Consider the following 57,671-nt stretch of genomic DNA (forward strand, 5'->3'; position numbering starts at 1 on the left):
ACCTACATGGTCATTCAGTTGTCAAGGTTCTGTTTTCCCTTGCGGCTAATCCCCCTTATCCTTAATAGGATTGGTTTCTAGCCAACGATTCGCACTTCAATACCAAGGTCAAGACCAATGACTTCTTTGCCTTAAATATCCGTCAAACAGTGTTGTTCTGCAAAGATGATCGCTCACTTCCACCGGGAACCTATCTCAAGATGGTACAAAGCCTTGGCACGTATGAGCTAATTGAATGCCCAGGAGGTCATGAAACGCTGTTCATTAATCCCAAAATTATTGCAGATGCACTGACAAAAATTACCACTAACCCTACATTTCATGCGATCGCATAGTGTGCTAGCAACTCAGAGAGCATTCGAGAAATATCGTGAATGAATGTAGGGGTTTAGTATTGCTTAACCCTTACGTTTTAGGTATGGGTTGTGCAGTGCGCACGCTAGCAAAAACCGCAGCATCGCTCTTTGGTGTGGTTATGAAAACAGCAGAGGCTACAAACCTACCTAACCGAAAATGCCTCGCTGAACCGCCGTGTCACCGGCTCAGTGATGAAGGTCAAAATTGACTTTTTACGAGTGACAATTTCACCTGTAGCACTCATCCCTGGTGTAAATTCTACTTCTTGACCGCGCACGTTCACTGAGTGTCTACTTAGCTTAATTCTTGTCGGAAAAACTAAGCCCAATTCTTTATCAACAATTGCATTCGGACTAACTTGCATGACTTCGCCCTCCACAATACCAAATTCCTGGAAGGGGAAAGTTGCCATTTTCACTTTTGCCTTCATTCCTTGACGAATAAACCCAATATCGCGGTTGAGAACTTTTACCTCTAGAAGCATTTCTTCCCCTTCCGGCAAAATTGACACCAATTCTTCACCCGATTGTACTGGTCCCTTGGTGGCTTTGACTCTGTAAATCGTACCAGCAACGGGAGCCTCAATCGTTTCCAAAGCTTGCTGCTTTCTTGCCTGATCTAATTGACCTTGAATAGTTGTCAATTCTTCTTTACGCTTGTTGAACTGGGTCAAAATTTCACTTTGGCGTTCTGATGCTACACGCTGGGACTGACTGAGTGCAGCTTTGTAAGCTTGTTCTGCTTGGCGAATTTCCTGTACTTGGCCAGCAATATCTTTTTCTAATGATGTGACTTTATCTTGAGCTTCTGTGATTTTATTATGGGCGTTAGTAACTTCATCTTGTGATCTAGTGATTTCTGTCTTTGCACGAGTTAATTTTTCTTGGGCATCCAAATAATCAACACGAGGTATAGCGCCAGGAGTAATTAGAGTGCGTAGGCTTTTTTCCCTTTCTTGTGCAAGGGCTAAATTACTTTCAATTTTAATTCGGATACTATCGGCGTTGACAAGGTTGGTTTTAGCATTCGCAACGCTGCTTTTAGCATTAACTGAGTTGTCTTGCAATCGAGTCAAGCGGACTTTGGCTTGATTAATCAGTGCTATTTGGCGATTTGCTTCTGCTTCCGCCGCAGCTTGACGCGCTTGGAAGTCTTGCAGGCGGGAGTTTAAAAGTTCATCTTGCACTTTCGTACCAGTCATTTTACCTCCGGTACGTTCTGCATCCAAACGTTGTAAATCGTCTTGAATTAATCTAGTAGATTTGGCTAGGCGGGAAACATCAGTTTTCTGCAAGTCTGGATCTTTTTGAATCAGAATTTGACCTTTAGTAACGCGATCGCCTTCTTGCACTTTCACGGCGACAATTGATCCCCCACCCAAGGATGTCACCGGTCTTACCTGTGTGGAAGCAATTAATTCCCCTGGTGCTGTTGCTACTTCGTCTATTTGCGAGAAGTGCGCCCAGGTGATCGTCCCAAATACGATCACGCTCATTGTTCCCGCTAATAATCTGGTGTACAGGGGTGGCAATTCCTGTACCGCTTTACCCAATTCATAAGTGAGTTGTTCCTCTGGTTGGGCGAATCGCTCTTTTGTCTGACGTGCTTGAGCAGCATTTGCAGCTAGGGAAGATTTCATTTTTGTCCTTTGTCCTTTGTCATTTGTCATTAGTCATTTGTCCTTTATGATTCACTAATGACTAATGACTTATGTTTAATTCAAACTGCTAGATAGCGCCGCAAAAAATTTTCTAATGTCTCTAACTGGAAGTTAAAAATCCCCTCCAAATTGGCAATTTCATCTTTTGTACAGAAAAATTCATTTGCTAGCAATGTGCGAAAAGTTCCCAAAGTTTTTTGCGTTTGGGGATTAAATAAACCTAATGCACTCTGTAACCCATCAATGACAATTAGTGGTGAGTTAATTATTACTGGTTCTTTGGTGAAGATCCGACCAAAAATTCGGGGAATATCTTCTCGTAATAAAATCTCCGGCCCTCCCACTGGTAAAATCTGGTTACGAGCGCCTTCAACTGTTACAGAATCCACCACTATCTTTGCCAAATCATCGGTACTGACAATTGAAGTCCGATTTTTGCGATCGCCAATCAGCAGATACAATCCAGTTTCCCGAAACCGTTCTACTAATGGCAGCAAGTTAGATGCTAATCCAGATGGGCGTAAAATAGTGTAATTCAAGCCACTAGCTTGCAAATATCGCTCTACTGCTCGTTTGGCTTTGAACACAGGAGCGTCTTCATATCCGCGATCGGCTCCCAGTACAGAAATGAAGACAAAATGTTCTACGCCATTGGCTTTTGCCTGGTCAATGAGTTCAATATTAGCGCGGTAATCTAAAGATAGAGCATCACTATCAGAACCGTGGGCGCTGATAATATACTGGACACCTCGACTAGCTTTCTGGATATCTTTTTCCTCTAGCAAGTCACCGATGAAAATTTCTGCACCCCGATGTTCTAACTCGCTGTAGCGCGAGCTAAGGCGGACAAATGCCCGCACAGAATATTCTCGTTGTCGTAGGAGTCGCACAACTCTGCGACCAATTCCTCCCGTTGCTCCAGTTACTAGAAACATATAAATACCTAAATTGAATAGTTACAGGGTTTATAGTTCTCAAAATGCTTCGTATATGCTCAAAATCATTGAGCAATACTTAAACAAAAATATGAGCATATTTTTACACTGAGTAATCATGCTCAAGATATCCTCACGTCAACTAAGCCAATAGGTCACACTTTATTTATCTTAATCTCTAAAAATTATCCCCCATATTTTTAATAAATGTGCAGCATGGAGTAATTTCAAAAGGATTAGTTGTCACAATTAGGTAAATTACTGGAATGAGTCAGCAATACAAGCATATTGCTATCTCAATATGCCATTTTGCTTACAGAAAACACCGAAATGAGAAAGCAAACACAGCTTTTGAGTAAGTCAAATGCCATTTTGCTTGCGGAAAACACCGAAATGAGAAAGCAAACAGACCTTTTGAGTAAGTCAAATGCCATTTTGCTTGCGAAAATTTTTGTTTAGTCCTCTTGAGAGGACTTTGGCTATTAGCCGTAGGTTTCTAACCTATGGCGGCTGATGGGTTGAAATGTGAGATTTTAGTTTAGTCTAGAATTTCTGTATCAGTGAGTTGTAGACGCGTAGGCGTAGCCCGTACTTCTCTACGAGACGCTGCGCGAACGACAAAGCTCAGTAACCATCGTAGACATCGCTTACCATTACAAACTTTCTGGATCAACACCAAGCCCTTTCAACCTTTGAGTTAACATTTTCACCTGTTGTTCTGCTGCGACACGTTGCTGTTCTTCAAAAGTTGCGCGTTCTTCCGCTTCCCTGATGCGTTCTTCTGGTATCAGCAATCTTTGCCCTTCCTCGTCATACCAGTAAAGCCATTCCCGCACGATACCTTGATAAATTCCCCGTTCTCGCCCAATCCCTAAACCAATCTCTGGTAGCCAAACGGGATTTCCTGACATTAAAATATATTCCCCATCAACTAGGTGATACACCTCCAAAGGAGGATTTTTACGACGAAGGGGACTATACACAACGTAGTACAAAATTCCTAATTCTTTGGCATAAAATTCTTTCTTGGTAGTATATTCTTCCCGATATATTTGGGAAACAACTTCTAGTGCTAAAAATGGCGGTTTATTTTCTTCCCACAACACATAACTTAGGCGTAAGTCCTCATCAATGAAGCGTTTAACTCCTAAGCTGAGAAACCCATCAGGGACAATTGCTGATTTCTCTGGGTGATAATAAATACCCATATCAACGCCAAAGAACCAATCCCAGCGATCGCACCAAACCAAAGCCAGTATTGTTTTCAGCAAGCTGGGAATTAAATTTTGTAGTTCATTATCCACAGAGGTATCATCTGAGTCGGGTAGTTCTTCGGAAGATGGCAAACAATGCAACGGATTGTAGTTTAACATGAGCGGTTTTGCCAAATCTGATTGTACCTTGATTGTAGGAAATGTATCGATAATTAAATAGGTATACAAGGGTAAAATGATTCTGGATTCCAGTATCCACATTAATCTGACAAAAATCAGTCTCTTGGATAAATATGACAAATGTTAGCGATGTCTACGATGGTCTACGCCTACGCGCTGATTTTGATAGCCCTTGGAAAGAAATTATAGAAGCTTATTTTCCCCAAGCAATGCATTTCTTTTTTCCAGAAACTTCTGCATTAATTGATTGGGAACGTCCCTACGAATTTCTCGATAAAGAATTTCAGCAAATAGCTCGTGAAGCCGAACAGGGCAAGCGATATGCTGATCAATTAGTCAAAGTTTGGCAAACCCAAGGGGAAGAACTTTGGTTATTAGTCCATGTTGAAATTCAGGCACAAAAAGAAGATAACTTTAGCAAGCGGATGTTTACCTACAACTTTCGCATATTTGACCGCTTTGATCAACCAGCAATCAGCCTTGCAATTCTCTGTGATCCAAACCGCGAATGGCGACCAAGCAATTACAGTTACAATTATCCCGATACTCGCTTAATCTTTGAATTTGGCAGTATTAAACTTTTGGATTACGAAAATCGCTTTCAGGAGTTAGAAAATAGCGATAATCCATTTGCAACTGTTGTCATGGCGCATTTAAAAACGCAGCAGACACGCTCATCACCCGAAGAACGCAAAATATGGAAGTTTCGCTTAATTCGCAGGCTATATGATTTGGGCTTACAAGAGCAGGATATTCGTAATCTATATCGATTTATCGATTGGGTTATGATATTACCAAAGGCATTGGAAAATCAGTTTTGGGAAGATTTTAAACAATTTGAGCAGGAGCGGACTATGAGATATATAACGACAGGTGAGCGCATCGGCTACGAGCGCGGAAAACAAGAAGGTAAACAAGAAGGTCAACAACGGCTTATTTTAAGGTTACTACAAAGACGAGTAGGAGAATTATCATCAGAATTACAAAAGCGCATCCAATCTCTTTCTTTAAATCAATTAGAAACTCTTGGTGAAGCTTTGTTAGATTTTACTGCTATGGAAGATTTACTTCACTGGTTGCAAACAAATCAATCAGCTTAAACAATTTGAGCAGGAGCAGACTATGAGATATATAACTACAGGTGAGCGCATCGGCTACGAGCGCGGGAAACAAGAAGGTAAAAAAGAAGGTAAACAAAAAGGTCAACAACGGCTTATTTTAAGGTTATTACAAAAACGAGTAGGAGAATTATCACCAGAATTGCAAGAGCGTATCCAATCTCTTTCTTTAAATCAATTAGAAAACCTTGGTGAAGCTTTGTTAGATTTTACTGCTATGGAAGATTTTCTTCACTGGTTGGAAACAAATCAATCAGTTTAAAATCTATTTTTATAATAATTCTAAAAAAACCTATCTACTCACTTACCCCATACAGTATTTTTTAGACTCAGTTCGATGAGTTATTTTTACTTTAACCAATCAAAAGTTACGAGTGAGTAACGAAAAGGGCAGGTACAAAACCCGCCCTCAAACTAAAAAATATTTAAACTAAATTAGCGATCACAGCTCAATTACCAATTTCCGGCGCACTCAAAGAAACCTTTATTGCTTCTTCTTTTTGCAGTGCTAATGTCGGCACGGAATTACGCAATCTTGCCGTCAATTGTACAGTTGTAGTGTCGTACATTTGAGTTAGCAATTTTGGATAAAAACCAATACCAATAATTGGCACCAACAAACAGGCAATGATAAATACTTCACGAGGTTCAGCATCTATCAAAGCTTGGTGAGAAACTAATTCTTTGTTCTCTTCTCCGTAGAAAATTTCCCGCAACATCGACAGCAGATAAATCGGAGTTAAAATTACTCCCACTGCCATCAAAAACACTACAATGACTTTGAAGGTAGAGCTATAAGCATCGCTAGTAGCAAAGCCCACAAATATCATTAATTCTGCCACAAAACCGCTCATCCCTGGCAATGCCAAAGAAGCCATCGCACAGGTAGTAAACATTGCGAAAATCTTCGGCATCCTTTTACCGACACCACCCATTTCATCCAACATTAAGGTGTGTGTGCGATCGTAAGTTGCACCGACAAGGAAGAATAAACTCGCCCCAATTAACCCGTGGGAAACCATTTGCAATACTGCTCCACTTAACCCCAAATCTGTGAAGGAGGCAATACCAATCAGGACAAAGCCCATGTGAGAAATTGAGGAGTAGGCAATTTTTCGCTTCAGGTTGCGCTGGGCAAAGGATGTCAAAGCAGCGTAGATGATATTAACTACCCCCAAAACTACCAACACTGGTGCAAACAAAGCGTGGGCATCGGGCAGCATTTGGGCATTCATCCTAATTAAAGCGTAACCGCCCATTTTCAGCAGAATCCCTGCTAATAACATATGTACGGGGGCTGTCGCTTCACCGTGGGCATCAGGTAGCCAAGTGTGCAAGGGAATAATCGGCAACTTGACAGCGTAGGCAATTAGGAAGCCAGCATAAAGTGCAAGTTGGAAATTCAGGGCGAAATCTTTGAGGGCGAGCGATCGCATATCGAACGTCACCGTATCGCCATAAAATGCCATTGTCAGGGCAGACAGCAAAATAAACAGCGAACCGCCAGCAGTGTATAAAATAAATTTGGTCGCTGCATATTGTCGTCTTTTGCCTCCCCAAATCGACAGTAGAAAGTATATCGGTACCAGTTCCAGTTCCCACACCAGGAAAAATAACAGCATATCCTGGACGGCGAACACGGCAATTTGACCGCCATACATCGCCAAAATCAAGAAGTAAAATAGCTTGGGCTTGAAGGTAACAGGCCAAGCTGCTAAAATTGCCAGCGTAGTAATGAATCCAGTCAAAATAATTAGGGGCATGGACAAGCCATCTGCTCCTACTGACCAATTCAAACCCAATTGTGGTACCCAAGGGTAACTTTCTACCAACTGCAAATCGGGATTGGAGAAGTCGTACCCGGTAGAAAAAGCGTAAACAATTAGTGCAAAATCTATCAGCCCTACGATGAGGGAGTACCAGCGCACTGTTTTGCCTTCTTTATCGGGGATGATGGGAAGAAGTAGCGATGCCGCTATCGGCAACAGAATAATCGTCGTCAGCCACGGAAAATTAGCTGTATTCATCACAATTTGTCTGCTATCAAAATCATGTTTGGCAAAAAGTCACTAGTAATTAAGTAACAGCTTTTTGGTGATTTAGTCTTCCTCGTTAGGTTGATTTAATTAAATTGGCAATTCCCCATTTTTTCTCTTGGGAGTCTCTTTTGACACTTGGTGGTGCGGAATATGGGTTGTGATACTCCCAGTTAAGTCAAAAATTTACCCTCAAAAAGCCGTTAAACTATAATTCTAGTGATGCGATGTCTACGACAAGCCGCTCCGCGTCTACGCGTAGCCCAACTCATAGCTAAAAATACACGATGCTGCTTGGTGGTTGTTGAAAAAAGCGATTTGGTACAAAAAAAGCATGACAGCAGAAATAACCCTATGATAATCGCACAAATTGAAAGTCAGATTCGTTATGTCACCAACGTAAATGGAGAAACAACAGATGTACTCGTCCCTGTAGAACTTTGGCAACAGCTTATAAGCTTCATAAATTCTGATAACGTCAGTGGTTTAGCTTGGATTGATGAACAAGAGCCAAAAGCACAAATATTAGCCCACCTGCAAGAGTCCGTGCGACAAGCAGCAGTAGGACAAACTTTCCCAGTTTCACAGCTTTGGGACGATATCGAAGCCTAGATTTATGGCAGAAGTTCGCTTTACACCTCCCTTCAAACGCCGTCTCAAAACTCTGACTAAACGTTAGCGCCAAATTCAAATTGACATTCAACCAATTATTGATCAGCTACAGGCTGGAAATTTTATCGGTGATCAAATCTCTGGCATAGACTTGACCATTTTTAAAGTTCGAGCAAAAAACAGTGATATCCCGACGGGCAAAAGTGGTGGATATCGGGTAATCTATCAAGTTGTCTCACCTGAATGTGTCTCAATACGGTTCAGTTAAGGCTAAAACTCTTTGTCAAAGTCAATTTTTTTAACGAACCGCAAAGGACGCAAAGGACGCAAAGGAAGAGAAGGAAGAGAAGGAAGAGAAGGAAGAAATGCTTAACTGAACTGTATTGGAATGTGTCTTACTTTTACTCATTGATGCAAAATCGGATCAGGTAGATGTCAGCTTAGAAGAGATTGAAAATGCAATTAAAAAGACATAGCCATATTGTTGAGATTGCGTAGGCATTGCACAAAAATTGCTTTTTAATAGAGAAAGTGCGATCGCTGGCAGTAGCATATCATTTATTTACTGCCTCAGGACTCAGCGAGAAGGTTGAGCTAAGGCTTGCTTAGAATCAAATCTTCTCCCAAGGGCGAACCCTGACTCAGCACTGATTCAGGATTCAGCACTGTTTCGGTAAAAAATGAAAAAATGTAATATTGACAGGCATCCTGGGTATCAAATAGATGTAAATTAAAGTAAGGGCAGCTTACCTTGCTTGAGCATACAGGCAGTATCACCCCGTTATTAAAAATATTTAGATTGGTAGCAGTATTATGTTGGCTCAATTCCAGAGCTTGTATCCCAAGGGCAGTCTGATTTCAGAATTAGTGCAAATTTATCAAGGAAAATATATTGTCCGGGCAAGCGTACAAATTGAAGGCGTAACCCGTGCTACGGGTATGGCCGCAGCAGAAACAGTAGAAGCAGCAGAAGACCAAGCCAGAACTAGGGCGCTGATAGTTTTGGGTATTACAAATGCGCCACCAGAATCAGTGGCATTTACCTCAAATCCAATTTCCCCGGCGCAGTTAAACCCTTCCTTAAATACCAAAAGTGGATTAAATGAATCTGCTGCCTATTCCTCTGTAAAAGATGAGGATTTTGTCGGTAGTCAGTGGTCAGTGGTCAGCGACAAAGAAATATCTCTGCCGCCTTCCAAAGTACGCAACATCAAACCAGAAGTAGTAACAAGCAATAACGAAGAGTACGGGTACAGTAATGCTGTGCCGCCAGTAAGCGATACCTATAGCCAGGATTTAGGTCAAAACTTTCCTGTAAGTGCCAACCGGGAGCTAGAATTTGATCTTCCAGTTGAAAACTTGGAAATGCCCTCTGATAACCAGATGGAAAATCAAAGCTTTCCAGCAATTTCTGTGAATAATGTCACACCATTTACACCCCGGAGTTACAGCCCTCAAGAGGATATCGCCACCCCGTCAGGGAAAGGAAAGAGAAACAAGAAAGCTGAACCCGTGGATTTATCGGATGTAATTGCTAAAACAGATGTCGAACTTCAGCGTTTAGGCTGGACACCAGAACAGGGACGAGAGCATCTAATTAAAACCTACGGCAAGCGAGGGCGTACTTTGCTAACTGAAGAAGAATTACATGGATTCCTCAAATACCTCCAATCTGAGCCAGACCCAATAGCGGGATTTTGATTAGTCATTAGTCATTAGTCATTAGTCATTAGTCATTAGTCATTTGTAAGGACTAATGACGTAGACTGTTGAAAGAGTAACGAAGCTATAGAACCTGTAAATTTTGCTGAAGTAATTTTTCAAACAGATGTCCAAATGCAGCGATTAGGCTGGACACCAGAGCAAGGACGGGAACATCTCAAAAGAAATTATGGGAAGCGATCGCGTTTTTTGCTGACCGATGAGGAATTACATGAATTCCTCCAATATCTCCAATCTCAGTCACACCCAATAGTAGGATTTTGATTTCCAACTCGTAAATCTAGTTTTGAACAGAAGAGATCCCCCAACCCCCTTAAAAAGGGGGCTTTCAAGTTCCCCTCTTTTTAAGGGGAGCCACTGCGAGAACAGGGGTCTCCCCAAGTGGAGCAAGTGGCGTGGCTTAGGGGGGATCGAGGTTTCAAGCTTTGATTGCGTAAGTCCTGATAAGTAAACGAGGGGTTTAAGGGAATTAAAAGTGGTAAATCACCATTTGCCAATCGTGACTATTAATTAACAAGAGCAACTGCTGGACGACTACCAGCAGCATGACGGTCAATCACTTGGTCAATCAAACCGTAGTCCCTAGCTTCCTCTGGCGACATAAAGAAGTCACGTTCAGTATCTTCAGCAATCCGCTCAATTGGTTGACCTGTATGTTCAGCTAGATAGTCATTTAGCCGCCGCTTGTGGTACAGAATTTCCCGCGCCTGAATTTCAATATCAGTCGCCTGTCCTTGAGCGCCGCCTAAAGGTTGATGAATCATAATCCGAGAATGGGGTAGACTCATCCGCTTACCCTTAGCACCAGCACTGAGGAGGAAAGCGCCCATACTCGCCGCCAATCCGGTACAAATTGTACAGACATCAGGGCGAATATGTTTCATAGTGTCAAAAATGCCCATACCAGCTGTCACCGAACCACCGGGAGAATTGACATACATATAAATGTCTTTCTCCGGGTCTTCAGCATCCAAATACAGCAGTTGGGCAACAATCAAGTTAGCAATGTTGTTATCAACTTGTTGTCCCAAAAAGATGATGCGCTCACGTAACAGCCGTGAGTAGATGTCAAAGGCGCGTTCACCTCGACCCGATTGTTCAATAACGATAGGAATCATGGAAGCGTGTTTGTGGCTACTTATAAATACATTTTATCGGTGACAGCACGAAACTGGGGCTGATCTCTACTCTTCTCAGGTAGATAGAAGTAAATCTTTGCCATTCTGCCTTATGCAACAAAGGGCAAAAGGTGCTTATGCAATAGATTCAACCCCTAAGGGCACTTTTTAGCGGTAAAAGCTGTCTAAGAGAATATCCCAATTTAGGGAAGAACAAATCAAAAAACTCCAATTGTCGCCAATCTCATGTCTCGGCCTTTGCTGCACAACCTTGGCGATGTGCTGATTAGACCGATTACCGAAATCCGACTTGCTTAGGGAATTACGTTAAATATTCAGTAATATTTGAAACATTTTTTTAAGATTTCCCTCAGCAATTATTAAGTTATTTTTGTTAAATTCGGTAAATCGATAGTACGAGGTGTATTTACAATAACCAGTTTTACTTGAAATGCTATCCACTCAGAGAGAGACGTGCCATGTTGGAAAAATTTGTACAAGCCGCCATCATCACCTTCTTGCTCTACCTGATAGCAGGACTTAGCCCAAATACTTTAATTCAGACAAAGACAGCATCACCTGTGCGAGAAACACCAGCAAATATTGTTAGTTTAGTATTGCGATCTTTTCACTAAGAATGTTTCATAAATTGTACAGGTGTAAGTAAGTCGGCGCAAATAAACCCAACTATAGCGTTTCTTTGTTGAGTTCAATATAGACCAGTAAGATTCCTGCGAACAAGGTAGACTGAGCAAATAAGGCAACTATTTGCATTTGATCATGACTAATCGCCTTGCTGAAGCTAAGAGCCTCTATCTCCGCAAACACGCCGAAAACCCGATTGATTGGTGGACTTGGTGTGATGAAGCACTTGCAACTGCAAGGGCGCAAAATAAACCAATTTTTCTCTCCATTGGCTATTCTAGTTGCCATTGGTGTACTGTCATGGAAGGCGAGGCTTTTTCTGATATTGCGATCGCACACTACATGAATGCCAATTATCTTCCCATCAAAGTAGACAGGGAAGAAAGACCTGACCTCGATAGCATCTATATGCAGGCTTTGCAGATGATGAGCGGTCAAGGGGGTTGGCCTTTGAATATTTTTCTTTCCCCAGAAGATTTAGTGCCGTTTTACGCTGGTACTTATTTTCCTGTAGACCCGCGCTATGGTCGTCCGGGATTTTTGCAGGTGTTGGAAACGCTTCGCCGTTATTACGATACAGAAAAAGAAGATTTACAGCAACGCAAAGCTCTAATTATTGAGTCTCTGCTCACGTCTGCGGTGCTGCAAGACGCTACAACAACCGAGCTTGAAGACCATGAATTACTCCGCCAAGGTTGGGAAATCAGCACAGGTGTAATTACTCCTAGTCAATCTGGCAACAGTTTTCCGATGATTCCCTATACAGAATTAGCACTGCGGGGAACTCGATTTAATTTTGAATCTCGCTATGATGGCAAGCAAGTTTGTACCCAACGGGGACTAGACTTAGCGTTGGGAGGCATTTATGACCATGTGGGTGGTGGTTTTCATCGCTATACTGTTGACCCGACTTGGACAGTACCCCATTTTGAAAAGATGCTCTACGACAATGGACAGATTGTGGAGTATCTGGCTTCTTTGTGGAGTACAGGAGTACAAGAACCAGCGTTTGAGAGGGCAGTTGCTGGTACTGTACTATGGCTAAAGCGGGAAATGACCGCGCCTGAAGGTTACTTCTATGCTGCTCAAGATGCCGACAGCTTCACGGAATCCACGGCGGTAGAACCAGAAGAAGGAACTTTTTACGTCTGGAGTTACAGCGAACTACAACAACTGTTAACACCTGAAGAACTAAGGGAATTAGAACAGTTTACGGTGACACCTAACGGCAACTTTGAAGGTCGTAATGTGTTGCAAAGACGTTATTCAGGGCAACTGAGTGCAACGCTAGAAACGGCACTGAGCAAGCTGTTTACCGCTCGTTATGGCGTTAGTTCTGAGTCACTAGAAACTTTTCCCCCGGCTCGTAACAACCAGGAAGCAAAAACTGCTAACTGGCCGGGTCGCATTCCCTCGGTGACAGATACGAAGATGATTGTCGCCTGGAATAGCTTGATGATTTCTGGGCTGGCTAGGGCTGCTGGGGTTTTCCAACAACCGTTATATCTGGAATTAGCAGCACGAGCAGCGAATTTTATCTGGGAAAATCAGTTTGTCGATGGGCGTTTCCACCGACTCAACTATCAAGGAGAACCAAGCGTTTTAGCGCAGTCTGAAGATTACGCCTTTTTTATTAAAGCTCTCTTGGATTTACAAGCTTCCAACCCTGAGCAGAAGCAATGGTTAGAAAAAGCGATCGCTATCCAAGATGAATTTAATGAATTTCTCTGGAGTGTAGAGTTAGGTGGTTATTATAACACATCTAGCGATTCGAGTCAAGATTTAATTGTGCGGGAGCGGAGTTACGCTGATAATGCTACACCATCAGCTAATGGAATTGCGATCGCTAACCTTGTGCGTCTGTCCCTACTCACCGATAATCTAGATTATTTAGATCTAGCCGAACAGGGCTTAAAAGCTTTTAGGAGTGTCATGCATCGCGCTCCCCAAGCTTGTCCCAGTTTATTTACAGCTTTGGATTGGTATCGTAATTCTACCTTGATTCGCAGCACAACTGAGCAAATAAACGCTTTGATACCCAAGTATTTGCCGGCGGCTGTGTTTGCCGTCACATCTGATTTACCAGAGGGAAGCGTTGGGTTAGTTTGCCAAGGTTTGAAGTGTCTTGCACCAGCAGAAAGTGTGGAGGATTTATTGCAGCAAGTGCAGGAAAGTCAAAATAGGGGATGATTTTTAACAGGGATTGGGCATTGGGCATTGGGCATTGGGCATGGGGCATGGGGGAAAGCTGAAGGAGTTGTTGTTCGAGTTCTTGGATAGCCATGATGGGGTTTAAGTAGAAGATAAATTTATTCTACTTTCAGCGTCAGAGGTTAATCTAGTTTGACTTTTGACTCGTTTTTTACCCTCTATTTTTTTGACGAATGACTATTAACTCATGTAGCAAATTAACTGCCATTGTTTTAGCTGGCGGTAAAAGTTCTCGGATGGGTCAAGATAAAGCCTTAATTCCCATTCAAGGAATACCTTTGTTACAGCGAGTTTGTGCGATCGCTCAAAGCTGTGCTGATACTGTTTATATAATCACTCCCTGGCCAGAACGCTATCAAGATTTGCTTTTGCCTAGTTGTCAGTTTATCCGAGAAGTGCCTTTGTCTGGAGAATCTCTAGCCCATGGGCCTCTAGTTGGATTTGCCCAAGGACTAGCCGAAGTACAGACAGAATGGGTGCTGTTGCTAGCTTGCGATTTGCCGAGGTTGCGGGTTGAGGTGTTGCAAGATTGGGTAAGTAGACTTGATAGCGTGGGAGATGATCCGATCGCAGCTTTAGCTCATAATCTTAAAGGCTGGGAACCTCTATGTGGTTTCTATCGCCGTCGCTGTCTGCCACAACTCCTAGAGTTTATCAAGCAAGGGGGGCGATCGTTTCAACAGTGGCTTCGGCAATATCCTGTAGAAGTTTTGCCCTTATCAGAACCGGAAATGCTGTTTAACTGTAATACACCTGAGGACTTGGCTTTAAGTTAATTCATGTCAAAAAAGCTAAAAACTTAATCGTGAACGGAACCTGCGGAAACTGTGCTGATAAAGTCATTTTTCCTGTGTTTACGATATTTGGGATGAATTTGTGAGAGTTGAAAGGGAAATTCGATCCCTTTCACTACTTCTGCAATAAATCTACTTAACCCGACAGAATTTGCGATCGCTATCACTCTCAGGATATTGCCAAGAATAGGCAAAATGGCTAACTCCCTTGAGTTGAGGGGCAAATTGTCGAAGTGCCTGCATTTGTACTTCTAGCGATGGACGATTACTGACGGATTTTCCCCACTGACCAGCTAAGGCCGGGATGATCTGCGTACCCGGTTTTGCCATACTCAAAACCCGTTGCACTTGCGTCACAATACAACTAGGATTACCGCAAGTCGCATATAACATGGGATGCCACTCTAATGTAGTCGGGAAGCGATCCCAAGGTTGCAAACGGGAATCATAGCCTTGTCCTAGAGTTTGGTTGCCTTCAGGAAAAAACACCACTCCTGTAGGAATACCTTGCTGCTTTGCGGGATAACTAGCGATGTTAACAAAATCTAGAATTCCTTGCATAGCGTGGGCAACGGCAAGCTGCCACAACTCCCATTGTAAAAGTCGCTGTCTATCAGTTGCAGGCAGGATTGGGTTTTGTGCTGGTGGGGGAATGCGTCCTTGCCAGAGGGGTTCTGCTTCCTGGGGATAAAGTTTATCGATTTCCGTTATATCTCCAGCAGTGACGTATCCCTTACTCAAAAAGCGGCGAATCAAGTCTAGCCCTTTATAATTCTGTGCCCGTTTAAATAAAGCTTCTTGGGTTGCGGGAGTAAATAGCCATAAATCTGAAACTTTGGTGGCGATGGAATCACTTCCAGCTTGTCGGGGATAGCGCACGTAGTCCAATAGCAAACCATCTGGGCGACGGCGCAAAACTTGTTGTACTAATTGGTAGTAGTCGCGTTTTGCTTGCAGGTTGTAGGGGTCGATAAATACTTGAGAGCCGTTATCTACAACATATAGGCTCGTTTGACCTTTACCATTACGAGCGATCGCACCTTCTCTATCTCGGCGCTGGGCGTAAGTATAGCCGAAATTTATGGTAAACATCCAGGCGTAGACCTTTAAACCGCGTTGCCGACCTTTTTTAATTGCTGTGGCGAGTATATCCATGTTTTCTGCCCCTGGAGTGCGAATCACAGAAGGCCAAACCGTCGGGTTAGCTCTTGCTGGCAATAATACCTGTCCGTCGTAAAATACTTCCAAATAAACTTGGTTATAGCCACGGTTAACAATCCGATCCATAATCTGATCAATTGTTCCTGGGCGAATGTCACAGGGATACAAGCGCAACCAAATGGCTTGGGTTTGAGGCCAAGTCCGAGTGCGGCACTCCTGTAATTCCTCTGCCTGTTTTTCTACCATATTTTGGTAGCGCGTTTGAGCATCTTCATTGCCTTTGAGGGCTGACAAACGCAACTTTTCTTTTTCTTGCACTGCCGTTGATGATAACTGACAATACTCAGTTCCTTGCGCTCTTGCTGGTTCGCTTCCAAGGTTGGGGAGTAACGAACTACTAGTGAAAACAACAGCGAATAGACACCGCCAAAATAATGTTGCTCTTGCAACGTTCAAGGAATGGTTAGACATACCTACCAGTAGATGGACACATTAACAATTCAAAATCCAAAATTCACCCATTGTTCCCGTGGTCACTGAGCAGTTCGACAGGTCTTACCCTGAGCTTGCCGTTGGCGTAGCCTCTCGTAGAGAAGGGCTCACTGTGCCACCTTGCCGTTCGCGCAGCGTTTCGTAGACAAGAGAGTTTCAGACTTTTATTTAAACTCCGACGGTTCCTGAGCTTGTCGCTGACTTTTCACGTTATTTAGAAAAGCCTACGAAAGACCTAACCCCCTAGCCCCCTTCCCGACACGGGAAGGGGGAAAATTCAAAGTCTCTCTCCTTTTAAGAGAGAGGTTTTCCAGATAAGAGTGAAAAGTCAGAGCTTGTCGTACCACTTCCCTACGGGACGCTACGCGTAGCTTGTCCTCCGCAGGAGTACGTGGAAGCAAGCTACGCGTAGCGTCCCGCAGGGAAGGACTGTACCTTACTTCCTGCAGGATAACTGAAGGGAGTTTGAGCCTAACCGTTCAGGACGAGCTACGTGTTGACGTTCGCGCTTAAACCCTTTAATTTACGATAATCATCGACTCCAACTCAGATAATTGTGGACAACGTGTATCGAATTATATAGTTAAGTAGTAAGGGTTTTAAAACCTATTTTTCAAGACTGCCAAACACCTATTTGTGTTGCCGCATTTTTTTTTAAAGATATAAAGGCATACAGGGCAGTATAAAACACTTGAATACACAGCAAGCTATATGCTTCTTAGTCCATTTTTACCCCAGAAGGAATTTTAATATGCCTCGGCGTTGGCTCTTATCTGCTTTAGCACTTTTGATGAGTATAGTTTTAGCTGCTTGCACGACTACAAGCACTCAGCAGGCACAAACAAAAGTCATAAACCCTACTGAGACGACAAATATAAATTTTCAGCAATTACCAAAAGGATCAGCCAAAAGAGTTGTTGCTCTATCTTCTCTTTCTGCTGACATTATCTCTCGACTTGATCAAACAAAAATTGTCGGAATCACTGGTAGTAGATTATTTAAGAATGACTCAAGATTCAAGGATATTCCCCGTGTTAGCGAAGGTCAAAGTCCGCCAAATTTAGAAAAAGTGGTAGCACTCAAACCAGATTTAGTTATTGGTGCAGAAGGTTTTTCTAACATTCCAATTCAAAAACTTCAGCAGCTAGGAATCCCGACCTTTCTCACTAAGGTGAATAACTGGGAATCTCTAGAAGAACTTACTAAAACACTTGCTAAATCAATTGATGCTGATCCTCAGCCTTTGTTAAATCGCTACAAAACTTTCTTGCCAGAAAAGCCAACTCAGGGTTTTTCTACTCTAGCGCTGGTTAGTCGTCAACCAATTTTAGCACCGAATAAAAATAGTTGGGCAGGGGATTTACTGGCGAAATTCCAGGCGAAAAATATAGCAGCAGATTTACAAGGAAAAAGTCCAATTGCTGGGTATGTGACGCTTTCGGCTGAGAAAGTTTTAGAAGCAAATCCAGAGGTGATAATTTTGGTTAATCCCCCGCAAGGGAATTCGGAAGTAGCGCTTTTAGATTCGTTGAAAAAGGAAGCTTTTTGGCAGCAACTGCAAGCAACTAAAAATAACCGAGTTTATGTGTTTGATTATTATGGTCTGGTGAATCCAGGTAGTATAGATGCAATTGAAAAGGCTTGTCAGCAGCTTAAACAAGCGTTTTCAATTGCATCATAATCATTTAAAATCTTGTTTCCAGTTTATAAGTAAGTGGGCGTGAATAATTAAAGCTTACTTCTTATATATATTGGGGAACTGTGATTGCAGTTGAGCCAACTTCGGCAAGTCATTTACTACCACGTAAGGGTAATTCGGATTGCGGTCAATAAAGTCTTGATGGTACTCTTCGGCTTGATAAAAACCATTCAAGGGAAGTAGTTGAGTCACTATCTGCTTATGAAAGATGTGTGCTTTGTTTAGTTGATTGATATAATAAAGGGCGACCCGCTTCTGCTCGTCGTTAGCAAAATAAATCACTGAACGATATTGCTTCCCTGAGTCAGGGCTTTGTCGATTCAACTGTGTTGGGTCATGTGCCACCAGAAAGTAAATTTTCAAAAGCTGCTCATATGAGATTTGTGATGGATCATAAGTTATTTTTACCGACTCAGCATGACCAGTCAATCCAGAACTGACAAGTTCGTAGTTTGCGGTTGTTGCACTACCACCAGAAAAGCCGGAGACAACATCAGAAACACCTTTGAGATGCTCAAAAACCGCTTCCATTCCCCAAAAGCATCCTCCTGCGAGAACTGCCGTCTGTTTTCCCTTAACTGTAGAAGTTGAGATATCGGTAGCAGGATTAAAAAGTATTGCATAGGACGCACTACGCATTATTACAATAGATGTCAGCAAAATGAGCGACAAGCAGAGTAATAAGTATCGGGATAGAGTAAAACTGCGAGTTGACATCAGACTTTAAAGCCCTCTGTTTATTGAATTGTTATCAGTATCAGTATAAGATTCATTTCTGAAAGCAAGATTAAAAAGATATTAGAAGTTGCGTGAGAAGATGGTGAGAATTCTCGGACTTAGAGCGCTGCTGATGGAAATGCTTGCTGGGGTTGAGATTAGGGACTAACAAATAAAAAAATATCCAATTATTTATTGTGGGGTGGGCGTCTCGCCCGCCCAGTAACCAAAGGCGGGCAAGATGCCCACCCCACAAGATTGAATAATTTATTTGTTGTCAGTCCCTTATTTAGTTATATATACCAGGATTGAAAAATGCAGATTGCTAAACTTATCAAAAACTTTTGGCGATGGGTTCGTTGGTTCTTGATAAGTAGACTTGATAAACCTTCAGACAACCTATTTGTTATTGTAATTACTCTAATACCACTCATTTTGAACTGGGATGGAAATTGGTCAAGTAAAATTATTTTTGAGTTTGATCTATTCAAAAAAATTACCAATTTCCAGTCATAGAGTGGGAACAAGGGAGACTCTTAACCAGGCAAAAATCTCAAATTGTCAAATTGACTGTGCTTTTAATCCTTTGCAGAACTAATTGGTTTTTGGGCAAAGGGGATATTTTTTTTACCTTCAGGAGAAGCACCTCCAAGGCTGCGGAAATACAGCCCGCCAATGGTGAGTAAAAAGGTCACATATCCCACTGCTTGCACAAGATAGAGATTGTCTCTGTAACCAAATAAAGATTTGAGGATAATGCCAGGAAACTGTTCGTCAGGCAAGATTGGGGAAGTATTTGAAACCATTGGCCCCAAAATACAGGAGTGGACTTTAGTAAAGCGTTCGTAATAGAAACAAAGATTTTCTGTAGCCCGACTGCTAAGGGCAAGGTTAGCCACGGCGTCGTCAAAATGTTTCAAGGCTGAAACTACTAACCCAGCGACAATCAACACTAATAAAACGCCCATTACCTGGAAAAACTGGCGGATGTTAATTTTGACACCCCATTTAAATAGCAGCACCCCAATGGCAGATGCCGCTACCAAACCACCAATAGCACCCAATGCTGGCATTAATCCCTGTTGAAAATTAGCCGCAACGAACAGAACAGTTTCAAAGCCTTCGCGGACAACGGCAACTAAAATTAAAGTAAAAACACCCCAACCAGCATTTGAATTTTGTGTCAGCGCTTCTGTGACTGCTCCTTCAACTGTAGCTTTCATGAATCTGGCTTGTTTAGTCATCCAGATTAGCATCCAACTGAGCATGGCGATCGCTAGCACACTAAAGACACCTTCTAGTGCTGGCTCAACTACGGAGCTATATTGAGGATTAACTGCTCCCAGTCCTTGAATTACCCAACTGAATAGCACACCTATTAAGGCGCTGACGACAATGCCAACGCCGACACCAGCATATACCCAAGAGTTCAGTCGGGATTGTTTAGCTTTTTTCAGCAAAGCTAGCACAATACCAACAACAAGGGCCGCTTCCACTCCTTCTCGGAGTGTGATTACAAAAGTAGGTAGAGCAGTACTAAAATTCATCTTTTGTCCTTTGTCTTTTGTCCTTTGTCATTAGTCCCTAGCCAAGAATTAATACTTCTCTACGAGAGGCTTGTCTGCGACACGTTGCGCGTAGCTTGCTTCCACGAAGTGGTACGCCAACGACAAAGCTACTTCTCTACAAGAGGCTGCGCCAACGACGTCGCTCAGTACAAGTCAGTACAAGTGACTAATAACTAAGGACTAATGACTATTAACTAAAATCGCGTAGCATCTTTTTCAGTTCGAGATTATGCATCTCTTCTTGCCCAATCATCCCACGAGCAAATTCTTCCAGATAAATGCTGGCGTTAGTAACAGTTTCGAGCAGATTTTTATACAAATCCAATGCCTTTTTTTCATGGGATAAGCTTTCTTCCAAGATATCCTTGACTTTATGCTGGTAGGTTTCTTCCATTGGGGCAATTTTCAGCGATGGATGCCCATCTAAACCGGTGAGAATTTCTCCCACTTGTTCGGCATGAAGTAAAGATTCACTCGCCTGTGCTTTGAAAAAGCCCACAATTGGAATACGGTTAGGGCCAGTTACCATCAAAGAATAATGTGTATAGCGGACTACCCCTGCTAGTTCAAATTCCATGATGGCGTTCAACAGGTCAATGGTTTTTTTGTGGTCAAGTTCTTGCATCAGTTGTTAGTTCAAGTAATGAATGGAGTGTAATTAGTTAGGAGTTGGAATAATAGTTAGAAGTTAGGAGTTGGAAGTTAGCAGATCAGATTCTTAACTCATAACTCACAACTCCTACCTAACTCCTAACGATTTCCTCATTTTAAACTCTTTACCCTATGCTTCCCATTAAATCAATGTGTTGTCGCTATGCTTGGGTATTGGATTTGTCAATCACTTTTTGAGAGTTTTCCTCAATGGTTTTCACCAGCTTGGTAACATCATTAGGTGTTTTGACTGCTTTTGCTGGTGGAATGGCGGCAGGCCAAACTGTTATGAGTTCAGCGAAACTAGTATCGATCGCTTTGTGTGCTTCGGGATCTGCTTGAGCTATTTGACTAGAAATTCCTTTGTATAATTCATTGGCGTAAAAGACAAAACCACGGGAGTCTTGATACTCAATTGGGGCGGTTATTTTACCATCTGCGATCGCAGCGCCATATTCGGAGTTAGCTGAATCTAGTAGTTCGTTAATTACCTGTAACCCAAATCCTGGTTTTGAGCGTTGAGTTTCTGGCAAAGCTGCGATCGCAGAATCAACTGCTTGCATTGAAGAAGCAAAACTAGTTTTAACTTTGCTATCCTTAGCACTAGATTTCACTAAATCTTGCAAACTCACTAAAGTTGTCTTAAATTCTTTAACTTTACGCTCATTCAACTGTTCTTCTACATCAACGTAAATCTCCTCAACTGGATGTCCAATATGAGGTTCTGCTTGTTTCGGCTGATTCTGATCCAGGAGTTCTTTTGCTACTAAAAGATGCCCTTTCATTAAGCCTAATTTAGTCATATAGTCAATATCTTTGGCCTCACCTGTTAGTACCACTTCTTGAACACCAACCTGGTCTTTAATTTGATTGAACTGCTCTTGGGTGACAACTTTCTTCGTAACTAAATCTTCTGGGCTGCCATAGGGACGATTTGCCTGGATTTTGTTCGATAAAGCCGGAACGCCTAGTTTAGCTTCAAACTTATCCAATTCTGACAATATCGCAGTGTTAATGTTAATTTTTTCTTTGCTAGCGTGATTACTATGACTGTTATTACTTACTGCCTCTGTAGCTTGAGGGCTAACAACTGGTGCTGATGGATTTTCTGCAATTGGTCTACTGGTACAGGAACTCAAGGTAACTATTAGAGCTGCTGCTGCTGTTAAACAGATATAACGAAGTTTTATCATCTTTAGTCCTCACACAAAGAAAAAGGTATAAATTGAAACATTTAAAACTATTACTAGAAGCTAGTTATGTTTGACACATTGTCATAGATTTTACTGTCGCACATAATGATATTTTTTATCAAATAGTTGTTTTAAAACTTTTTGCGAATTATTAATTATCTGGTTAGGAATTTTTAACAGGGTTTTGAAAGTTACTCTCAGCAAGTACTTCAAATTGACCCATGCAACCGTTTTCTGCGATCGCATCCTGATGGGGATGGAACATATACTTACCTGGGTAGCGAAAAGCAAATTCCAAGATGTGCCTTTCTGCTACACCCATCGTAATCACATCAGTTTTCTCGCTAGCAGTCATACTCATCCCGTAGCGATAGACATCAAAGAAGTTGGCGTGGAGATGAAACGTCACTGCCGGATCGTATTCAATGATGTTGAGGACATACAGCCGAATCAACTGATCTTTGTAAATCTGAATGGGATGATCCATGTAATAGTGGGGCAGACCGTTGAAGGCGTAATAGTCATTATGGCTATCATCATTCACGTCATAACCACCCATAACTAATACAATTTCATCAGCCGGGGGACGGGGAGTCGGTGGATCGATGATAAACATCCCGTACAACCCCTTGGCGATGTGACGGGTCACTGGTTGAATATGACAGTGGTACAAGTGTACACCATAGGGTTCAGCATCAAATTCATAAATTGTCGCACTACCATTCCTGATGGGGCGAACTCCATCCATTTCTGCCGGATGAACCCCATGAAAATGCAAAGAATGAGAATGTCCCGCGTTGTTGAGAAATAGTATGCGGATGCGATCGCCCTGTTTTGCCCGTAGCGTTGGCCCTGGTATGCGACCATTTAAATCCCAAATGTTGTAAGAAACAGCACTATTGAGTTTTATAATGGAAGTACCAGCAGTTAACTGAAATTCCCGGATAGTCCGCCCATTCTCTTGCTTCACCGTCCCATAATCAAAATTCCTTAACATCTTCATCGGGTTAGTAACGTCGTCTGGTGAGTCCATATCCAGTGGTGGCACTTTGACGATTGACTGACTTTGTAGATTTAGCATCTGCCAAAGTCCAGCTGCACCAGTTACTCCAGCACCTGCTAGTCCCAGCTTCAATAATTGACGGCGGCTCCAAGGTTTTTCGTTACCTAGAGCGAAGTTGTTGGGCATGAGATTTTGTTACGGTTAGCGCCAAAAAAAAATTGCAAATTTTTTGCAATTGCTTTTAAATCTTAGAGGAATTAATAATTATTGTCAATAATTTTAGAGTGCTTAAAAACTGCTACTGAAGTTATCAAATCTAGAGCAAGCGAGAATCAGTCCCTGAACACTCCAGGCAAATTCCTGATTTTTAACGGTATTTGTACTTTAATTAGTGTATTAATAATATCAATAGAAAACTAATTGTTTTATGCCTATTCCTGATAAGTAGTCAGGCAAAATTATTTAGAAATTTATTTAACCTATAATCAAGGTTTTACAAGCATTTCAGGCGATGTTAGTATGAAATTAATTTTGCACAGGTACTTATGCTTATTGCTTTAGGAGTACTTGGAGTAGAAAGAGTGAGTATAATAGCACCTTGGATATGGACGCAAGTAAGAAACTATCAGTAATCTCTGGCGTATTTAATTGGCTTAAAAATAATATAAATTGCATTTCAAGGAATTTTGGATGCTTGGCAACATGACTATTTTTAATTTTTATCTGTTACCTTTGTGTGATCAGCGTTGAAAATGCTGTCACTCGAAACCATGTGTGATTCTTTTGTTATTTGTATGGACTTTATGTGTAGATTTCTGCATCGTGATCAGCCGATGTTCAAAGAATAGTATAGTATTCACTAAAGCCGATTTACATAAGACATTTGATACACACTTGCCAAATACAAAGTTGATCGTATATCTTTTTGCAATCAGGCGGCATCATCCCCTTTGATTGATGAATCACCCAAAGTTATTATAGGAGGTCAAAAATGACTACTTTTTCTCATATCCCAGTATTGCAGAAGACCGCAGGTATTACCTTATCCAAGCCTGTGCAGGTAACGCTCTATATGCTGCTATCTTCTTTAGTTATCTGGACTGTGTTGTTTTCTACTTATCCTGCGGCTCATAACACAACACACTCAGCGCGTCACCACACATTAGGCGTTGCATGTCACTAAATTCTCATAATCCCCAGATTTTTTAGGTGAATCAAGCTTTGCTAGGTAACATAACAAAGTTACGACGCTAAAATAGCGGGGATTTCGTGCCAGTGTTTTTGCTTGGAAATAACTTTTAGGTTTTGTAGAGATGTTTTGTTTACCATCTCTACATCACCTTAACTTTATGGCTAATTCTTTGACTGGAATTCTTCTAGTTAGTAATAATAATCTTGAGTAACTTTCATCCACTGCAATTAAGGTTTCAGTTGTAGAAAGTACATGAATTTCACATTTACCATCAGTTTTTATGAAAAAATATCGACTTTTTGGAGTTATCAGCGCTGTTTGCATCACGTTGTCAATTTTTTATTCCTTTGTGGGGAGTTCTCAAATTCCTACATCCAGAGTGCTACTCTCCACCAACCCACCTTTAGAACGTATTCTCCCCTTTGAAGCAGAGGCAAAAAAACCACAATCTCCCGTTACTCTGACGTTACAAGCTGTTGATGCTGGGGGTAAACCTTTAGAAAATTCCAAAATTAGTTTACAAATTCTGACGCCGCCGCGTAATCCTTGGTTAACAACAGATTTTCCGATTGTCGAGGGAACAAAATTGTTGCAAATAAATGCCACTGCACCTAATGGTAAGCTGGAAATTCAGCAGATGTTACCGATCCGTGGTAATTATCAACTGCGGGTGAATGTGTCACCTTTGGTAGCAAATGCTTTTGCTCCATATCAACAAACTTTAAATCTGAATGTCCGGGAAAATCCGATCAAATATAAATATTTTGCTGTGATTGCAGCTATTTTAGTATCACTTGGATTGTTGGGTGGTTGGGTTATTGGCGGACAAGAAGAAATACAACAAGGTGAAATTGCACCACAGTCAGTACGGCTTTTATTAAGTGCATTGACAGTAGTGGCTATAGTAACTCTATTAGTTATTAACATTAGTGCAGAAGTTGCCGATGCTCATGGTAGCGAACACCACTCAAATAGTCCCGAAGCGATTGCACCATCATCTGAAAAATCTCAGGGATTGGAAATTAGCCTTGACGGAGATAAAAACGCAACTGTCGGAAAACTTGCAAATTTAGGGCTACAGGTGAAAGATACCGCAACCGGACAACCGATCACAGATGTAGGATTGCAGGTAAAAGCGATCGCCACAGAACATAATTTAACAGTCTTTGACTACAAAGGTATTCCCGACGAACAAGGTAAGTTAACATGGCTTGAACAATTTTTTGATGGTTCACCCCACAAAATTGAGGTGGAAGCAACTCCTCTACCAGGATCTAAGCGTCAATTTTTACCAGTGAAAGTAGCGCAAGAAGTTGAAGTTGAAGCGATCGCACCACCAATTTATATCCGATTGATTGGTTTATTCTACTTTACAGCCTTTGTCGGCATTGGTATGGCGATTGGATTGCTAATACAACATCGACGAACACCACCAGCAAGGGTAAATTAGTAATAGCAGAGCTTTACTAAGCATTCCCGCTAATAAGTAAGTGGGTCAAACTAAATATAAAACCTCACCCTGCCTCCGGCTTCCCTCTCCGAACTCACGGAGAGGGATTGAGGGTGAGGTTGGATCTTATATTTAATTACGCCTACCTACTTACAAAGATGTGTATTAATAAATCAAAATAGTTGTGGTAAAACCACACTATTTTTTTTGTTAATGGGTTATATAAACTATAAAACTGAGAAATTAACAAAGTAATGCTGACAGAAATTGCTGTTGAAAAAATTCTTGAACGTGCATTGATGGGATACGACTTATCTCTGGAAGAGGGAGTCGTATTGTTACAACAAACTGACGCGGAGGCAATCGCCGCAATACGTGCTACATCCGACACACTCCGCCACACTCAAGCAGGCGATACGGTTACATACATAATTAATCGTAATATCAACTTTACTAATATTTGTGAGCAACACTGTAGTTTTTGTGCATTCCGTCGAGATGATGGTGATGCCGATGCATACTGGTTAGATTCGGCACAAATTTTGGAAAAAGCGACAGATGCGGTGCTACGGGGTGCGACGGAAATTTGTATGCAGGGCGGATTAAATCCACAAGCGCAGATAAATGGCAAATCTTTGCCCTACTATCTCAAGGTAGTAGAAACCATTAAACAGGAATTTCCCCAGATACATTTACATGCTTTCTCTCCCCAGGAAGTAGAATTTATCGCCAGACTTGATGGACTTGAATATGCTGATGTGATTACTGCTTTGCGCGATGCTGGTGTTGGCTCAATGCCGGGAACAGCAGCTGAAGTGTTAGACGATGAAGTTAGGCGAATACTATGTCCAGAGAAAATTGACACAACCACTTGGCTAGAAATTGTTAGTACAGCTCACAAATTAGGCTTGCATACCACCAGCACCATGTTATCTGGGCATATTGAAACCCACGAACAGCAAATCGGGCATTTAGAAAAATTGCGATCGCTCCAAAAAACCGCCATTAATCAGGGATATCCAGCAAGGATCACAGAGTTTATTTTATTACCTTTCGTTGGACAAGAAGCGCCCAAATCCTTACGTCGCCGTGTCGGACGCGATCAACCAGTTTTAACGGATGCACTGCTGCTAGGGGCTGTGGCGCGGATTTACTTAGGTAATTGGATTCCTAACCATCAGCAGAGTTGGGTAAAACTGGGGCTTGTTGGTGCAACCGAAGCGTTAGTTTGGGGTTGCAACGATATCGGCGGCACATTAATGGAAGAACATATTACCACAATGGCAGGTGCTTTGGGCGGTACGTGTATGGAAGTGGAAACTTTGCAAGCTGCGATCGCTTCTTTAGAAAGACCTTACCAACAACGCGATACTCTTTATCAAAAAGTTAGGAGTTAAGAGTAGCCCTTTTAAGGTGGGTAAAAATTTTGGTGAAAAATTCCTCTTTAATCTCTTGACTCTGTAGATAATTTAGAGGTGGAGCATTATGAGAATTTTGATAGTTGAAGATGACGATCGCATTGCAAAGCCATTAGCCGAGTTTTTAAGACGACAATACCATATTGTGGATATAACAACTGATGGTTTAGAAGCTTGGCAATGGTCGCAATCAGGATTATATGAGCTAATTTTGTTAGATTTAATGCTTCCTAAATTAGATGGAATCACTCTCTGTAAGCGTTTACGCGATGCTTCATCTAATGTTCTGATTTTAATGCTGACGGCACGAGATACAACAGACGATAAAATTATCGGACTTGATGCTGGTGCTGATGATTACTTGGTTAAGCCATTTGACTTAAAAGAGTTAGCAGCACACATCAGGGCTTTAGCTAGAAGAACTCCAGAGATTCGTCCCCAGATTTTAATCCACGGTGATTTGCAACTAGACCCAGCAACTCAACAGGTAACTTATAGAGGAAATATAATATCATTAACTCCTAAAGAATATCTGATATTAGAATATTTTTTGAGAAACCCAAATCAAGTTGTGACTCGTTCTGTAATTCTTGATAAACTGTGGGACTTTGATAAATCTTCGGGAGAAGGAAGTATTAAAACTCATATTACAAATTTGCGGAATAAACTTAGAGTATATGGAAGTTCAGAGGAATTGATTGAAAATATCTATGGGATTGGTTATCGTCTAGGACACAAGTAGAATAATTCGTAATTCGTAATTCGTAATTAAGTTTTGTAAGGGGGATTTAGAAAAAGCCATAAAACTTGCCGTTACTCGATAGAATGCTCGCCGAATGTCTTGTTAGTTGCTATGGAACTTAAACCACCATAATTGATTAATATTAGTCAATTTTTAATTTAATAATTAACAATTTAATAGTAGAAAATAATGTGTTTCAAAGAATCAGATATCGTTTATTGTTGTCTTACTTAGTAGTGTTTGCATCGCTGCTGGGAATATTTGCGATCGCAGTCCGATTTGCTTTCACTCGCAGTCTGACTGAACAAATCACAGATAAACTCACAGCCATAGGGAAAGGTGCTGCTGCAAATGTCGAGTTTGAAAAAGGTCGCCTGACGATTGAAAGCGACTTTCGTCCAAAAGACTTAATTGCTTATCATCAAGCATTACAGTGGTTTGATACTCAGGGAAATTTGATTAGCCAACAAGGACAAACTGTTTTAGCTTTACCCTTGTTACCAAACAAAATGCTACAAGTTCAGATTGGCAAAATTCCTATTCAAGCAGTGACTGTACCAATTATCAAGAGCGATAATGGTAAGTTAGTTGGGTATGTGAGGGTGAGTCAATCTTTAGAAGAATTTGATGAAACCCTCCAAAAACTGGACTGGGGATTAGGCGGCGGGATTATTATAACTTTGCTTCTTAGTAGTATTGGCGGAATTTTACTAACTCGTCAAGCAATGCAACCCATTGAAGAGAGTTTTGAAAGACTCAAACAGTTTACTGCTGATGCTTCCCACGAACTACGCAGTCCGTTAATGGCAATCAAAATTAATGCTGAGTTGCCGTTAGAATATCCAGAAGAAATCGGGCCAAAAGATGCAGAAAAGTTTCAGGCGATCGCTAGCGCTACTAACCAGATGACTCGCCTCACAGAAGACTTACTGTTCTTGGCACGTACTGATAAAGTTCCCACTCAGAATAGGGATAGTCTCAATTTAACGTCAATATTAGAGAACCTAATACAACTGTATAAACCTCAAGCTGAAGCCAAGCAAATTAACTTGAAATTTCAATTAATTGCTAATCTTCAGCTAATAGGTGATTCAGTTCAATTAACCCGACTGTTTACTAATTTAGTTGAAAATGCACTTTACTATACACCATCAGGAGGCGTAGTTCAAATTAAAACTAGTCATGTCGGTTCCCAGCTTTATGTGAATGTGCAAGATACGGGCGTGGGAATTGCACCAGAGTATATCGACAAGGTTTTTGAGCGTTTTTGGCGAGCAGATCAGTCTCGTTCTTATTGGTCAGGTGGTTCTGGTTTAGGGCTAGCGATCGCTCAAGCCATTGCTCAAAATCATGGTGGATTAATTAGTATTACAAGTCAATTAGGAGTTGGTAGTTGTTTTACTGTGCGTTTATCAACTTCTTGACAATGTGATTTTAAGTTTCCTGGTTATTTGCCATCATCATTGGTTTCACGATCGCCATCACTACTTTCTTTAACTTGAATACTACTCTTGGGACGAGTGGCTTCATTCTTCTCATCTTGTTGATTGGCATTTTCAACATAGAGAACTTTGCCATTACCAGCATCTACTGTAACTTCTTGCTGACCAATTTCTACAGCATAAATTAAGTTGCCATCTTCATTTTCGATTTTGATACTTTTGGCTTTACCTCCCACAGATGTTTCAGCTGCTTGCTGTGCTTGTTTTGCTGTAATTTTAGCTAGCGGTTGCAGTTTTGCTGCTTCTTGCTGTTCTTGTGCATCGCCTTTGGTTTCACCGTCACCATCACTAGCTTCAGCAACTTGGGTAGCGCTATGATCCTGACGCGAAATTGCTACGAAAGATTGTGGTTGTTTTGCAGACACAACCCTCGACAATCCAGCAAATCCCAAAGTACCAACAAAAGCTGCTGCCAAAATGATTTTTGTTGAAGTTTTCATACTTGTAAAATCCCTGTAATTCTGGGTTTGTATTTTCATAGTAGGTAATAAAAGTCAAGAAATAGTCAAGATTATTTTGATTTCAATAAATTAAATATCAAATGGTGAAATTAACTTTTAAGTAGATATTTCAGCTATAGCATTTCCTAATGACATGAAGTACATCATAGCCCCCTCCCTCGCTTGCGGGGAGGGGGTTGGGGGTGGGGTTCTTGTACTTCACTCAACTGAGAACCGCTATATTTTTAGTGCCTATATTCTAATAAAATTCCGTTTTCAGTCAAATCTTGACTATTTCTTGACTTTTGCTGTGTAAAGTACAATCACTCACTAATTTCTGACAACACAGCTAACTTTAAGATGTGATGTAATCTCACTTCTACGGAAAAATCAAGAAGGAGAAAGATTATGAATAAGATGTTAAACAGGGTTCCAGAGGTTACAATTTACTTCTGGATTATTAAGATTCTGGCAACCACGGTAGGTGAAACCGCAGCAGATTTTTTATCAGCAACCCTGCACCTTGGTTTAGGCGTTACATCCTACATTATGAGCGGCGTGTTACTGATTGCGCTGTTGAATCAGTTTAAGCTTAAACACTATATTCCAGCAAGTTTTTGGTTTGTAGTCGTTTTGATAAGTATCGTTGGCACACTGATCACTGATAGATTGGTAGACGAACTTGGAGTTAGTTTGGTGACAACTACTGTAATTTTTAGTATTTCTTTGTTGGTAGTTTTTGCGCTCTGGTATTCCAACGAAAAGACATTAGCCATGCACTCCATAAATACAGCTAAAAGAGAGCTTTTTTATTGGGTAGCTGTTTTGTTTACGTTTGCCTTGGGCACTGCAACAGGAGACCTCTTAGGAGAGTCTTTGGGACTGGGTTATGCACAATCGGCACTGATATTTGGCGCTTCAATTGCAATTATAGCGATCGCTTATTATTACTTCCGCATGAATGCAGTTTTGGCATTCTGGTTAGCTTACATCTTGACTCGTCCGCTTGGAGCATCTATGGGTGATTTACTATCTCAATCTCCTATAAATGGAGGCTTCGGTTTTGGTACGGTCGGAACCAGTATGCTTTTTCTCTCTATAATCGTAAGCCTGGTTATTTACTTAAGCCTTAAGCAGAAGAAGCCAGCCTTACTGCCGATTGACCGACAAGACTAATTAGCGATTGATCGCCTTCTAAACTTGGGCATTTATCTGTTTATGACCTAGTAATTTGGTGGTAATTTGCGATGCTTGCTGCGAGCAAAGCGATCACAGTAACAGTCAGCACTCTCTAGGATGACTTACTATTTTTTATTGTGAAAAAGAAATGAACAAAGTTGCAAAAGTCACAATTTTCTTCTGGATCATGAAGATCATCGCCACGACGCTTGGCGAAACGGCAGGTGACTTCATCTCAATGTCTCTTGGACTAGGGTATTACATAGGCTTTGCCGTAACGTTCACCATTCTGGCTATTCTCCTGTTTTTTCAAATTCAATCTGACAGATATCGTCCAGCCCTTTATTGGGCGGCCATCATTGCGACAACCACAGCCGGAACCGAAGTTTCAGACTTGATGGATCGATCTCTTGGGCTGGGCTACGCAGTGGGATCGCTTATTCTGGTAGCCGGTCTCCTGAGCGTTCTTACCATCTGGTACTACCGCGATCGCGATCTGAGCGTTTATCCGATCATCAGGAAAGATGCAGAAACCACTTATTGGCTGGCTGTCGTGTTCTCCAACAGTTTGGGAACAGCCTTTGGTGACTTTCTGACAAGCAACTTGGGACTAAGCTATATTCAGGGCGCATTTGTGACAGCCAGCGTCATTGGTGTTGTCATTGCCCTTCACTACGTAACAAAGTTGAGTGATATCCTCCTATTCTGGCTCGCGTTCATCTTCACACGTCCCTTCGGAGCCACCTTCGGAGATTTTCTGACCAAACCAGTCAAAAGTGGCGGTCTATCACTCCCAAGGGAATATGCTTCAGCGATCGCCTTTATCCTGCTGGCAGTTGTCCTATTCTTTTCCGTGCGAAAGGAGAAAAAAGTGCGTCACCCATTTGAGTGATTGCGTTTAAGCATATACTCGATTTTGGTACTATCGGCTCATCTTTAGTTCTTGTGTCAATACTTGGAGTTTGTTATCCTGTTCACAACTCTAAAGCAGAGAAGACTAACGGTGGCTGGGTTTTTTAAGGATGAATGACATTAAACTATGCTCCGACAAGTTTCTAATTTCTGGTTGCGTTATATACATCCTCGTTTAGCTCCCTTAATTGCCACAATTGGTATTGTCGGACTTGCTAGTTGTCTGCTCATCCTTTTTGTTTTAGCAAAACTGGTTGAAGAGGTTTTAGAGCGAGAAGCTTTTGCATTTGATACTACTTTTTTGTTATGGCTACATCAGTTCGCCAATCCAAATTTAGATAATTTCATGCTGTTGATTACAAATTTGGGTAATCCTAATACAGTAGTTATAGTTGCAGGCGTTACCGTCTTGTTACTTTGGTGGCGACGTTACCGAGAAGAAGCAAAAGTTTTTGTAATTGCTTGCTTGGGAGCTTTAATTTTAAATACAGGGCTAAAGTTGTGTTTTTCTAAACCTCGCCCTGAACTGTGGCATCAGTTAATTTCTGAAAAATCTTTTAGTTTTCCTAGTGGCCATGCACTAGGTTCTATGGTGCTTTATGGTTTTATTGCTTACGAATTGGCAACTCACTATCCTGATTTGGCCAAAGTTATTTATAGTTTGACAGTTATTTTAATTGCTGCTATTGGTATCAGCCGCTTGTATTTAGGAGTCCATTGGCCTACAGACATAATTGCAGGTTATGGAGTCGGTTTTTTGTGGCTGATGATATGTATTACGATGCTTAAATTGCAAAGATTGAGGTAGGGAAAGTTAGATGACTCTAACTCACAAACTCTTGACAAAGGCTCTCCAAGAGTTGGCGTTGCAATGATAATTGTCCGATCAAATTTTTTAATCACCTGATTTTTTGCCCAAGATGCTTGTAAATGAGCGCCTTTTAGTGAATGAAACAGCCCTGTCCCCTCACCTACTCCTAACTAAATTGATCCCCAAGATACCAATTCAAGTTACGATGGACATTAATTTACGTATTCTTTTACTTAATGCATATGAAGCGCTATTGGTCGCGTTTGCTTGCGCTGGTTTTGGTTGTAGGTATCGGCTTAATGGGCTGTTCTGGCAGTCCAGATAGTTTGACTGGGGATTATCGCCAAGACACCTTAGCTGTGGTCAATGTTATGAGACAAGCTCTGGATGTATCACAAGATTCACCAGACAAAGCAGCAGTTCAAGCAGAAGCGCGTCAAAAAATTACTGACTTTTCAGCTCGCTATCAGCGAGTTAACTCTGTTTCTGGTCTTGGCTCCTTTACAACCATGCGAACAGCCCTCAACTCCCTAGCTGGACACTACAGTTCTTACCCAAATCGTCCTGTACCCGAAAAACTCAAAAATCGTTTAGATAAGGAGTTACAGCAGGTAGAGATGGCGCTGAAGCGTGGCGGTTAACTCCAGCATCAATATTCAAGAGTCAAAAATATTAACTCTTGATTAGGGATTTCCAACAAATAAATTACTACTACTTGTGGGGTGGGCATCTTGCCCGCCTTGGGCTACGAGACACGCACCCCACAAGAATTACTTCGTCTCCATCCAATTTTCACCAACACGCGCATCCACCAGCAACGGTACACTCAACTGGACTGCATTTTCCATCACCGACTTAATCTGCGGTTGTAATTCTTCCCACTCTTGAGGAGGAATTTCAAACACTAATTCATCGTGAACTTGTAACAACAAACGCGCCTGATAGTTCTTCAAAACCTCATGCAGTCTCACCATTGCAATTTTGATAATATCAGCATTGGAACCTTGAATTGGTGCATTAGCAGCAGAGCGTAGTAAACCTGCATCATAAGCACCTAAATTCTTCAATTTACTTAGATCAATATCTTTTGGGTTACTACCTTTTAATTTGCGTAAACTGTTATGAGTAAAGTCAAAGTAACGACGGCGACCGAGAATAGTTTCTACATAACCAAGAGCGATCGCTTCTTTTTTGACTCGCTCCAAATATGCAAAAACTTTCGGATATCTTTCATTAAACCGCTTAATGAACTCGTTGGCAATGTTTTTATCTATTCCAGTTGAGCGCGAAAACCTTAGAGAACCCATTCCATAAATCACGCCAAAATTGATAGTTTTTGCCATCCCTCGTTCTTCTGATGTGACATTTTCTTTTTCAAACACTAATCGCGCGGTAACAGTGTGAACATCTTCATTTTGCTGATATGCTTGCAGTAATATCGGCTCTTGACTCAAATGAGCCAAAATCCGCAATTCAATTTGTGAATAATCAGCAGCCACCATTAACCAGCCAGCTTCTGGCAAAAACGCCTTCCGAATTTGGCGACTAAAAGCTGTACGAATGGGAATATTTTGTAAATTTGGATTAGAAGAAGATAACCTACCAGTTGATGTTGCTGCTTGGTTAAAATCAGTATGCACCCGTTGGGTATCTGGACGCACCAATGCTGGTAATGCATCAACATAAGTAGACTTTAATTTAGATAGGGTGCGATACTCAATGATCGCCTCAACAAATCCAGTGTTATCATCTTCTTGGAGTCTTTCTAGTGTTGCTGCGTCTGTAGAGTAGCCCGTTTGAATTTTACGAGAATGTTTGGTGCTTAACCCCAACTTTTCAAACAAGATTTGGCTCATTTGCTTAGGAGAACCCAAGTTAAAATTTTCCCCAGCTATTTCAGTTGCTTGCTCTTTTAACCTGGATAACTCAGTTTCTAAATGCTGCGAAAGTTCTTGTAAATAAGCGGAATTAATGCGGACACCTGTGTATTCCATTTGGGCTAAAACTGCTTCTAGCGGTTGTTCCACTTCCACTAATAATTTAGATAAAGCTGGAAATTTATCCAGTTCCTCACGCAATTTAGCCACTAAACCAAAGGTAGTATAAGCATCCATACCGCAGTAATCTGCTACGGCGGGAATATCTATATCAGCAATGGTTTTACCTTTAGGAACTAAATCTAAGTAACTTTTTGCTATCAATCCCAAATATCGTTGCCCCAAATCCATCAAATTATGGCTAGAATCTGGATTTATAATGTAACTTGCCAGCATGGAATCAAACACTACTCCCGCCAAATTAATTCCTTGACACTTTAGAACTAAGCGGTCAAATTTGGCATTTTGTAAAGCTTTTGGATAATCAGCACTTTCGAGAATTGGGCGTAATGCTTCTAACGCCAAATCTTTATGCAAATTTTCCCCAGTTTTGTGTCCCACAGGAATATAGGCTACCTCATCTGGTTGCGTTCCCCAACAGCAACCAATTCCTACTAACTCAGCATCTCTTGGTTCTAAATCGGTGGTTTCAGTGTCCCAAGCAACGGGAGTCTCTGAGTTAGTGAATTTTTGCAAAAGTTTGACTAACTCAGTAAGTTTGGCTTCGGTATTGATGATGCGTGGTGTAATTGGGGAAGTAGATTGTTGTGGAACTGCTGCTGTATCACTAGCACTAAAAAACCACAAATCCTTATCTTCATCAGCGCTAAATTCTGAGTTAGTATTGGGATTAATTGCATCTGTTTTAGCTTCTTGATTTTCTTCAACTTTGCCACCAAAACGTTGCTGGAGGTCGTTAATTTTTCCTAAAAAAGACTTAAATTCTAATTTTTCTAAAATTGGTGATAAGACGCTTGTATCAAACCCTTTTAATTTGCAATCTTCTAAATCAAATTCTATTGGAACATCTAAAACTATGGTTGCCAAATAGCGAGACTTATCAGCATCTTCTTTACCACTTGCGAGTTTTTTCTGATTTGCGCCTTTAATTTCATCTAAAGCAGCATAAATATGATCAAGAGAACCATAGGTATTTAGCAGCTGCACTGCTGTCTTTTCACCAATTCCCTTGACTCCAGGAATATTATCTGATTTATCACCACAAAGAGCTTTGAAATCGACAATTTGTGAAGGTAAGACGCCCATTTTTTCTTTGACTTGTTCTGCTTCAAATTCCGTGATGCTATTTGTAGAGCGTTTTAGGGCATCTGGACTAAAATTTAGAACAGTGATTTCTTTGTCCGAGTCGATCAGTTGAAATAAATCGCGATCGCCCGTAAGAATCTTCACCTTATACCCAGCAGCAGTTACTCTTTGTGCTAAGGTTCCCAAAACATCATCTGCCTCGAAACCAGGGGCAGTAAAAAATGGTAAATTGAAGCCATTTAGCAACTCATGCAAGTTTGCTAAATCGGGAATGAAGTCTTCTGGCGTTTCCGGGCGATCGGCTTTATAAGTCTCGTCAGCTTCGTGGCGAAAAGTTGCTTCACCCAAATCAAAAGCGATCGCCATTGCTTGGGGCTGTTGTGTTGCCATTACCTCTAGCAGGCACTTCACAAAACCAAAACATATACTGGTAGGAATCCCCGTTTTGGTACGCAGTCCTCCATCTCGTCCTTTGGCGAACGCAAAGTATGAACGATAAGCGAGGGAGTGTCCATCGACGAGGATGAACGTGGGGCGTGTTGCGGTTGCAGAAGTGAAAGTTTCAGACATAGCCCTATTTTAGCAATTTCAGATGCTTGTTCAGCTTGGCTTTGGCGACAATAGCGCCGTTTTTGCATACGAATTTCTCCTGCACATAATTTTAGACAAAGTGATGTCTACGTATTTACAGCTTTAGCACGGAAGCCCAGGAGAACCAACTTTTCGCAGGTATGTATAAGTACGTAAGTGACTAGAGAACCGAATTTTTTCTACTACTCCCCACTGCTTGCTAGAGCCTGTTAACCTCTTATTGAAACTTAAAATCTAGGAAATTATGCAGAAAGCATCTGCTACACATTTGGCATCTACTAATAATCAGGCTGCTGCAAAAGACATTAAACTACTAGTTTTGGATATAGATGGCACGATCGCCGGAGAGTCTAACAGCATCAGTACAGGTGTAAAAAAAGCTATTATTGCAGCCCAAGCACGAGGAATTCAAGTGGCGATCGCTACAGGTCGAATGTATCGTTCCGCCTTACGCTTTCACCAAGAAATCGGCTCTATTTTACCATTAATGGCTTATCAAGGAGCCTGGATTCAAGACCCGATCACCCAAAAAATTCATCGTCATTGGGCTGTTTCCAGGGAAATCGCCCACCAGCTAATCGACTATTTTGAACAACCTGAGTTGCGATCGCTTCTATCTGTCCACTTTTACATCAATGATCAGCTATACGTCCGTGAGTTAACTAGAGAAACCCAAATTTATGCAGAACGTTCTGGTGTTATCCCGATTCCCGTGGGTGATTTGCGCCAAACCTTAACGAATGAACCGACAAAAATTCTCGCTTTATGTGATGACACTGATGTGATCAACCAGCTATTGGGGAATTTGCGCCGTCAATACACACCTGCTGAACTTTATTTAACAAAATCTGTTGCTACCTTTTTTGAAGCAACTAACGCCTCTGTGAATAAGGGAACTGGTGTGCGTTACCTAGCCGAAGAATTACTGGGATTACAGATAGCCAACGTTATGGCGATTGGCGATAACTTCAATGATGTAGAAATGCTGGAGTATGTTGGACTTGGTGTAGCTATGGGTAACGCACCACCGGAAGTGCAAGCGATCGCGCAGTGGGTAGCTCCTAGTGTAGAAGAAGACGGAGCAGCCGTAGCAATAGAAAACTTTTTGCTGTAGTGAAGGTACTTTTTCAAACCTAACCCATACAAATCAGAAAGGACACCGACGACTGGCCGTGTTTCGTCTCGGTGCCCTAGCTGGTTCGCTCCTCACACACTTGCTAATGTAGCCGAGGTGATGCTTTGAGTCAATAGTTGTGATAAAAGTTTTTATTTTCTGGTTAAGTACAGAAGTTCATAGCGAATTAAAGTTGGCAAAACTCAGCGCCCCTCTGCGCTTCCCTCAGCGTCCCTCTGCGTTTAAAAAAGCTCCGAATTTCCTAAATGCTCTACTAAGCAACATTACCGACTTATAACTCCAAAGGCGCAAAAACCCCCAAATTTTCCTCTAACACATATCTTAATACTGACTGAGTAGCCATCAGCAATCCAAGTCTGGCTTGGGCTACCTCTGGTGAGGTAATTTTAACTTCACCCCAAATTCGGCAATTAGACCAGAACTTTTCAAAAGCTTGGCTCAAATTCAGCGCTACTTTTTCCCATTTTACAGAACCGCTAACATCAGGGCATTCTATGTTATCTACCACTTGTACTAACTCGGCAATTAGCTGACGCTCATCTGGATGATTTAGCCGCAGTGTTCTATCACAGTTGAGCCAAGGTATAGGGTTGGGGGCGATAACGCTCCAAAAAGCTGGACTAGTATTTGGAACAGGTTCTCTAAGTTTAATCAATCCCTCTCGGTGAGCCAGCAACACTAGCGAACAGCAGCGTGCATGAGCGTATTGAACAGCAAATAACGAATTGGGCATTGGGCATGGGGCATGGGGCATGGGGCATGGGGCATCAATTGTGCCTTCATCTCCCCCTAAACTCCCCACTACCAGACTTTGTAACCAAGTCGCTAACGTGGAGTGAGTCAATTCAAAATGTATCCAACCAGGGGGAACTACTTGGATACTAAAAATGCCCCTACAGATCCCTGATACATCTGAGGCGATCGCACTGGCAAGCTCCATAGCTTTTCGATTCTGAGATTTTGACAGTCGCAGAGCCACACCTGAAATATACAAAACTCTACTATTATCTCTATCTTTATATAGATTCTTTTCTTCATCTTTTATGCATATCTTTTCTAATTCATAAGTATCAATACTTAGGAATTGTCTTAAATAACTACATAGTAGCTGTTCTATTGACGTGTATTTGCTATCTAGTAATTTATGATGCACGTAATTTTATTTAAATAATCATGTAAAATATATTTTTAAAATTTTTTTCATCTATCTTCCGGTATAAGTTAAATTTAGATGAAGAAAAATGAGAGGAGGATAAAATTTGATGAATAATCGATGAATAGTAAGTAAACTTTACTACCATCATTGTACAGTAGGAAGTATAACAAAAGAGTAGAGAGTAATTTGCTTTCTATTCTTTGGATTGGCTGGCGCTGTTAGGCGTTAAGCCTGCCTCGCCAACACAAAGACACTCCTTGCACCTTTTTATTTACACGTCTTTGTTTTCAGCCGAACGCTCTTTGTTACCTATGCAATCTCAATCCTCCTTTTCTGAGGCATCACGGCCTTTTTTGACTTGGCAACGCATTCTTGACTGGGCTCAAGAACACTATCGCTGCCGCACCTTTAGCAAAGATGAGCGCATTCCAGCTCGACCTGGATTGCTATATTTAGTGCAAAGGGGTGCGATCCGCATGGTAGGAACCGCACAAGTTAGTGCGACTGCTAGTCAGCTAACGTCTCGACGAATCAACAGAACCCCAGAAGAAGCGTTCTTGGGTTTTGTGGGAGCGGGACAGCCATTTGAAATTGTTGCCCAATCACCATTCACACTTCAGGCTTACGCCCATGTTGACCAAACTGCGGTGCTGTGGATGTATTGGCACGACCTAGATAATTGGCCTCACTTCCGTCGTGAAGTTATGGATGCCTTTAGGTATCAGCACCAGCGTAAGCTGCTGTGGCTGAGTGCCTTGGGACAACGCCGCACAATTGACCGACTCTTAGGATTTCTCACATTGTTGATTGAGGAATATGGAGAGCCAGCAATGAGCGACACTGATCCAGATGTGATTCGCGGTTATTGTTTGCCTTTTCCCCTCACCCATGCCCAAATTGGTAGCGCGATTGGTTCCACTCGTGTCACCGTCACCCGCTTGATGGGCAAGCTGCGTCAACGTGGCTTAATCCTGACTCAAGGCGATAATCTAATATGCTTGCCAGCAGAGTCAATTAATAGAGCTGGTTAAAGCACAGTTCAGAGCGGCGATTTTCGCCACTCTGTCTGAGTGGATCGCAGTGTCAGCGAATTTTGACAAACCCAGCTTGGGTAATCAGTTCCTGTCCCTGCTGAGTCAGCAGTAAGTTGGCGTAAGCGACACCTGCTTGCTGCTCAGTCTGACCATTCTGTTTGACCACCACAAACAGATTGCGGGTAATCGGGTATTTTCCTGATTGGAAAGCCTCAATGTTCAACTTGTTCCGTTTACCAGGACATTCCGACGGGAGGACAGAAGGTTCTTGGTAAGGAGCAATGTATGTCCCTTGCGTCCGCCCCAACGGCAAGGCTTTGATTAAGCATTGAGGAATCACCTCTGGGGCAGAAGCGTAATAGATGCTACCAGGACTACCAGCCAATTTTTGCAAGGCTTGGGTGGTTGTGGAGATAAATTCCACATTGGAGCTGAAAGCTTGACCACCCAAAATGTCTTGGACAAAAAGCTCAACCGTACCGCCATCAGCAATACGGCGGGAATAGGGCTTAATCGGAATATTGGGGCCGCCCACTTGGCTCCAATTATTAACTTTGCCTGTGTAAATTGACTTTAATTGGTCTATCGTTAGTCCTGGGATGTTGAGACTGGGGTTAACTGCGATCGCCAAACCATCAATTGCCACAGGAATTTGTTTTAAACTGAACCCACGCTGCTGGGCACGGCTTAATTCTTGATCTAGAACTGGCCGGGAGGATTGGGCAAAAGCTAATTGACCGTCTATGAGCGACTGGATACCAGTGCCAGAACCAGGAGATGCATTACTAGGTTCTACATAACGTAGGCGAAACTCTGGTCGCGCCGCTTGAATTGCTCGATCAACTACTAGTCGAATCGGCGCCCAAGATGTACTGCCTCCGTAATTGAATAATCCTGTAGGAACATCCTGTACTGAGGTAAAAGTCTTGCCACTAGGTTGTTCTGATGCAGTTTGGGGCGTTTTGGTGCCAGGAGAATTAATTGTATTTAGCTCAAGACCAGACTTTCTGGTGAACCACCAAAAACCGCCAGCTACTAGCCCGACCGTGATTAGGATGGATAAGACAAGAATAGGTATTTCGTTTTTTTGGGACATAGTAAATTACCCACGCGTCCATTCAATATAAGTGCTTGACTTGATAGGTGCTTGCTACTTGAGATTGTATTTGGAGAACGGGTGTTTTATTAACGAATCCTGACAAATCCTCATTTGTGACTACTTTAAAAGCCAAGGTATAATAAATTTCCCCTGGATTATTCGTCTCTTCTCTCAAAGCTTGATTGGTGGCGAGGATAAGTTGCTAGTTGACACTAAAATTTTTCCCATCAATACCTTCGCCAAAAACAGAGGTAGTCTAACTTTTGCCGAAACAGCGCAACACAAAAGCCTGCTTGACTATTAGGGAAAATGTAAAATCCACGCCTAGGCGGACAGCACAGTATAAGGCAATACAGTCTAAGAAATAAATTATCCATCTTGTGGGATGGGTGTCCGCACCCGTCCCATATTCAGGGCGGGCTTTCCTGCCCACCCCACAAGAAAATTTGGGATGTTTTTTTATTTGTCAGTCCCTTCCTTAACCCAAGGGTATTGCAGTATAAAGAACTGTAAAGAAAGCGAAGATATTGGTTAAAAACAGTTATGACTTACGCAAAATATCTCTCAAACTCTGATTTCTCCGTGTCACGCCAGTTGCTACAACGGGGAGGCAGCGCGACGCGATCTTCTCCCAAGAGGAGACGCTAAAAGCGATAGCGCAGCGTTAGCGAGTCATCGTTCGCTTTTAGCGTCTCGTAAGAGAGCGTCTAGGAGTTTCCCCCATGAGTGACTGCCGTGGGAACCCCCGCAATGCACTGGCTTCTCTGCGCCTCTGCGGTAGCCTGCGGCAAGCCGAAGCGTCTACGTTAATTCCGTAACTCATGCGTAAGTCCTAACAGTCAAAAACTTTGCCCGACACCTCTATGCTTGGTTGAAATTACTCAAGGAACGGGCTTAGAAGAAGTCCTCCGCGAAAATGGTTCGCATTTAATCCGCGATCGAGTTTAAGTAGAGAGCCTTTCCCCAGATGGCGATCAAAGATGTCGCCGTAGTTGCCTACAGATGTGAGAACGCGGCGTTGCCACTGCTTATCAAGACCGAATTCTGGTGCAGAAATCGGCATCGCCCTAGCACCACCTGCATACGAGGGTGTTTCCGGTCTTTCGGCGTTGATTAAGGTATGTACTGTCCACGCGACGATCGCAGACCACTGAGCATCCTCGGTTCCGGTGGCAGCGATTACCGGAAAAGTCGTCAGCGACTCCGGGAGGATGCGGCTCGATAATCGGTTCACCCCAGAGTCAAGGCGGATATTTGCCAGGGTCGTGATCTCACCGGCGATCGCATGGCAATTTTGCACGTTGTATGTATCGATCATCTCCCCATCCTCAGAGAACGGCCGACGTAACCAGTTTTTCTGGAGCGTACCAAAGTAAGCCGTGAGGCTGCGCTCGACTGAACTGCCAATCATGAAGCAGATGCCTTCTCGGTCTAGGTCGCTGACATGGTGTGCAGCCGAGGTGGACGCCACCATCACCGCATTCGATTCTACGAAGACAGTCGGACCAGGCAGCAGTTTACCAGCCAGCTTCTGCTCCTCAATCTCCGATCCTGTAAGGAAGTATACATCATCCTGTTGGTTACGCACGGTGTCGAAGTCCTTCGGCGTCTCGTACTTGTGATATTCGATGCGGTCAGAAGATCCCAGTACGGCGGCGGCGATCGCACGGCAAACATCGACGTTTAGACCACTCCAGCCACCTGGCTTGGCTTCAATTGCCAGACCTGTCCGCTCGACGCTGCCACAGCGAACTACATTGTGTTCCTTCACACGTTTGATGACCGAACCTGCCTGAGCGGGGGAAATCGAGCCGCAGACACCAAGCAGAGTCACGAAGACTAACACAAAGCGCATGAATTCTCCTTAAGGAATGTCGAAAAACGGGGATATGAAGAGTGTTGAGTTCCGAGTAGCGATCGCTGGGTAAAAAATATTATTTTTTACCCAGCGATCATTTATTTAAGGGTTAGCTGCTGGATAAGTGCTTGGTAGTGGGTTGAAGCCCTTGGGGATTTTGTTGACTATCCCCTGGCGCTTGTCCTCCGGCGTGATCCCGATCGCTCGGCAGCCTTCACCACCGTAATGCGGTAGTGTGTTCACAACGCTATCTGGAATCTTCGCAAAGGAGGCTGGCAGTGGGGGCGAGATACCTAGCAGGCGCTTCGGATCGAAGCCCGACAGGAGGCTGTCGGTGATCGGCGAATTGATGTCCCGTGGTCCGAGGTACTTCTGCTCAAATCCTGGCGGCCCGAACTTGTTAAATTCCGGGGAGTTGCCAGCAGCGAGTGCCTGTGCCTCATCGGGCAGGCTGGCAAGCGCAGGCAAACCAAAGATTGTGTTGATCGTCTCAATCACCGAGTTGTGATCGCCCTCGACGTGGGAGACAGCGTGCGTCCGCCCATAGGGTGAAATCAGAATCAGTGGCACACGGACACCACGAGAAAGCGGCAGTCCGTCGGGGCCATAGGATAAAATCCGGGGTGGCACATGGTCGTAGAAGCCATCCGACTCGTCGTAGGTAATGATGATAGCACTCTGCTGCCAAAGCTTCGGATTTGAGGCGATCGCATTGATCGTCCTGGCCGCCATCGCCTCGCTGAGTTGGCGATCGGTGTAGGCCGGATGGTCGTCATCACCCGACTTCGCCGCATTAATCGCCGCAATTTCATCCGCAGGCGTATTGGGGTTGGTAATCGGCGGCTTCAGTCCCTGCTGGTTCGTGTAGCCGCCACGGATGTAGAATACGCCGCCTTTGGGCAGGGTATCTTTGGCTATGTCGGTGAAGAAGTCACCAAGCCCGCGAAGATTTTTGCTCACCTCCGGCGTGTTGGCGATATAGCCGAAATATTGCGCCCCGTTGTGATGGCTGACATAGGCATTGTGGGAAGCGATGCCGTTGGTATCGGTCGGCTCCAGATTGTAGCCTTCTTGATACCAGCGCCAATTGACAGGCTCAGTTCGGAGTTTGTGGATATAGGGGATATCCTGCTGGATATCGGCTAGATCAAATAAAGGATTTCTGTTGCCAGCCAAGACTGACCGAATATTGCGCCCCTGGAAGGTGAGCGGCAGACTGGCGAAGGTCAGGTTGGAGGCGATATTACCATCGGCGTAGCTCTCTTTTGTGCCAGCAGGTTGCTTGTTATCTGTGGTTGTGTCGAACTGGGAGCCATAAAAGGGCTGTGGATCGTTAACCAGGGGTACACCCTGCGTCGTCCCTGTGTGGCTGCCCACCGTGTAAGATTTGCCGCTCGAACCGTGCTTCACCCACTGCGTTTCACCCGCCTGCCCCGCGAGCATCGCCACCGCATTCGGGGTTGAGGGGGTGTCCTCGGTTGCAAAGATGTTGTCGAAGACCGTAAAGCGACTAGCCCATTTCCAGAAGAAGGGAATGGTGTCGCAGTCGATGTGCGACATGACAAGGTGTGCGAACTGCTTGCCCTCAGCAATGTTGGCGGCTCCACCCTTGGACGCGAAGCGTGTATACTCGTCGTTGGCAAACTGATCCATCTGTGGCTTGCCGTCCACAACGTGGATCTTGTTTGCGAGTCCGGTGTGCGAGTGGTCAACGCTATCAACGACAGTGGCGTTCTGCCCAGGCCCAATGCGGAATGGCTGGACTGTGACGGTCATGCCATTGGCATCCGTGTAAGTCTGGGTGAAGCCCGGTGTTTTCTCTGGGTGACGAGGCTTTTGTCCATCTGAGTAGAGTCCGTTAACACCGGGCAAGGTGCCATACTCGTTGTCGAAGGAGTGGTTCTCGTTAAAGATGATGAAGACGTACTTGATCCGATCCTGAAGCAGCTTTTTAAGCACCTTTGGCGGCAGCTTGGGTTCCTGACTGGGATCATTCAAATATCGCGTCACATCTGGCGTTACATTTGGCTGGGTTGTGACGGTTGACTTTGTTTGCAATGCTTCGTGTCGAGAGGCTTCCTCTGCGATCGCCGAGCCGAGAAACATCGACGGTATGAGCGAGGATGGTAATAGCAAAAATGTTAGAGCAAAATAGAACTTTGTAAATCGTTTCAAAGCACATCTCCTTAGTAATTTTTATCTAGCTAATATCGCTATGCGTAATTTGTAATTCGTCATTCATCTAGCGCAAGCGTTTCATTGATTTAAAACAGGTATTTTGGTGATGCCGTTCTTTACTAATTCCGAAAAACTTAACACCGTTGAGCAGAAGCAAAATTATGCCGCTATTTAAGCTTTTTGCTTTCTTTTCAGCCACAAACCGATAGTACCAAAAACTACTATTCCACCAAAATTTCCCGGTTCAGGAACAGGCTCACTTTTAGCGAAAGTAACGGCAGTAATGCCGGAGCTTTGCAGACTTCCAAGGTTGCTGTTGTCCAAAAATTTTCCATCAGTGGTACTACCCGTACCTGTGAAATTCCTGTCAAAATACAGTTCAAAACTGTACAAATTATTGTTTTGCCCTGTTAATAAGCCTGCGTCTGAAAAAGCAAGTATGTTCTCTTGAATGTAAGCTGTATTGCCAGCCAAACTGTTGGATAATGTTCGCAAAACAGTATTATCATTGACTAAGTTGAGAGTCCAACTTGTTAAATCTACAAAAGAACTAGAAGCGGATAATTGTTCCACATCCACTGTGTAAGTCCCATTAAAAGAAGCATTTGCTAAATTCACAGGTAGCCCTACTGAACCATCAACAGGCGCAGGAGCAAAATTTCCGGAAATATTAAATGTTTTCAAATTGACAGCCTGAGCAGGATCTGTGCCAATAACTGCAAGCATAGCGAAACCAAGTACTGTGGTGGCAGTTACTTGCGATAACCTTTTTAAAGGTGTTGCATTCAGCATAATTTTGCTCTTAATTCTTGATTTTCCCCATAAGGGACAAGATATTAAACCACTTGTCCATTAGCCGTCTGCGTTCGGCAGTTACTCACTTGGAAAAACCTCAAGATTGCACTACCTCACCAGCTGCTAAAAATCCCTATTTCTGTATTTTGTTACGTGAAAATTAATGACAAGTTAAGGAAAGGCAAAGTTTATTAAATAGTCAGGGCAGTATTACCCGGATTTCTCACTAACCATACAAAATTTTATTGGCTCAGTTTTTTGCCTGATGGCAAAAACAAGCGTGTAAAATCTTAGGTTTGCTCTATGGTAATACTCGTAAAGAAAGCGAAAGTATTGCCCATAAAGCTGAATTTCCCATGTTGAGAGTTTTTCCAGGTTAACTATTGGTTAATTTTTAATTTTTTATTGCTGATGATCGCACTGGTTCAAAGTCATAACCAGTACGGGAGCGAGAACCAGGAACGATTTTTACAAGTTGGACTGGCGCATTGCGATCGCCTGATGCTAAAAACCGAATTGTACCAGAAGCGCCAGTGGCAGAAAAGTCAGAGGAAGTTAGTGCTTCTTGGACTCCAGATCGCGTGGGATTGCGTTCTAATGCCGCAATCAAAGCTACAGTGGCATCATCGCTGAGGGCGCTTCGCCAACTCACATCAGCGCCCCATAACTGCCGAGATTTCTGGGGAAAATCTGACTTGCGATCGCCATCAATATGCCAGGGAACTGCTACTATCATCCCCGCAGCTTGCTGTCTGCCAATTTCTAAAGTTTTGGTGGTGTAAACATCATCTCCAGAAAGCAGAATTAACCGTTTCTGGTTAATCTGAACTACTTGCAGCGCTTTATCCAAAGTTTCAGTGTTAGCAGCTAACATCAACACTTCTGCACCTTGTTTAGTTGCTTGTTCTACACTTTTAGCCGCACTAAAATCCGCATTGGATAAGTCAAATTCGCTGGATACCTGTCCACCCTCCAGCAAAACAGATGAAACAAACTCAGACTTTAAAGACTGGCTATAGTTACTCTGAGAATTAAAGAAAACTGCTGCATTTTTTTTCTGCAAGGTTTTCACCATATAGTTGGCCAAACTTCTAGCAGCAATAAAATCACTGGGAACCGTGCGAAAAACGTAGCGGCTAAAGTTAGAAATTTTTACAGATGTGCTGGTAGGGGAAATTGCTACAAGTTTTCCAGAGGTATAAATAGTACCTGCGGCTAAGGTGGAATCGCTAGTAATCGGACCAACTACACCTAATACTTCTGAATTGCTGATTAGGCTGGAAGCGATTTGCTTGGCTATTTCTGGATTGTCGTTGTCGTTAGCTATCCCTACCTTCAAGGGCACTCCTTTGATTCCTCCAGAGGTATTAATTTCATTTTGGGCTTGGGCGATACCACGTAAAACTTCTAAAGAAGTATTGGGGTCAGTGCCTATTGGTACAGAAGCCACAATGGTGTAGCTCTTTGAAGATTTAATTCGGGCATTGTTAAGAAAGATCAACGCTTCTGGATCGTTACGGTTGAGTTTTAGGGCAGCTGTCAAATTGGCGATCGCCTGATCATAACTTTTAGCAGCGATCGCCTGTATTCCCGCTTTTTTAACTGGAGAAATTTCACCCGGGGTCAAGGATTTTTCCCCAAAACTAATGCGGTCTTGTAAGGATAGATTGCTGCCTGTTTCCTGATTTGGAGTATTACTAAGTTTGAAACCAGAGTTGTTAGTAAACCACCAAAAACCACCGCCAATTATTCCAACTGTCAGCAACAGAGCCAAGGCTAAAATTGTGGTTTCATTCTTTTGGGACATGAACAAATTTGAATAAAGTAAAAATGTTTATTATTTGTAGAACTTAGGTCTTGAGATAAAAAACGAACTACTCCAGAGGCAGAGAACACTGATAAATAATACTTTAAGAGAGTTTTTGCGTAAGTCCTAATTTGATTATTTTGCTAAATCTAACCACTTTGATCATTTAAGTCTAACAAATCCAGCTTTTTCGATCAGTTCTTGACCTTGAGGTGTCAGCAGCCAATTTGCATAAGCAACGCCTGCTTGCTGATCTGTTTGATTATTTTGTTTAACAATTACAAATAAATTGCGGGTAATTGCATAGTCTCCACTCCGAAATGCTTGACTATTCAACTGATTACGTTTATTAGGACATTCAGATGGAGGTACAAATGGTTCTTGGTAGGGAGGCACAAATTGACCGCTTGTGCGCCCTAGTGGTATGGACTTAATCGTACACTGAGGTACAATCTCTGGGGCAGAAGCATAATAAATTCCGCCAGGACTTGCAGCTACTTTTCGTACCGCTTCAGTGGTGGTGTTAATATAACTAACATTGGTACCAAAATTCTCTTTATTTAAAACATTTTCGACAAAAAACTCTGCTGTACCCCCAGCTTATTTGCTGCGAGAGTAGACTGTAATTGGTAAATTTGGCCCACCCACCTGTTGCCAATTAGTAATTTTGCCTGTGTAGATGTCTTTAAGTTGGGCGACAGTTAAACCAGGGATATTGAGACTCTGGTTAACTGCGATCGCAATACCATCAATTGCCACCGGAATTTCTTTTAAACTAAATTCTTTTTGTTTAGCTTCTGCATTTTCTTCAGCTTTAACTGAGCGAGAAGATTGAGAAAAAGCTAGTTGATTATCTATCAACATGCGAATGCCAGTTCCCGATCCTGGTTTAGCTGACGGAGGTTGAGTGTAGCGTAAAATAAACCGAGGACACAGGCTTTGCAGAACGGAGTCTGCCTCTTTACGGATGGGTGCCCAGGTTGTGCTACCACCATAGTTGAATGTCCCCTCTGGGAGATTTGCCACGTTACATCTGTTGACAAACTGGTTTAGGGGATTACTTGTGTTGCTTGTGTTATCAGTCTTTGAAGGTTTAGGAACAGTTCCATTTATTTGCGCCCACCGTTCCATGAAAAACCATAAGCCACCAAAGATAAAGCCAATGGTGATGAAAGCGGCTAAGAAAAGGCTAAGTGTTTCGTTTTTGTGAGACATAGATGGCTGTTAGCACCAGGAGTTTTTTTAAAGGAAGACAGATAATAATTTATAAATAAGTCGAAATATGGCTGTTAATGAAATAGTTACTAAGCCTGCTGCAACTGCTAAAACAACTACTGCCTGAATGCCAATACCTCCTTGTAAAAAGGGGATAAAAAAAATAATCGCAAAAGTAATTGCCGGAATAATTAATAAATCGAACTTTTCAATCCACCGCCTGGTTTGGACAAATATCAGTATCCCCAAAATTACAGATGCAACAATGAAAGTAGCTATTGGTGATTTTACTAGACTAAAGAGGGCGATCGCGATCAATGCACCCTCAAATCCACTAAATGCCGCCCCACCTAATAATTCCAGTGTAGAAAACGCTGGTTGAGTTGATGAACGGTGGGGGACGACGGGACTAGAACCTTTGGCTGGTTGTGGTTGTGGCGGAAGTGTTACAGAAGGCGAATTAAGTTGTGTAGGGGCTTGAGGCTGTGAGTTAAGTGCATCTAAAACCTCTTGGGCTGACTGGAAGCGCTGATTAGGAGCAGGTAGCAGCATCTTGTCTAAAATGTCAGCGAGGCGAGGGTTGACAGTCACTTGGGATCGCCATTTCCACTGGTTGCTATAGGCATCAAATAATTCAATTGCTTCCTGATTTGTTAACAAAGTAACAAGAGTTACAGCCAATGAGTATAAATCTGTAGATGGGAATACTTGACCCCTAGCCATCTGCTCAGGTGGTGCAAATCCCATAGAATAAATTCCTGTGGAAGAAGCCGCAGAACCAAGTGCAGCGTTTGTTACTTGTTTAACTGCACCAAAATCTAGTAAAAAAAGTTTACCATCACGACGACGCATGATGTTAGAAGGTTTGATGTCTCTGTGGATAATGCCTCGATCATGGACAAACTTTAGCACCTTCAGGATTTCTTGCAGCACCTCCAACACTTGCTGCTCAGAAAATTTGCCATTTTGAATTAATTCTTCCTCTAAGTTTTGCCCATCAATGTATTCTTGTGCCAAGTAAAAAAATTGGTCTTGCTGTCCTGCTTGCAAGCCATTAACTATCACTGGAAAGAAGGCAAACAAATCAGGAATTTGCTCGTGATCGTTACCAAGTTGTGCTAAAACTTCTGCCTCTCTCTCAAACATCAGCTGTGCTTGTTGCAATTGAGTTGGGCTTAAATTCCCGGCTGGTTGAAACTGCTTAACTACGCATTGACGCATTCCAGGTATTCGGCGATCGCGTGCCAAAAAGGCTGCTCCAAACCCGCCCCTTCCAAGCAACTTCGTTGTCACGTATCGACCATCTAGCATCAGTGGCATACCGCAGGTAGTACAGTACTTCTGCTGCATTGTTCTCAGCGTCGTAATATCATCTAAATCGACAAAATAGTTTTGTGGGCGTGGGCAATGGGGACGAGTGCAGTAAACTTCCATTTTCGTGATTATTTAAAATAATTCCTAATTGATAATTCGTAATTACTTCATTCAGATTACATAGAAACTAAATTTCTTTATCAGGAACAGGAAACTTTTTTAGTGATGTCTAAGCTCTGGCTTGCCTACAGCACTCTGCACGAACAGCGATGGGTTAATAATTACGAATTACGAATTACGAATTACGAATTATATGGTCATTAGTCGTTTACCAAAAAACAAAGGACAAATGACCTGATTTTAGCTTTCGCCGGATGAGATGGGCGTTGCTCCATCCAAGGTACTTATCACGATGCTTTTTTGTGCCAATATTAACACATCTTGATTCCATCCAGGATTAGCAAACTCGGGCAAAATTTCCCTGCTAAAAGCTTCTGCGGCCTTGGAACGATACCGATTAGGATTACAAATCAGCCACAGTGTCCGTTTAACGACGACACCTTCAATGTTGGCACAGTGCAGAACGCCCATTTGTAACTCTTTAGCGATCGCACTAGTTGAGACAAAGGCAGCCCCCAGACCAGATTGCACAGCATTCTTAATTGCTTCAATGGAATTTAGTTCCATTTCAACTCTAAAACGTCTGGTATCAATCTCACAGCGTGATAGCACTTGGTCAATTACTTTGCGAATAGTCGATTGGGAATCTAGGGCAATGAATTGTAATTTATATAGGTCTTCTTTGTGGATTTTTTCCAGTTTTGCAAAGGGATGAAAGACAGGTAAAATCAGTGCTAGTTCGTCTTCAGCGTAAGGAATAACTTCTAAAGATTCTGATAGTTCACCCGGAATTTCACCGCCGATAATTGCCAGATCAACTTGTCCGTTAGCGACACTCCAAGCAGTCCGTCGAGTAGAGTGGACGTGTAATTGCACTGCCACATCTGGATATTTTTGTCGGAACATCCCGATCATTCTGGGCAAAAGATAAGTGCCGGTCGTTTGAGAAGCACCGACAATCAAAGTACCGCCTTGGAGATTTTGTAAATCCTCGATCGCGCGGCAGGTTTCTTGACACAGACTGAGGATTTTTTCGCCGTAGCTTAGGAGTAAATGCCCTGCTTCGGTTAATTGGGCGCGTCGTCCTCCCCGATCGAATAAGGGGACATCTAGCTGCCGTTCGAGATTTTGAACTTGCAAACTCACGGCAGGTTGGGAGACGTAAAGACTATCGGCGGCACGCTTGAAGCTTCCTTCTTGAGCGATCGCTTTCAAAATACGTAATTGATCTAAAGTGAAAGGAAGGTCAGACATAAGGCTCAAACCACAAACTTTAAAAGGAGCGGATGCATACAACAAATCAGCTTGGGCAACAATCAGCTAGTGATGATTTGTTGCATATTAAACTTGAAGGCTTGACTCGAAAAAGACAGTGGCACAACATCTTGACTAAAGTCTCCTTTGGAATACTTTGTGGTATTGGTTGTACTGAGTTCAATTTTATTTAAATTATTTCACCCGTGTAATATGCTGCTGATTTCTTGGTTGACACCTAGTCATTTTGTCATACTGGCGTTGCAAATAGTTTTTGTGATCGCTCACAGTGGAGGCGCTGCTTTACGCCCTTGGGCAGAAAAATACATCGGACCAAGGCTTTATCGCATTCTGTTTGCATTAGTTAGCCTCCCGTTGGCTGTAATATTAATTATTTACTTTTTTGGACACCGCTATGATGGTTTGCAACTTTGGCAGGTACAAGGGGTGCCAGGAGTGCAAGAATTTGTTTGGGTGCTGTCAGCGATCTCGTTTTTGTTTTTATATCCTGCTACCTTCAATCTACTAGAAGTTGCTGCTATTCAAAAGCCCCAAGTTCATCTTTACGAAACAGGAATTATTCGGATTACCCGTCATCCCCAGATGGTAGGACAAATAATTTGGTGTGTTGCCCATACTCTGTGGCTAGGTACTACCTTTACCATTGTGACTTCCATTGGGTTGGTGTTGCATCACTTGTTCGGGGTTTGGCACGGGGATCGCCGTTTAAGCGAGCGCTATGGCGAAGCTTTTGAAATTGCCAAACAACGGACTTCAATTATTCCCTTCAAAGCAATTATCGATGGACGTCAATCTCTCAAATGGCATGAATTTCTCCGCCCTGCCTATTTGGGAGTTGCGATTTTTATCGCTTTGCTTTGGTGGTCGCACCCTCTGTTGCTGGAAGCAACTAGTAGGATAAAATGGGAAATCTAGGCGATCCCCAATGTCAGCATAAAATCACAAATAAATGAGAATTTCAGCTGATCAATTGCCCCAAAATCAATGTAGGATAAGTTCAAGGATCTATCAATGGAGGTGCGTTGAGTCAGCTAAAGATTTTATATTGGTAGTTGTTGGTCGTTGCTTTGACTTGGGAGTAAGTGGCAGATTCAGTCAAATTCTCAGGTGGAGACGGTAATCAGGAGTTTAAGATTCAAAAAACCCACCGTGAAAGTAGCGCTGGCTTTTTGATCAGAGACACATTAACACGCTGAATTTTTGCCTAATTATTCTGTGTCCTGAGATTTAGTTCCTAAAAGCATCTATCGGCAGTTACTTACTTGGCAATCCTTCACTTTAGAGCTGATAGGTAGTTTCATATAAAAACCCTATAATCCAAGAGGCGTCATGGTTTTGTCGGTTAGTGAGCGGACATTTACTCAAGAAGTTTTAGAATCTCCTATTCCTGTTTTAGTTAATTTTGAAGCGCCTTGGTGTGGCTTGTGTCGGATTATCCACCCATTATTGTTGCAATTTCAAGCCCAATGCGGGGAGGAAATTAAATTAGTCACAGTTAACGCCGATCAAAATTTTAAATTGTCTACTACTTATAGGCTAAAATCACTACCCACTTTACTATTGATTGAAAATGGCACAATTGGCGATCGCTTAGAAAGCTTTCGCGGCACAGAAGATTTACGTCTAGCTTTAGAAGACATTAAAGCCAGGTACAGCAGTTGCCCCAAAATTTACAAAAGTTCAAAAACAGTAGACTTAGAGTATCGGTCAGCTTGATGGGCATTGGGCATTGGGCATGGGGCATGGGACAAATGACCAATGACAAATGACCAATGACCAATAACGAAATCTAAAGCCATGCTTAACACCCCACCCAATCATCATTGGGTGGGTTATTTTTATCCTAAAGGGTGTGTGTCACAATTATTAACAGTTCCGACACGTTAGTTAAGAATTCTAAAAGTAGGCGTCAGTGATGGAAGTAATCTATCAGTATGCCTGGCTGATTCCAGTATTACCTCTTTTTGGGGCAATGCTGGTCGGTCTAGGATTAATCTCGTTCAATCAGGTGACAAACGGCTTACGGCAGCTTAACGCTGTAGTGATTATCTCCCTGATGGGAGCAGCTATGGGGCTGTCGTTTGCCTTGCTATGGAGTCAAATTCAAGGACACGCGACTTATAACCGCACCTTGGAGTGGGCAGCAGCAGGTAATTTTCACCTGAACATGGGCTACACTATTGACCACCTGACAGCCCTAATGCTGGTGATTGTTACCACGGTAGCCTTCTTAGTCATGGTTTACACCGATGGCTACATGGCTCACGATCCCGGTTACGTGCGGTTTTATGCTTATCTGAGTTTGTTTGGTTCTTCAATGTTAGGTCTGGTACTCAGCCCCAACCTAGTACAGATTTATATATTCTGGGAACTGGTCGGGATGTGTTCCTACTTGCTGGTCGGCTTTTGGTACGATCGCAAATCAGCAGCCGATGCCGCTCAAAAAGCCTTTGTGACCAACCGCGTCGGTGACTTTGGTCTATTACTGGGCATTTTGGGGCTGTACTGGGCAACAGGAAGCTTTGAATTTAATGTCATGGGCGATCGCCTGTCCCAACTAGTCCAATCAGGTTCTATCAGCAATTTTCTCGCTATCCTGTTTGCGATTTTAGTTTTCTTAGGGCCAGTGGCGAAATCTGCCCAATTCCCCCTCCACGTCTGGCTACCAGATGCAATGGAAGGCCCCACCCCAATTTCTGCCTTAATCCATGCAGCAACAATGGTGGCAGCAGGTGTTTTCCTGATTGCCCGGATGTATCCAGTATTTGAACACGTTCCAGCAGCAATGAACGTGATTGCTTTTACTGGGGCGTTTACGGCGTTTTTGGGTGCAAGCATTGCGATTACCCAAAACGATATTAAGAAAGGCTTGGCTTACTCCACCATTTCCCAACTCGGTTACATGGTGATGGCAATGGGAATCGGTGCTTACAGTGCTGGACTATTCCACTTGATGACCCACGCCTATTTTAAGGCGATGCTGTTCTTGGGTTCAGGTTCAGTAATTCACGGCATGGAAGGTGTTGTCGGTCACGATCCCGCTTTGGCGCAAGATATGCGCTTGATGGGCAGTCTCCGGAAGTATATGCCGATCACGGCAATTACCTTCTTGATTGGTTGCTTGGCAATTTCTGGTATTCCGCCCTTTGCTGGCTTCTGGTCAAAAGATGAAATTCTGGGTAAGGCTTTTGAGGCTAACCCACTCCTCTGGTTCATTGGCTGGCTAACTGCCGGGATTACGGCTTTCTATATGTTTAGGATGTATTTCTCGACATTTGAAGGCGAATTCCGGGGGAATAACGAGAAAATCAAGCAAAAACTCAAGAAGGCGGCAGCGACAATTGTCCTGGAATTAGAGTCAGAAGAACCAGCCCCGAATTTTGGGCCTGGGGCGATGAAAAAAGGAGAATTGGCTGCCACTGGTGAACACCATGATTCCCATGACTCCCACGACTCCCACGGGCATCATAGCGATTCTCCTCACGAGTCGCCGTGGACAATGACTCTACCGTTGGCACTGTTAGCTGTGCCTTCGATTTTGATTGGTTTGCTAGGAACTCCCTACGCGAATTATTTTGAAGAGTTTATCTTTCCTCCTAGCGAAACTCTCACCGAAGTTATAGAAAAGGCTTCCGAGTTCAATCCGACGGAATTCTACATTATGGCGGGTGCCTCAGTGGGAATTTCCTTGATTGCAATTACCTTAGCTTCACTGATGTATTTGCGAGGGAAAATTGACCCGGCGGCGATCGCTGCTAAAATCAAACCACTTTACGAGTTATCCCTCAACAAGTGGTACTTCGATGACATTTACCATCGCGTTTTTGTCCTCGGCTTGCGTCGCCTAGCTAGACAAGTTATGGAAGTTGACTTCCGTGTTGTCGATGGTGCTGTTAACCTCACAGGCTTTTTTACCCTTGTCAGTGGTGAAGGTCTGAAGTACCTAGAAAACGGTCGCGCTCAATTCTACGCCTTGATTGTGTTTGGGGCTGTTTTGGGCTTAGTAATTGTCTTTGGTGTCACCTGATTTCTGTAGTTTCAACTGCGACAAGCAACTGGCGGTTAGTTAGAAACCGCCCTTTCACATGAAGTTAACTTAGGAGCCTAATTTAGACTCCTTTTTTTTTGGCTGATCAGCTGTCCTGACAATTCAGGTCATGCGGAAAAGCTCACGAAAGACCTAACCCTCTAGCCCCCTTCCCGTATCGGGAAGGGGGAAAATTCAAAGTCTCTCTCCTTGTAGGCTACGGTGTACACACAAATTGAATTCCCCCCCTTAGAAAGGTGGGAAACAGGAAATTTAGTTCCCTCCCCTTTCCAAGGTCCGGGTTAGGGTGGGGTAAAACCTTGGTTAATCAGCTATTTCAGACTTGTGTGTACACTGTAGCCTTGTAGGAGAGAGATTTAGAGAGAGGTTTTCCAGATACCGTGAAAAGTCAGATCATCTGTCACGCCTTTAATTTTTCAGAGTGTTCTGCTTGCAACAAGGGTTCCAGACCATAAAAAGTCCAAGTTAGGAATTTCCAACAAATAAATTATCCAATCTTGTGGGGTATTTTTTTATTTGTCAGTCCCTCATACGCGCGATAGCTTAGTCAGCAATTAAAATAATTCCTAATTTGTTAGGACTTACGCAAAATATCTCTTCAACTCTGATTTATCCGTGTCCTCTGCGCCTTGGCGGTGGCCTGCGGTAAGCCGCTTCTCTACGAGACGCTCCGCGTAGCTTGCTTCTCCGTAGGAGTATGCGTCTACGTTATTCCGTAACTCGTGCGTGGTCTATCAAGGTAATATTCTTGCTTTGTCTTGTGTCCCAATTGTAGCAGTAGCTCTTTTTTGAGGAAATTTTTGGCTAGTGCTAACTGACCTGAGTAGTCTTGCCTGCAATGCTATACTAATTACCCAAATGGATATCTAGAACTATTTTCTGGAAATGCGCTCTAAATCTACAATAATGAAGATAAGGTTCGCCCTCACTGCTTATTAACCTGCTCACCTAATTGTTACCGATTCTACATGTGGGAAAATTGGGTTCACCGGCAGTTCCTCCTAGTTAAAAATCAGAGTCTAATGGCGTAAAATTACCTTCACTCTAGACAATCAAACACCTGTAGTTTCCACGCCACTTGCTCCACTTGGGGAAACCCCTCTGAGCGCAGTGGCTCCCCTGCATAGCGCTTTTGGGCAGCATGGAGAGTTCTTTAAACCCAGCTAGCTTCTCAAAAACCCGTCGCGTAATTACCTAGCGGGGCTAAATTTTAATCAGGCGTGCTTCTTAAGTTTGGTTAGGTGAAGAGATTTGAACGCAGGCGAACTCTGAGAGCATCGTGCAGTGAGAAGTTCGGATACGCTCAGAGTTGTCCGTGAGTCGGCTTCCTTTGCTCGGAACTGCGGGAGTAGTTTTCCGCTCTTGCTGAGTCAGGCTTCCTTTCCTTAGAACTGAGGAAGCTTTGTCTCAGGGTAATTCGTTTCCAGCTTGTTTCTGTAAGCCGTGAGGGTATACAGAAAAGAACCAGATTAAACAAAAAATGATGTTTTGACCAAAGGTCGGTTCACTGCATGGAATTTTCAATCGCTACACTCCTGGCCAATTTCACCGATGATAAATTGGTAGCTCGGAAAGTTTTAGAAAAGAAACTTGGCTGTGAAGATGAAAAAAGTTTACAAAAACTTCACATTGCTTTAGATGTTCTCGAAAAAATCGGTCTTTTGGTGAAAGAACGGGGCAAGTACCGCCGTGTCTCAGAAGAGGGAATAATCGAGGCAAAACTCCGTTGTTCTAGTAAAGGCTTTTGCTTTGCTATTCAAGATGTGGAAGGAGCTGAGGATATTTACATCCGCGAAAGTCATCTGAGTAATGCTTGGAATGGCGATCGCGTTTTGGTGAGAGTTCTCAAAGAAGGCAGTCGCCGTCGCTCTCCTGAAGGGGAGGTGAAGCTGATTCTAGAACGTTCTAACCACACATTACTGGCACGAATTAAGCAGGTGGAAAGTGGTTTCCGGGCAGTGCCTTTAGATGATCGATTGCTGTTTGAACTCAAAATCCAACCTAACGGGGCAAAGTTGGAAGAAGCGATCGATCACCTGGTTCATGTGGAAGTTTTGCGTTACCCCTTGGCACAATATCCTCCCCTCGGTCGAGTTGTGCAAATTCTCGGTAGCGATGCTGAAGCAGCTGCTGATATAGATTTAGTTACGTGCAAACACGACCTTTCCCGG

At 42.8% G+C, this 57,671-nt stretch carries 46 protein-coding genes and 2 pseudogenes (1 of these 48 running past the window's edge); 26 read left to right on the forward strand and 22 right to left on the reverse strand.

Annotation, left to right across the window (positions count from 1 at the left end):
* The first annotated feature begins 149 nt into the window (after positions 1 to 149).
* Positions 150 to 335, forward strand: coding sequence for a hypothetical protein (locus tag V7K15_RS20220; RefSeq protein ID WP_334908094.1), 186 nt, complete (start codon positions 150 to 152; stop codon positions 333 to 335).
* Positions 336 to 499: 164 nt separating this feature from the next.
* Here the strand turns inward: V7K15_RS20220 and V7K15_RS20225 are convergent, their stop codons facing one another.
* The 3 genes from V7K15_RS20225 to V7K15_RS20235 form a co-directional block, all read right to left on the reverse strand.
* Positions 500 to 1,996 carry an HlyD family efflux transporter periplasmic adaptor subunit gene (locus V7K15_RS20225; RefSeq protein WP_334908265.1) on the reverse strand — a complete coding sequence of 499 codons (1,497 nt, stop codon included), beginning with the start codon at positions 1,994 to 1,996 and terminating at the stop codon, positions 500 to 502.
* 80 nt (positions 1,997 to 2,076) lie between these two features.
* Positions 2,077 to 2,952, reverse strand: coding sequence for an SDR family oxidoreductase (locus V7K15_RS20230; protein ID WP_334908096.1), 876 nt, complete (start codon positions 2,950 to 2,952; stop codon positions 2,077 to 2,079).
* Positions 2,953 to 3,605: 653 nt separating this feature from the next.
* Positions 3,606 to 4,325 carry a Uma2 family endonuclease gene (locus V7K15_RS20235; protein ID WP_334908098.1) on the reverse strand — a complete coding sequence of 240 codons (720 nt, stop codon included), beginning with the start codon at positions 4,323 to 4,325 and terminating at the stop codon, positions 3,606 to 3,608.
* A 134-nt stretch (positions 4,326 to 4,459) separates the two neighbouring features.
* On the opposite strand from V7K15_RS20235, the gene V7K15_RS20240 reads away from it, so the two are divergent.
* A complete protein-coding gene (locus V7K15_RS20240; protein WP_334908100.1) occupies positions 4,460 to 5,446 on the forward strand; it encodes a DUF4351 domain-containing protein in 987 nt (328 codons plus the stop codon).
* Positions 5,439 to 5,726 (forward strand): annotated as a pseudogene (locus V7K15_RS20245) (DUF4351 domain-containing protein); the annotation flags it as partial. The gene V7K15_RS20240 and the pseudogene V7K15_RS20245, both read left to right, overlap by 8 nt.
* Positions 5,727 to 5,913: 187 nt before the next feature.
* Here the strand turns inward: V7K15_RS20245 and V7K15_RS20250 are convergent.
* Positions 5,914 to 7,491 carry an NAD(P)H-quinone oxidoreductase subunit 4 gene (locus V7K15_RS20250; protein WP_334908104.1) on the reverse strand — a complete coding sequence of 526 codons (1,578 nt, stop codon included), beginning with the start codon at positions 7,489 to 7,491 and terminating at the stop codon, positions 5,914 to 5,916.
* A gap of 363 nt (positions 7,492 to 7,854) precedes the next feature.
* Here V7K15_RS20250 and V7K15_RS20255 point away from each other — a divergent pair, with 363 nt between their 5' ends.
* From V7K15_RS20255 to V7K15_RS20265, 3 genes are all read left to right on the forward strand, one after another.
* A complete protein-coding gene (locus tag V7K15_RS20255) occupies positions 7,855 to 8,112 on the forward strand; it encodes a hypothetical protein (RefSeq protein ID WP_334908106.1) in 258 nt (85 codons plus the stop codon).
* A gap of 813 nt (positions 8,113 to 8,925) precedes the next feature.
* Positions 8,926 to 9,813, forward strand: coding sequence for a hypothetical protein (locus tag V7K15_RS20260; protein WP_334908108.1), 888 nt, complete (start codon positions 8,926 to 8,928; stop codon positions 9,811 to 9,813).
* Between the two features lie 135 nt (positions 9,814 to 9,948).
* Complete coding sequence (locus V7K15_RS20265; RefSeq protein ID WP_442949702.1) at positions 9,949 to 10,098, forward strand: hypothetical protein; 150 nt, start codon at positions 9,949 to 9,951, stop codon at positions 10,096 to 10,098.
* Between the two features lie 242 nt (positions 10,099 to 10,340).
* Here the strand turns inward: V7K15_RS20265 and clpP are convergent, their stop codons facing one another.
* A complete protein-coding gene (clpP, locus tag V7K15_RS20270; RefSeq protein WP_292790179.1) occupies positions 10,341 to 10,976 on the reverse strand; it encodes an ATP-dependent Clp endopeptidase proteolytic subunit ClpP in 636 nt (211 codons plus the stop codon).
* Between the two features lie 455 nt (positions 10,977 to 11,431).
* On the opposite strand from clpP, the gene V7K15_RS20275 reads away from it, so the two are divergent.
* From V7K15_RS20275 to V7K15_RS20285, 3 genes are all read left to right on the forward strand, one after another.
* A complete protein-coding gene (locus tag V7K15_RS20275) occupies positions 11,432 to 11,587 on the forward strand; it encodes a hypothetical protein (protein WP_334908110.1) in 156 nt (51 codons plus the stop codon).
* 145 nt (positions 11,588 to 11,732) lie between these two features.
* Positions 11,733 to 13,787: a thioredoxin domain-containing protein gene (locus V7K15_RS20280; protein WP_334908112.1), complete on the forward strand. Its 2,055-nt coding sequence runs from the start codon at positions 11,733 to 11,735 to the stop codon at positions 13,785 to 13,787.
* Positions 13,788 to 13,981: 194 nt separating this feature from the next.
* Positions 13,982 to 14,584: a molybdenum cofactor guanylyltransferase gene (locus tag V7K15_RS20285; RefSeq protein ID WP_334908114.1), complete on the forward strand. Its 603-nt coding sequence runs from the start codon at positions 13,982 to 13,984 to the stop codon at positions 14,582 to 14,584.
* A gap of 150 nt (positions 14,585 to 14,734) precedes the next feature.
* Here the strand turns inward: V7K15_RS20285 and V7K15_RS20290 are convergent, their stop codons facing one another.
* Entirely contained in the window at positions 14,735 to 16,234 is a 1,500-nt protein-coding gene (locus V7K15_RS20290; protein ID WP_334908116.1) for a family 10 glycosylhydrolase, read from the reverse strand.
* 772 nt (positions 16,235 to 17,006) lie between these two features.
* Between V7K15_RS20290 and V7K15_RS20295 the strand changes: the two genes are divergently transcribed.
* The gene (locus V7K15_RS20295; protein ID WP_334908118.1) at positions 17,007 to 17,936 is read left to right on the forward strand and encodes an ABC transporter substrate-binding protein; all 930 of its coding nucleotides are present in this window, start codon (positions 17,007 to 17,009) and stop codon (positions 17,934 to 17,936) included.
* A 54-nt stretch (positions 17,937 to 17,990) separates the two neighbouring features.
* Here V7K15_RS20295 and msrA read toward each other — a convergent pair whose 3' ends face one another.
* From msrA to V7K15_RS20320, 5 genes are all read right to left on the reverse strand, one after another.
* Complete coding sequence (gene msrA, locus V7K15_RS20300) at positions 17,991 to 18,593, reverse strand: peptide-methionine (S)-S-oxide reductase MsrA (protein ID WP_334908120.1); 603 nt, start codon at positions 18,591 to 18,593, stop codon at positions 17,991 to 17,993.
* Between the two features lie 656 nt (positions 18,594 to 19,249).
* Complete coding sequence (locus tag V7K15_RS20305) at positions 19,250 to 20,218, reverse strand: FTR1 family iron permease (RefSeq protein WP_334908122.1); 969 nt, start codon at positions 20,216 to 20,218, stop codon at positions 19,250 to 19,252.
* Positions 20,219 to 20,429: 211 nt separating this feature from the next.
* Entirely contained in the window at positions 20,430 to 20,864 is a 435-nt protein-coding gene (locus V7K15_RS20310; protein WP_334908124.1) for a ferritin-like domain-containing protein, read from the reverse strand.
* Positions 20,865 to 21,051: 187 nt separating this feature from the next.
* Positions 21,052 to 22,083 carry a helix-hairpin-helix domain-containing protein gene (locus tag V7K15_RS20315; protein WP_334908126.1) on the reverse strand — a complete coding sequence of 344 codons (1,032 nt, stop codon included), beginning with the start codon at positions 22,081 to 22,083 and terminating at the stop codon, positions 21,052 to 21,054.
* A 163-nt stretch (positions 22,084 to 22,246) separates the two neighbouring features.
* A complete protein-coding gene (locus V7K15_RS20320) occupies positions 22,247 to 23,272 on the reverse strand; it encodes a multicopper oxidase domain-containing protein (protein WP_334908128.1) in 1,026 nt (341 codons plus the stop codon).
* Positions 23,273 to 24,077: 805 nt separating this feature from the next.
* Here V7K15_RS20320 and V7K15_RS20325 point away from each other — a divergent pair.
* The 5 genes from V7K15_RS20325 to V7K15_RS20345 all read left to right on the forward strand — a co-directional run bounded on the left by V7K15_RS20325 (position 24,078) and on the right by V7K15_RS20345 (position 29,312).
* Complete coding sequence (locus tag V7K15_RS20325) at positions 24,078 to 24,269, forward strand: CbtB domain-containing protein (RefSeq protein ID WP_334908130.1); 192 nt, start codon at positions 24,078 to 24,080, stop codon at positions 24,267 to 24,269.
* A gap of 289 nt (positions 24,270 to 24,558) precedes the next feature.
* Entirely contained in the window at positions 24,559 to 25,728 is a 1,170-nt protein-coding gene (locus tag V7K15_RS20330) for a hypothetical protein (RefSeq protein WP_334908132.1), read from the forward strand.
* A 254-nt stretch (positions 25,729 to 25,982) separates the two neighbouring features.
* Positions 25,983 to 27,125 carry a 7,8-didemethyl-8-hydroxy-5-deazariboflavin synthase subunit CofH gene (gene cofH / locus V7K15_RS20335; protein WP_334908134.1) on the forward strand — a complete coding sequence of 381 codons (1,143 nt, stop codon included), beginning with the start codon at positions 25,983 to 25,985 and terminating at the stop codon, positions 27,123 to 27,125.
* Between the two features lie 88 nt (positions 27,126 to 27,213).
* The gene (locus tag V7K15_RS20340) at positions 27,214 to 27,888 is read left to right on the forward strand and encodes a response regulator transcription factor (protein WP_334908136.1); all 675 of its coding nucleotides are present in this window, start codon (positions 27,214 to 27,216) and stop codon (positions 27,886 to 27,888) included.
* 191 nt (positions 27,889 to 28,079) lie between these two features.
* Positions 28,080 to 29,312, forward strand: a complete 1,233-nt coding sequence (locus V7K15_RS20345; RefSeq protein WP_334908138.1) for a sensor histidine kinase — start codon at positions 28,080 to 28,082, stop codon at positions 29,310 to 29,312.
* Between the two features lie 23 nt (positions 29,313 to 29,335).
* Here the strand turns inward: V7K15_RS20345 and V7K15_RS20350 are convergent, their stop codons facing one another.
* Entirely contained in the window at positions 29,336 to 29,830 is a 495-nt protein-coding gene (locus tag V7K15_RS20350) for a PepSY domain-containing protein (RefSeq protein ID WP_334908140.1), read from the reverse strand.
* Positions 29,831 to 30,238: 408 nt separating this feature from the next.
* On the opposite strand from V7K15_RS20350, the gene V7K15_RS20355 reads away from it, so the two are divergent.
* The 4 genes from V7K15_RS20355 (at position 30,239) to psb27 (ending at position 33,373) form a co-directional block, all read left to right on the forward strand.
* A complete protein-coding gene (locus tag V7K15_RS20355) occupies positions 30,239 to 31,006 on the forward strand; it encodes a COG4705 family protein (RefSeq protein WP_334908142.1) in 768 nt (255 codons plus the stop codon).
* Between the two features lie 151 nt (positions 31,007 to 31,157).
* On the forward strand, positions 31,158 to 31,901 hold the full coding sequence (locus tag V7K15_RS20360) for a COG4705 family protein (RefSeq protein WP_334908144.1): 744 nt from the start codon (positions 31,158 to 31,160) through the stop codon (positions 31,899 to 31,901).
* Between the two features lie 147 nt (positions 31,902 to 32,048).
* Complete coding sequence (locus tag V7K15_RS20365) at positions 32,049 to 32,729, forward strand: phosphatase PAP2 family protein (RefSeq protein ID WP_334908146.1); 681 nt, start codon at positions 32,049 to 32,051, stop codon at positions 32,727 to 32,729.
* A gap of 239 nt (positions 32,730 to 32,968) precedes the next feature.
* On the forward strand, positions 32,969 to 33,373 hold the full coding sequence (gene psb27 / locus V7K15_RS20370) for a photosystem II protein Psb27 (RefSeq protein ID WP_334908148.1): 405 nt from the start codon (positions 32,969 to 32,971) through the stop codon (positions 33,371 to 33,373).
* Positions 33,374 to 33,502: 129 nt separating this feature from the next.
* Here psb27 and polA read toward each other — a convergent pair whose 3' ends face one another.
* On the reverse strand, positions 33,503 to 36,445 hold the full coding sequence (polA, locus tag V7K15_RS20375; protein WP_334908150.1) for a DNA polymerase I: 2,943 nt from the start codon (positions 36,443 to 36,445) through the stop codon (positions 33,503 to 33,505).
* Between the two features lie 265 nt (positions 36,446 to 36,710).
* On the opposite strand from polA, the gene V7K15_RS20380 reads away from it, so the two are divergent.
* Entirely contained in the window at positions 36,711 to 37,580 is an 870-nt protein-coding gene (locus V7K15_RS20380) for a Cof-type HAD-IIB family hydrolase (protein ID WP_334908152.1), read from the forward strand.
* Positions 37,581 to 37,872: 292 nt separating this feature from the next.
* Here the strand turns inward: V7K15_RS20380 and V7K15_RS20385 are convergent, their stop codons facing one another.
* The gene (locus V7K15_RS20385) at positions 37,873 to 38,541 is read right to left on the reverse strand and encodes a DALR anticodon-binding domain-containing protein (RefSeq protein ID WP_334908154.1); all 669 of its coding nucleotides are present in this window, start codon (positions 38,539 to 38,541) and stop codon (positions 37,873 to 37,875) included.
* Positions 38,542 to 39,068: 527 nt separating this feature from the next.
* Here V7K15_RS20385 and V7K15_RS20390 point away from each other — a divergent pair.
* A complete protein-coding gene (locus tag V7K15_RS20390; protein ID WP_292795523.1) occupies positions 39,069 to 39,788 on the forward strand; it encodes a Crp/Fnr family transcriptional regulator in 720 nt (239 codons plus the stop codon).
* Between the two features lie 52 nt (positions 39,789 to 39,840).
* On the opposite strand, the gene V7K15_RS20395 is transcribed toward V7K15_RS20390, so the two are convergent.
* Both V7K15_RS20395 and V7K15_RS20400 read right to left on the reverse strand, forming a co-directional pair.
* Positions 39,841 to 40,887, reverse strand: a complete 1,047-nt coding sequence (locus V7K15_RS20395; protein WP_334908156.1) for a PstS family phosphate ABC transporter substrate-binding protein — start codon at positions 40,885 to 40,887, stop codon at positions 39,841 to 39,843.
* A gap of 880 nt (positions 40,888 to 41,767) precedes the next feature.
* A complete protein-coding gene (locus V7K15_RS20400) occupies positions 41,768 to 42,190 on the reverse strand; it encodes a hypothetical protein (RefSeq protein WP_334908158.1) in 423 nt (140 codons plus the stop codon).
* A 328-nt stretch (positions 42,191 to 42,518) separates the two neighbouring features.
* Between V7K15_RS20400 and V7K15_RS20405 the strand changes: the two genes are divergently transcribed.
* The gene (locus V7K15_RS20405; RefSeq protein WP_334908160.1) at positions 42,519 to 42,686 is read left to right on the forward strand and encodes a hypothetical protein; all 168 of its coding nucleotides are present in this window, start codon (positions 42,519 to 42,521) and stop codon (positions 42,684 to 42,686) included.
* A 164-nt stretch (positions 42,687 to 42,850) separates the two neighbouring features.
* Here the strand turns inward: V7K15_RS20405 and V7K15_RS20410 are convergent, their stop codons facing one another.
* The 6 genes and pseudogenes from V7K15_RS20410 to V7K15_RS20435 form a co-directional block, all read right to left on the reverse strand.
* Complete coding sequence (locus V7K15_RS20410; RefSeq protein WP_334908162.1) at positions 42,851 to 44,923, reverse strand: phospholipase C; 2,073 nt, start codon at positions 44,921 to 44,923, stop codon at positions 42,851 to 42,853.
* A gap of 174 nt (positions 44,924 to 45,097) precedes the next feature.
* Positions 45,098 to 45,718 (reverse strand): PEP-CTERM sorting domain-containing protein, encoded by a 621-nt coding sequence (locus V7K15_RS20415; protein ID WP_334908164.1) that lies wholly within the window; start codon positions 45,716 to 45,718, stop codon positions 45,098 to 45,100.
* Positions 45,719 to 46,115: 397 nt separating this feature from the next.
* Positions 46,116 to 47,528: an ABC transporter substrate-binding protein gene (locus V7K15_RS20420; RefSeq protein ID WP_334908166.1), complete on the reverse strand. Its 1,413-nt coding sequence runs from the start codon at positions 47,526 to 47,528 to the stop codon at positions 46,116 to 46,118.
* A 162-nt stretch (positions 47,529 to 47,690) separates the two neighbouring features.
* Positions 47,691 to 48,743 (reverse strand): annotated as a pseudogene (locus V7K15_RS20425) (phosphate ABC transporter substrate-binding protein).
* A 27-nt stretch (positions 48,744 to 48,770) separates the two neighbouring features.
* Positions 48,771 to 50,177, reverse strand: coding sequence for a serine/threonine-protein kinase (locus V7K15_RS20430; protein ID WP_334908168.1), 1,407 nt, complete (start codon positions 50,175 to 50,177; stop codon positions 48,771 to 48,773).
* Positions 50,178 to 50,417: 240 nt separating this feature from the next.
* Positions 50,418 to 51,431 carry a LysR family transcriptional regulator gene (locus V7K15_RS20435; protein ID WP_334908170.1) on the reverse strand — a complete coding sequence of 338 codons (1,014 nt, stop codon included), beginning with the start codon at positions 51,429 to 51,431 and terminating at the stop codon, positions 50,418 to 50,420.
* A 213-nt stretch (positions 51,432 to 51,644) separates the two neighbouring features.
* Here V7K15_RS20435 and V7K15_RS20440 point away from each other — a divergent pair, with 213 nt between their 5' ends.
* The 4 genes from V7K15_RS20440 to V7K15_RS20455 all read left to right on the forward strand — a co-directional run.
* Positions 51,645 to 52,367, forward strand: a complete 723-nt coding sequence (locus V7K15_RS20440; protein WP_334908172.1) for an NnrU family protein — start codon at positions 51,645 to 51,647, stop codon at positions 52,365 to 52,367.
* A gap of 414 nt (positions 52,368 to 52,781) precedes the next feature.
* Positions 52,782 to 53,168 (forward strand): thioredoxin family protein, encoded by a 387-nt coding sequence (locus V7K15_RS20445; RefSeq protein WP_334908174.1) that lies wholly within the window; start codon positions 52,782 to 52,784, stop codon positions 53,166 to 53,168.
* Between the two features lie 199 nt (positions 53,169 to 53,367).
* Positions 53,368 to 55,479: an NAD(P)H-quinone oxidoreductase subunit 5 gene (locus tag V7K15_RS20450; RefSeq protein WP_334908176.1), complete on the forward strand. Its 2,112-nt coding sequence runs from the start codon at positions 53,368 to 53,370 to the stop codon at positions 55,477 to 55,479.
* Between the two features lie 1,532 nt (positions 55,480 to 57,011).
* Positions 57,012 to 57,671 carry the start of a ribonuclease R family protein gene (locus V7K15_RS20455; protein ID WP_334908178.1) on the forward strand. The gene runs 1,698 nt beyond the window's last position, so only the first 660 of its 2,358 coding nucleotides appear in the window; the start codon lies at positions 57,012 to 57,014; its stop codon lies off the right edge, out of view.

It is taken from the genome of Nostoc sp. (assembly GCF_036919815.1).
Lineage (GTDB): Bacteria > Cyanobacteriota > Cyanobacteriia > Cyanobacteriales > Nostocaceae > Nostoc.

Bases quoted from the DNA above. Each gene is read 5' to 3' on its own strand.
- V7K15_RS20355 (WP_334908142.1), top strand. From the start codon at position 30,239: ATGAATAAGATGTTAAACAGGGTTCCAGAGGTTACAATTTACTTCTGG.
- V7K15_RS20310 (WP_334908124.1), bottom strand. From the start codon at position 20,864: ATGCAAGAACTTGACCACAAAAAAACCATTGACCTGTTGAACGCCATC.
- V7K15_RS20405 (WP_334908160.1), top strand. From the start codon at position 42,519: ATGCGGTCAGAAGATCCCAGTACGGCGGCGGCGATCGCACGGCAAACA.
- cofH (WP_334908134.1), top strand. From the start codon at position 25,983: ATGCTGACAGAAATTGCTGTTGAAAAAATTCTTGAACGTGCATTGATG.
- V7K15_RS20360 (WP_334908144.1), top strand. From the start codon at position 31,158: ATGAACAAAGTTGCAAAAGTCACAATTTTCTTCTGGATCATGAAGATC.
- V7K15_RS20395 (WP_334908156.1), bottom strand. From the start codon at position 40,887: ATGTCCCAAAAAAACGAAATACCTATTCTTGTCTTATCCATCCTAATC.
- V7K15_RS20350 (WP_334908140.1), bottom strand. From the start codon at position 29,830: ATGAAAACTTCAACAAAAATCATTTTGGCAGCAGCTTTTGTTGGTACT.
- V7K15_RS20290 (WP_334908116.1), bottom strand. From the start codon at position 16,234: ATGTCTAACCATTCCTTGAACGTTGCAAGAGCAACATTATTTTGGCGG.
- V7K15_RS20255 (WP_334908106.1), top strand. From the start codon at position 7,855: ATGATAATCGCACAAATTGAAAGTCAGATTCGTTATGTCACCAACGTA.
- V7K15_RS20315 (WP_334908126.1), bottom strand. From the start codon at position 22,083: ATGATAAAACTTCGTTATATCTGTTTAACAGCAGCAGCAGCTCTAATA.
- V7K15_RS20325 (WP_334908130.1), top strand. From the start codon at position 24,078: ATGACTACTTTTTCTCATATCCCAGTATTGCAGAAGACCGCAGGTATT.
- V7K15_RS20230 (WP_334908096.1), bottom strand. From the start codon at position 2,952: ATGTTTCTAGTAACTGGAGCAACGGGAGGAATTGGTCGCAGAGTTGTG.
- V7K15_RS20340 (WP_334908136.1), top strand. From the start codon at position 27,214: ATGAGAATTTTGATAGTTGAAGATGACGATCGCATTGCAAAGCCATTA.
- psb27 (WP_334908148.1), top strand. From the start codon at position 32,969: ATGCATATGAAGCGCTATTGGTCGCGTTTGCTTGCGCTGGTTTTGGTT.
- V7K15_RS20250 (WP_334908104.1), bottom strand. From the start codon at position 7,491: ATGAATACAGCTAATTTTCCGTGGCTGACGACGATTATTCTGTTGCCG.
- V7K15_RS20385 (WP_334908154.1), bottom strand. From the start codon at position 38,541: ATGGAGCTTGCCAGTGCGATCGCCTCAGATGTATCAGGGATCTGTAGG.
- V7K15_RS20265 (WP_442949702.1), top strand. From the start codon at position 9,949: ATGCAGCGATTAGGCTGGACACCAGAGCAAGGACGGGAACATCTCAAA.
- V7K15_RS20440 (WP_334908172.1), top strand. From the start codon at position 51,645: ATGCTGCTGATTTCTTGGTTGACACCTAGTCATTTTGTCATACTGGCG.
- V7K15_RS20280 (WP_334908112.1), top strand. From the start codon at position 11,733: ATGACTAATCGCCTTGCTGAAGCTAAGAGCCTCTATCTCCGCAAACAC.
- V7K15_RS20390 (WP_292795523.1), top strand. From the start codon at position 39,069: ATGCAATCTCAATCCTCCTTTTCTGAGGCATCACGGCCTTTTTTGACT.
- V7K15_RS20415 (WP_334908164.1), bottom strand. From the start codon at position 45,718: ATGCTGAATGCAACACCTTTAAAAAGGTTATCGCAAGTAACTGCCACC.
- V7K15_RS20380 (WP_334908152.1), top strand. From the start codon at position 36,711: ATGCAGAAAGCATCTGCTACACATTTGGCATCTACTAATAATCAGGCT.
- V7K15_RS20240 (WP_334908100.1), top strand. From the start codon at position 4,460: ATGACAAATGTTAGCGATGTCTACGATGGTCTACGCCTACGCGCTGAT.
- polA (WP_334908150.1), bottom strand. From the start codon at position 36,445: ATGTCTGAAACTTTCACTTCTGCAACCGCAACACGCCCCACGTTCATC.
- msrA (WP_334908120.1), bottom strand. From the start codon at position 18,593: ATGCGTAGTGCGTCCTATGCAATACTTTTTAATCCTGCTACCGATATC.
- V7K15_RS20275 (WP_334908110.1), top strand. From the start codon at position 11,432: ATGTTGGAAAAATTTGTACAAGCCGCCATCATCACCTTCTTGCTCTAC.
- V7K15_RS20330 (WP_334908132.1), top strand. From the start codon at position 24,559: ATGAAAAAATATCGACTTTTTGGAGTTATCAGCGCTGTTTGCATCACG.
- V7K15_RS20295 (WP_334908118.1), top strand. From the start codon at position 17,007: ATGCCTCGGCGTTGGCTCTTATCTGCTTTAGCACTTTTGATGAGTATA.
- V7K15_RS20435 (WP_334908170.1), bottom strand. From the start codon at position 51,431: ATGTCTGACCTTCCTTTCACTTTAGATCAATTACGTATTTTGAAAGCG.
- V7K15_RS20225 (WP_334908265.1), bottom strand. From the start codon at position 1,996: ATGAAATCTTCCCTAGCTGCAAATGCTGCTCAAGCACGTCAGACAAAA.
- V7K15_RS20260 (WP_334908108.1), top strand. From the start codon at position 8,926: ATGTTGGCTCAATTCCAGAGCTTGTATCCCAAGGGCAGTCTGATTTCA.
- V7K15_RS20430 (WP_334908168.1), bottom strand. From the start codon at position 50,177: ATGGAAGTTTACTGCACTCGTCCCCATTGCCCACGCCCACAAAACTAT.
- V7K15_RS20285 (WP_334908114.1), top strand. From the start codon at position 13,982: ATGACTATTAACTCATGTAGCAAATTAACTGCCATTGTTTTAGCTGGC.
- V7K15_RS20235 (WP_334908098.1), bottom strand. From the start codon at position 4,325: ATGTTAAACTACAATCCGTTGCATTGTTTGCCATCTTCCGAAGAACTA.
- V7K15_RS20420 (WP_334908166.1), bottom strand. From the start codon at position 47,528: ATGTCCCAAAAGAATGAAACCACAATTTTAGCCTTGGCTCTGTTGCTG.
- V7K15_RS20445 (WP_334908174.1), top strand. From the start codon at position 52,782: ATGGTTTTGTCGGTTAGTGAGCGGACATTTACTCAAGAAGTTTTAGAA.
- V7K15_RS20320 (WP_334908128.1), bottom strand. From the start codon at position 23,272: ATGCCCAACAACTTCGCTCTAGGTAACGAAAAACCTTGGAGCCGCCGT.
- V7K15_RS20450 (WP_334908176.1), top strand. From the start codon at position 53,368: ATGGAAGTAATCTATCAGTATGCCTGGCTGATTCCAGTATTACCTCTT.
- V7K15_RS20365 (WP_334908146.1), top strand. From the start codon at position 32,049: ATGCTCCGACAAGTTTCTAATTTCTGGTTGCGTTATATACATCCTCGT.
- V7K15_RS20305 (WP_334908122.1), bottom strand. From the start codon at position 20,218: ATGAATTTTAGTACTGCTCTACCTACTTTTGTAATCACACTCCGAGAA.